This is a genomic window from Psychrobacter sp. NZS113, assembly GCF_015864825.1.
Classification (GTDB): domain Bacteria; phylum Pseudomonadota; class Gammaproteobacteria; order Pseudomonadales; family Moraxellaceae; genus Psychrobacter.
Genome location: NZ_JADYWL010000008.1, coordinates 115,344 through 157,627, shown reverse-complemented (window position 1 = coordinate 157,627; position 42,284 = coordinate 115,344). Strand labels below are relative to the sequence as shown.

The 42,284-nt window shown below is 41.7% G+C and carries 38 protein-coding genes and 1 tRNA gene (1 of these 39 only partly in view); 18 read left to right on the top strand and 21 right to left on the bottom strand.

Translation table 11 applies throughout. The annotated features are described in order from the left end of the window. Window positions 1–346: 346 nt before the first annotated feature. Window positions 347–421: transfer RNA gene (locus tag I6E61_RS12425), tRNA-Gly, on the bottom strand. A gap of 687 nt (window positions 422–1,108) precedes the next feature. Between I6E61_RS12425 and I6E61_RS12420 the strand changes: the two genes are divergently transcribed. The 4 genes from I6E61_RS12420 (at window position 1,109) to I6E61_RS12405 (ending at window position 3,585) form a co-directional block, all read left to right on the top strand. Then, on the top strand, window positions 1,109–1,921 hold the full coding sequence (locus I6E61_RS12420) for a M48 family metallopeptidase (RefSeq protein WP_197135064.1): 813 nt from the start codon (window positions 1,109–1,111) through the stop codon (window positions 1,919–1,921). Between the two features lie 341 nt (window positions 1,922–2,262). Next, window positions 2,263–2,586, top strand: a complete 324-nt coding sequence (locus tag I6E61_RS12415; protein ID WP_197135063.1) for a BolA family transcriptional regulator — start codon at window positions 2,263–2,265, stop codon at window positions 2,584–2,586. Between the two features lie 89 nt (window positions 2,587–2,675). Beyond that, the gene (locus I6E61_RS12410; protein ID WP_197135062.1) at window positions 2,676–3,035 is read left to right on the top strand and encodes a SirB2 family protein; all 360 of its coding nucleotides are present in this window, start codon (window positions 2,676–2,678) and stop codon (window positions 3,033–3,035) included. Between the two features lie 148 nt (window positions 3,036–3,183). After that, complete coding sequence (locus I6E61_RS12405; RefSeq protein ID WP_197135061.1) at window positions 3,184–3,585, top strand: hypothetical protein; 402 nt, start codon at window positions 3,184–3,186, stop codon at window positions 3,583–3,585. Between the two features lie 150 nt (window positions 3,586–3,735). Here the strand turns inward: I6E61_RS12405 and trxC are convergent, their stop codons facing one another. The 4 genes from trxC to I6E61_RS12385 all read right to left on the bottom strand — a co-directional run bounded on the left by trxC (window position 3,736) and on the right by I6E61_RS12385 (window position 6,037). Next, window positions 3,736–4,173 carry a thioredoxin TrxC gene (gene trxC, locus I6E61_RS12400; RefSeq protein ID WP_197135060.1) on the bottom strand — a complete coding sequence of 146 codons (438 nt, stop codon included), beginning with the start codon at window positions 4,171–4,173 and terminating at the stop codon, window positions 3,736–3,738. Window positions 4,174–4,271: 98 nt separating this feature from the next. Beyond that, window positions 4,272–4,892, bottom strand: a complete 621-nt coding sequence (locus tag I6E61_RS12395; protein ID WP_197135059.1) for a class I SAM-dependent methyltransferase — start codon at window positions 4,890–4,892, stop codon at window positions 4,272–4,274. Window positions 4,893–4,916: 24 nt separating this feature from the next. Next, entirely contained in the window at window positions 4,917–5,099 is a 183-nt protein-coding gene (locus I6E61_RS12390) for a DUF2892 domain-containing protein (protein WP_197135058.1), read from the bottom strand. A 65-nt stretch (window positions 5,100–5,164) separates the two neighbouring features. Then, on the bottom strand, window positions 5,165–6,037 hold the full coding sequence (locus I6E61_RS12385) for an MBL fold metallo-hydrolase (RefSeq protein ID WP_197135057.1): 873 nt from the start codon (window positions 6,035–6,037) through the stop codon (window positions 5,165–5,167). A 290-nt stretch (window positions 6,038–6,327) separates the two neighbouring features. Between I6E61_RS12385 and I6E61_RS12380 the strand changes: the two genes are divergently transcribed. From I6E61_RS12380 to I6E61_RS12355, 6 genes are all read left to right on the top strand, one after another. After that, window positions 6,328–6,666, top strand: a complete 339-nt coding sequence (locus tag I6E61_RS12380; RefSeq protein WP_227669365.1) for a helix-turn-helix transcriptional regulator — start codon at window positions 6,328–6,330, stop codon at window positions 6,664–6,666. Between the two features lie 48 nt (window positions 6,667–6,714). Then, entirely contained in the window at window positions 6,715–8,424 is a 1,710-nt protein-coding gene (locus I6E61_RS12375; protein WP_197135056.1) for a SulP family inorganic anion transporter, read from the top strand. 162 nt (window positions 8,425–8,586) lie between these two features. After that, window positions 8,587–8,913, top strand: a complete 327-nt coding sequence (locus tag I6E61_RS12370) for a sulfur transferase domain-containing protein (RefSeq protein WP_197135055.1) — start codon at window positions 8,587–8,589, stop codon at window positions 8,911–8,913. A gap of 155 nt (window positions 8,914–9,068) precedes the next feature. Continuing rightward, complete coding sequence (locus I6E61_RS12365) at window positions 9,069–9,401, top strand: TIGR01244 family sulfur transferase (protein WP_110924009.1); 333 nt, start codon at window positions 9,069–9,071, stop codon at window positions 9,399–9,401. 202 nt (window positions 9,402–9,603) lie between these two features. Continuing rightward, the gene (locus I6E61_RS12360) at window positions 9,604–10,359 is read left to right on the top strand and encodes a glutathione S-transferase family protein (protein WP_197135054.1); all 756 of its coding nucleotides are present in this window, start codon (window positions 9,604–9,606) and stop codon (window positions 10,357–10,359) included. A 139-nt stretch (window positions 10,360–10,498) separates the two neighbouring features. Further along, a complete protein-coding gene (locus I6E61_RS12355; protein ID WP_197135053.1) occupies window positions 10,499–11,359 on the top strand; it encodes a bile acid:sodium symporter family protein in 861 nt (286 codons plus the stop codon). Between the two features lie 63 nt (window positions 11,360–11,422). Here I6E61_RS12355 and I6E61_RS12350 read toward each other — a convergent pair whose 3' ends face one another. The 3 genes from I6E61_RS12350 to ahpF all read right to left on the bottom strand — a co-directional run bounded on the left by I6E61_RS12350 (window position 11,423) and on the right by ahpF (window position 14,856). Next, the gene (locus I6E61_RS12350) at window positions 11,423–12,142 is read right to left on the bottom strand and encodes a hypothetical protein (protein ID WP_227685897.1); all 720 of its coding nucleotides are present in this window, start codon (window positions 12,140–12,142) and stop codon (window positions 11,423–11,425) included. Window positions 12,143–12,388: 246 nt separating this feature from the next. Then, a complete protein-coding gene (locus tag I6E61_RS12345) occupies window positions 12,389–13,129 on the bottom strand; it encodes a hypothetical protein (protein WP_197135051.1) in 741 nt (246 codons plus the stop codon). A 146-nt stretch (window positions 13,130–13,275) separates the two neighbouring features. After that, the gene (gene ahpF, locus I6E61_RS12340; protein WP_197135050.1) at window positions 13,276–14,856 is read right to left on the bottom strand and encodes an alkyl hydroperoxide reductase subunit F; all 1,581 of its coding nucleotides are present in this window, start codon (window positions 14,854–14,856) and stop codon (window positions 13,276–13,278) included. 479 nt (window positions 14,857–15,335) lie between these two features. Between ahpF and I6E61_RS12335 the strand changes: the two genes are divergently transcribed. Continuing rightward, window positions 15,336–15,584: a YdcH family protein gene (locus I6E61_RS12335; protein ID WP_110924013.1), complete on the top strand. Its 249-nt coding sequence runs from the start codon at window positions 15,336–15,338 to the stop codon at window positions 15,582–15,584. A gap of 163 nt (window positions 15,585–15,747) precedes the next feature. On the opposite strand, the gene ahpC is transcribed toward I6E61_RS12335, so the two are convergent. Further along, window positions 15,748–16,314: an alkyl hydroperoxide reductase subunit C gene (ahpC, locus tag I6E61_RS12330; RefSeq protein WP_197102143.1), complete on the bottom strand. Its 567-nt coding sequence runs from the start codon at window positions 16,312–16,314 to the stop codon at window positions 15,748–15,750. A 316-nt stretch (window positions 16,315–16,630) separates the two neighbouring features. On the opposite strand from ahpC, the gene I6E61_RS12325 reads away from it, so the two are divergent. Both I6E61_RS12325 and I6E61_RS12320 read left to right on the top strand, forming a co-directional pair. Next, complete coding sequence (locus I6E61_RS12325; protein WP_197135049.1) at window positions 16,631–17,539, top strand: hydrogen peroxide-inducible genes activator; 909 nt, start codon at window positions 16,631–16,633, stop codon at window positions 17,537–17,539. A gap of 23 nt (window positions 17,540–17,562) precedes the next feature. Further along, on the top strand, window positions 17,563–18,267 hold the full coding sequence (locus tag I6E61_RS12320; protein ID WP_197135048.1) for a hypothetical protein: 705 nt from the start codon (window positions 17,563–17,565) through the stop codon (window positions 18,265–18,267). Here the strand turns inward: I6E61_RS12320 and I6E61_RS12315 are convergent. The 7 genes from I6E61_RS12315 to I6E61_RS12285 form a co-directional block, all read right to left on the bottom strand. After that, window positions 18,241–18,843, bottom strand: a complete 603-nt coding sequence (locus I6E61_RS12315; protein ID WP_197135047.1) for a methyltransferase domain-containing protein — start codon at window positions 18,841–18,843, stop codon at window positions 18,241–18,243. The two genes, I6E61_RS12320 and I6E61_RS12315, sit on opposite strands and share 27 nt — an antisense overlap. A 120-nt stretch (window positions 18,844–18,963) precedes the next feature. Further along, complete coding sequence (locus I6E61_RS12310) at window positions 18,964–19,626, bottom strand: M48 family metallopeptidase (protein WP_197135046.1); 663 nt, start codon at window positions 19,624–19,626, stop codon at window positions 18,964–18,966. Window positions 19,627–19,651: 25 nt separating this feature from the next. Beyond that, on the bottom strand, window positions 19,652–21,325 hold the full coding sequence (locus tag I6E61_RS12305; RefSeq protein WP_197135045.1) for a DUF1513 domain-containing protein: 1,674 nt from the start codon (window positions 21,323–21,325) through the stop codon (window positions 19,652–19,654). A 3-nt stretch (window positions 21,326–21,328) separates the two neighbouring features. Then, complete coding sequence (locus tag I6E61_RS12300) at window positions 21,329–22,480, bottom strand: imelysin family protein (protein ID WP_197135044.1); 1,152 nt, start codon at window positions 22,478–22,480, stop codon at window positions 21,329–21,331. Between the two features lie 116 nt (window positions 22,481–22,596). Then, on the bottom strand, window positions 22,597–24,270 hold the full coding sequence (locus I6E61_RS12295; RefSeq protein ID WP_227685895.1) for a di-heme oxidoredictase family protein: 1,674 nt from the start codon (window positions 24,268–24,270) through the stop codon (window positions 22,597–22,599). 443 nt (window positions 24,271–24,713) lie between these two features. Then, window positions 24,714–26,174 carry an imelysin family protein gene (locus tag I6E61_RS12290; protein ID WP_197135043.1) on the bottom strand — a complete coding sequence of 487 codons (1,461 nt, stop codon included), beginning with the start codon at window positions 26,172–26,174 and terminating at the stop codon, window positions 24,714–24,716. Window positions 26,175–26,598: 424 nt separating this feature from the next. After that, the gene (locus I6E61_RS12285) at window positions 26,599–27,255 is read right to left on the bottom strand and encodes an OmpA family protein (protein ID WP_197135042.1); all 657 of its coding nucleotides are present in this window, start codon (window positions 27,253–27,255) and stop codon (window positions 26,599–26,601) included. Between the two features lie 434 nt (window positions 27,256–27,689). On the opposite strand from I6E61_RS12285, the gene I6E61_RS12280 reads away from it, so the two are divergent. From I6E61_RS12280 to minE, 5 genes are all read left to right on the top strand, one after another. Then, window positions 27,690–28,661, top strand: coding sequence for an acyltransferase (locus I6E61_RS12280; protein WP_197135041.1), 972 nt, complete (start codon window positions 27,690–27,692; stop codon window positions 28,659–28,661). 434 nt (window positions 28,662–29,095) lie between these two features. Further along, entirely contained in the window at window positions 29,096–30,190 is a 1,095-nt protein-coding gene (locus I6E61_RS12275; RefSeq protein ID WP_197135040.1) for a hypothetical protein, read from the top strand. Between the two features lie 146 nt (window positions 30,191–30,336). Further along, the gene (minC, locus tag I6E61_RS12270; protein WP_197135039.1) at window positions 30,337–31,167 is read left to right on the top strand and encodes a septum site-determining protein MinC; all 831 of its coding nucleotides are present in this window, start codon (window positions 30,337–30,339) and stop codon (window positions 31,165–31,167) included. Between the two features lie 333 nt (window positions 31,168–31,500). Further along, complete coding sequence (gene minD, locus I6E61_RS12265; protein WP_110924025.1) at window positions 31,501–32,313, top strand: septum site-determining protein MinD; 813 nt, start codon at window positions 31,501–31,503, stop codon at window positions 32,311–32,313. A 2-nt stretch (window positions 32,314–32,315) separates the two neighbouring features. Further along, window positions 32,316–32,609 (top strand): cell division topological specificity factor MinE, encoded by a 294-nt coding sequence (gene minE / locus I6E61_RS12260; protein ID WP_110924026.1) that lies wholly within the window; start codon window positions 32,316–32,318, stop codon window positions 32,607–32,609. Between the two features lie 256 nt (window positions 32,610–32,865). Here the strand turns inward: minE and I6E61_RS12255 are convergent, their stop codons facing one another. From I6E61_RS12255 to I6E61_RS12235, 5 genes are all read right to left on the bottom strand, one after another. Beyond that, complete coding sequence (locus tag I6E61_RS12255; RefSeq protein ID WP_197135038.1) at window positions 32,866–33,384, bottom strand: cytochrome b; 519 nt, start codon at window positions 33,382–33,384, stop codon at window positions 32,866–32,868. Window positions 33,385–33,523: 139 nt separating this feature from the next. Continuing rightward, window positions 33,524–34,021, bottom strand: a complete 498-nt coding sequence (locus I6E61_RS12250; protein WP_197135037.1) for a hypothetical protein — start codon at window positions 34,019–34,021, stop codon at window positions 33,524–33,526. A 17-nt stretch (window positions 34,022–34,038) separates the two neighbouring features. After that, window positions 34,039–35,043 (bottom strand): chemotaxis protein CheB, encoded by a 1,005-nt coding sequence (locus I6E61_RS12245; RefSeq protein WP_227685893.1) that lies wholly within the window; start codon window positions 35,041–35,043, stop codon window positions 34,039–34,041. Beyond that, entirely contained in the window at window positions 35,033–41,884 is a 6,852-nt protein-coding gene (locus tag I6E61_RS12240; RefSeq protein ID WP_197135036.1) for an Hpt domain-containing protein, read from the bottom strand. The genes I6E61_RS12245 and I6E61_RS12240 overlap by 11 nt, the downstream gene beginning before the upstream one ends. A gap of 30 nt (window positions 41,885–41,914) precedes the next feature. Continuing rightward, on the bottom strand, window positions 41,915–42,284 hold the 3' end of the coding sequence (locus tag I6E61_RS12235) for a protein-glutamate O-methyltransferase CheR (protein WP_197135035.1). It continues 605 nt past the right edge of the window; the window shows 370 of its 975 coding nt (coding positions 606–975); the start codon falls outside the window, past its right edge — the gene reads right to left on this strand; the stop codon is at window positions 41,915–41,917.

The following is a 42,284-nucleotide window of genomic DNA, read 5'->3' as shown; positions in this document are numbered from 1 at the left end:
GGCACCCAGCCAAAGCCGATCATGGTGATACCCATGATGGCGATGACGATGGCTGATATGATGAAGGCTTGCTGAGGGGTAATATGGGTGAGAATACTTGGAGGCATGATGCGCCCTTATGATGCAGGTTGGTTTGAGATACTTGAGGGTTTACTGATTTAGTTTGTAAGCATACTCTCTACTGATTGCTGGCTTTTTATTAGTACTCTGTACTTCTACTGGGTTCATCGGCCAAATGCTTTGAATACGAATGAGTGGTTACTTATAATCAGTCTCGACCAAATTTTATCCATAAAAAAAAGCCTCACTGTGAAGTGAGGCTTTTTGCGCTTTTTCAAGCCATATTTGGAGCGGGAAAAGAGATTCGAACTCTCGACCCCAACCTTGGCAAGGTTATGCTCTACCACTGAGCTATTCCCGCTGATTATCGAATTGTAGTGTTGTTAATAACAACTCCGTCTCGATAGGCTGGCTATTCTATCAAAATTCCTGAGTGTGTCAACACCTTTTTTAATATTTATTTCCAATATTTTCACTTGAAGCCTCTACTTTTAGAGAAGCTACCTATAAGTGATTGATTTAATAATAAGTATCTCATTTAATAGAATCATCATTATTTTTTACTAATAATAAAAATATTATGTGCCATCATTCTTAACTATGTTTAATCACGCCTATGGCAATAATCCAAACTGCTATGTTCATACTACCCTGCTATTTTTTCTATAAAGAAGCTGTAAAAAAAGGAACTCTAAAAATATGCTTTACTCTAATGAATATGATAATAGTCAACGCTCAAGATGTGCGATGCAAATAGACCAAGTAGAGATAATACTTATAGCAAACTCGATACGGTAGCAGAGCAACCGAAGCTTGATGGTATTTCACTTACACTCATACGTTGTATTGTTACTGTTTCTACATTGGTTTTAACCTATTAATATTATTATACTTATGAGCAATCCCATTTCGGGTAAAGCTTCACTATTGAGACAGATAAATAGAGTCATAGCTCAACCAGAAACTATCATTTGACCTATTTTGCAAATATATACTTTGTACAACTTTTATTTTTTTACTTTTATCATTTATAGCGAGGATATTTTTTATGAAAAAACTACTGACCACTACCGTGATGGCAGCGTCATTATCGACACTAACGTTAGCAGGTTGTACTAGCACGACCAATACGGGTGCCGTTGGTGTCGATCGTCAGCAGCTGCTATTGGTTTCTAGTGAGCAAGTCCTTCAGTTATCAGCGCAAAGCTATGCGAATACATTGCAAGAAGCCAAATCTCAAGGTGTACTAGATAAAAATACAGCTCAGCTTAATCGCCTAAAGATTATTGCTAATCGTTTAATCGGTCAGGTTGGTACTTACCGCACAGATGCGGCAGCGTGGGACTGGGAAGTACATACTATTCAATCTGATGAGCTGAATGCCTTTGTAGTACCTGGTGGTAAGATTATGTTTTATTCAGGTATTATCGATCGTTTGAGCCTAACTGATGATGAGATTGCAGCGATTATGGGGCATGAGATGTCGCATGCTCTACGTGAACACTCACGTGAGCGTCTGTCGCGTGAATATGCGACGCAAACAAGTATTGGTGTGGCCGCCAGTATATTTGGCTTATCACAAGGACAAACTGAGTTGGCAGGTACTGCTGGTAGTTTAGGTCTAAGCCTACCTCATAGTCGTACTCAAGAGTCTGAAGCCGACCAAATAGGTCTTGAGTTGATGGCACGTGCAGGCTATAACCCACAAGCATCCGTTAGCTTATGGCAAAAAATGCAGAAGGCAAGCGAAGGCGAGCCACCACAATTCTTGAGCACTCACCCATCTAGTAGCAGTCGTATTTCTCAATTACAGGCATTAATGCCTAAAGTAACGCCGTTGTATCAGAAAGCTCGTCGTTAATCAGAGCTTATTTGTAGATATCACGTTTTGAGTCCATATTTATAGATTATAAGAGCAGAGTGCACATTAAGTATTGTGCTCTGCTCTTTTCATTTTTAATCACGAACGATAGTAATGATTAAGCTTGGCAATTGAGTGTATCGCTATTAAGCGCTTTATTACTGATGACTATATTTTTTAGCCATATGAATGGCGAGTAAGAGCGATTGATTTGTCTACGGAGTTTAAGAGCACGCAGTTTAGATAATTGCGTCTGCTATAATGTATAAAATATATTATCTACACATTGCTAAATGCTATTGAACAAAACACTATTAAGCAAAACATATGGAAGGACTTTTATGACTACCACACCGACTGCTGATGCGCTTAATGCAGAGCTACAATCTTTGCAGCCACACCATTTAGAACTATTGAATGAGTCAATGAATCATGCTGGTTATTTCGATGGTAAAGAAAGCCATTTTAAGCTCACTATTGTCAGTGATGCTTTTGAAGGCAAACGATTGGTCGCACGCCATCAGATCGTATATGGATTGGTTAACGCCCTACTGACTTCACAAGGTGGTCAAGTACATGCATTGGCTATTCATGCTTATACTCCCGTCGAGTGGCAAGGTCAAAGCCCTGATAGCCCGTTATGCGCTGGACAAAACAAAGCTTAGAATGTTGTTGTTTAGATCGCATGTTCTCATATAATGATTGAACGCTACAAACAAGCTGACAAATGCAAATTTAAGGAAAACCATACTCAATGAAACATTTACATATGTTAATGGCGTTACTGATCATTGTACTGTTTATATACCAGAGCTATTTGGTATTAAGCTCTGACAGACGAGCGCCACGTGCGGTTAAAATAGCTTCTCATATTCTCTATGCGCTCATTATCGTATCAGGAGCGGTGATGCTCATGCAGTTAATGAGTGTCAATGCCCCTGTCCAATGGGCATTCGCTAAAATAATCTTACTCTTTACTGCCATTAGTTCTAGCGTAAAAGCATTCAACAATCATGCAACACCTGTCCAAAGAAAAGCAGGGATTGTCATTGCGGGGATTGCGTATCTTGGTATTGTAGTCCTGGCCTTTACCAAGCCTGGCAACTTATTTTGATCCGTTTGCCGTATTAAAGTTGCACAAATTAGTAAAAATAATAAGAGGCAAAATATTGGATAATCGATGGACTTTCAATATCTTAATCACATTATTTTTGCTATCGTGAGTAAATACAAAGACAATAATTCAGCCTAATGGAGCCACTATGAAAACTCTTACTACAGCGACAATACTAGCAACAGCTGGTATTTTAGGGCTCTCAGGCTGTGCTTCTACTGGCAATATCACACCGCAGTATGTGCCGCCCAGCACTTATCAAAACTATGATTGCCAAGCACTCAGCCAAGAGTACACTCGCGTCAATCGCTATGTGGATGCAGCACGTAACGAGCAGTCAAGCTTATCGGCCTCTGGTGTCGGGGTTGGGATTTCTGCAGGACGTTGGGGTATCTCTCCTAATATTAGTTTTGGTCTTGGCAAAAGTAACAGTACCCAAGCACGTGATGCTAAGTTGTCACGCCTCTATGGCGAGAGTGATGCGATTGTGCAATCTGCACGTATTCAACGCTGTAGCTTCGTCAACGGTATCAAAATTTATGGCGAGTAGCACTCAATGAGCGTCATGCGATAGCTTCGAATGCCTACAACTTCAAATATTCATAGTGTTAGACGATTGTTGTGATTAAAAAAGCCAATACGCGATCAACGTATTGGCTTTTTTATGACTAATTATCACGACTGTAAACTTATCTGAAACTTAAGCGCTCAAGCTTCGCACCCACTGGGTGATTTGGTCACTGGGCAGCGCGCCTGACTGCCGCGCGATTTCTTTACCACCTCTAAAAGCAACCATGGTCGGTAAACTACGGATGTTATAAGGTGCTGCTGCTTGCTCGTATTTATCTGTTTGTATCTTTGCAAAGACTACCTGCGGCAATTGACTGGCGGCCACTTTGAATTGCGGCGCCATCATAATACAAGGCTGGCACCAACTTGCCCAAAAATCAACGATGGTCAACACCTCATTCTTTTGAATGAATTTGCTGACCGTTTGCGCGTTCAACTCGTGAGGGCTTGCCGTCAGTAGTGGCTGACCACATTTACCACACTTTGGTGCGGCACTCAGCCGTGCAGCAGGAACACGGTTGGTCGCATGACAATGTGGGCATACTAAATGAAAACTTTGTTCGCTCATAATTTGATTCCTATTTTAATTATTCTATTGTCTTAACAGTTCGTCTTGTATAGATTGATTATACAAGCAAATTTATTATAATGATTCATGGACATTTTCTATACCACTTGCGCTGCCACACCACTATACACATAACTCATTGGTCGTGGACCTGGCAAGTACGCTTCGCTTAACTCATCGATAACAAAACCACCTGCTCTAATTAGCGCTGGAATATCACGATCTAGATGACACCCTCCCGCCATAGGCTTCCAAAAAGGCGTCAATCGATGCTGCCAACGCTCAACAGAAAGATCTGGCGCTAAACCATGCTCACAAAATAACAAGCGACCATCAGGTTTTAGCACTCGTGCCATTTCTTGAAGTGCCGATACCGGATCATCGATACTACATAAAGTAAAGGTCATCAAAATCGTATCAAATCTATCCGTATCAGCGTGAATGCCTTGGACATCTACTGCTATCACTTCAACTGGAATGCTAATGTCACTCGCCCGCTTACGTGCGAGCATCTGCATCTGAGCCGCGGGATCTATACCAACAATAGAAGTGACTCGTTTGGCATCATAAAACTGTAGATTCAAACCGCTACCAATTCCAACTTCGAGTACTTCACCTAGCGCTTTAGGAACAATTTGAGACCGCGCTTTCATCACATTACCCGCACTACAAGCAACATCGATTAGCTTGGGCAATACATAACGTTCGTAAGGGTTCATTGCTCTCTCCAGTTATTACCGATCTTAGCGCTTGCAGGTATTCATACCAAGCATGCTATATAACGGACAAAATCGCGATAACCCTGTTAGCAAAGGAACCAAACCTATCACGCCCCACCAACTACCATAATACATACCTAATCCGATAATAACCACGCCAGCAATAATACGTAATAACCGTTCAGTACTTCCAATATTCATTTTCATGGCTGTATACTTTATGGTTTAATTATTAGGTAACAATGGTCAATCATGGCGCGGCGCGGTATGGTTTACTCACCGAGCGCATTAATCGGTATCTTTAGATAGCGGATGCCATTGTCTTCTGGTTCTGGAAAGTGACCCGCATCGATATTAACTTGTACCGAAGGAATAATTAGGCGTGGCATATCAAGCGTAGCATCACGGCGCTCACGCATTTCTACAAATTCTGCCTCATTAATACCCTCTTTCACATGGATATTACCCAGTTTTTGCGCTGCCACGGTAGTGGTTGGACAATGTTTGCGGCCCTTGCTTGGATAATCATGACACAGATACATCATCGTATCTTCAGAGAGTGCTAGCAGCCTTTTGATTGAATGATATAAGGTTTTGGCATCTCCACCTGGAAAATCGCAGCGAGCCGTACCCACATCTGGTGCAAACAAGGTATCTCCGACGAAGACCACCGTTTTTTCATCATCAGCAGCAACATACGCCATATCAGCTCGCGTATGACCTGGCACGTACATGACCGTAATAGTAATATCGCCAAGCGCCAATGTCTCACCATCATCTGTCAAAATATCAAACTGACTGGCATCAGTGCGAAAACTGGTATCGAAATTAAAGATTTGCTTAAATATTTTTTGTACTTCGGTGATATGCTGACCTATAACTAGCTGACCACCCAGCAACTCTTTGACGTGGGCAGCACCGGAGATATGATCTGCATGGGCATGGGTTTCTATAATATAGACCAGCTCCCAACCATGCTCACGGACAAAATCAATCACCTCATCGACACTCGTAGTGCCAGTACGTCCTGACTTGGCATCAAAGTCTAATACGGGATCGACGATGGCACATACTTGCTTCTCAACATCTGCCAGTACGTGAGTATAGGTTTCTGTATCGCTATGTAAGAATGAATGGACTTGCATGGCTGCCTCTTTGCATTTTTATGAATATTTTAGTTTTTTATAGATTCTTAAGTATAATATGCGCTTGGTTCTCGTATCTGCAGCGCCATATTGATTGACTATGCATACTAACATAGCAACCACTATACATTTTATCAATTTATATAATGTAAATAAATATAACTTTATAAAGCTTGTAATATAATTGATAATCAATTACGTTTACTCGTAGTACTATTTATATTCTATATAAGGAGCTCGCTCTGAATACTTCAGCACTGAGCACATCTACAGCGAATACTGATGACAATATGTCATACAGTGACGCAGATTTTGCCCCTCAAGATCTTGCCACACAAATGAAACAAGCCTCGATGCAGGCTAGCCAGTTGTTAAAGTCGCTCTCGCATCCTGATCGCCTGTTACTGCTATGTCAGCTGACTCAAGGAGAGTATTGCGTGAGTGAACTAGAAAGCTTAGTCGGTGTTGGCCAACCAAGCTTGTCACAGCAGCTAGGTATCTTGCGCAAAGATGGACTGGTCTCGACACGCCGTGAAGGCAAGCAAATCTACTATAGCATCGTCAGCGAAGATGCTTTAGCCGTACTAGAACTACTTTATCAACGCTTTTGCGCCAAAACAGGCGTATAGCTTGCACGCTAGATAATAATTGTTCTTTTACTCTGACGAGGTATTGTTATGCCTTCTATTGCCACTCGTCTAATTCCTGCTTGGCTGCGTCAATACAAACTGTCTGCGCTACCGACTGACGTCATCGCAGGATTGGTCGTTGGTGTGCTCGTGATTCCACAAAGCTTAGGTTATGCGGTGCTAGCAGGGCTGCCACCTGTATACGGCCTATACGCCGCTATCGTACCCGTCATGGTCTATGCATGGATAGGCTCGAGTAATATTCAAGCGGTGGGGCCTGTCGCTATCACTGCGATTATGACGGCCAGCAGTCTGCATCCTTATGCGGCAGAAGGCGCTCAACAGTATGTGTTAATGGCTAGCTTGTTATCATTGATGGTTGGGGCGATGTTATCGCTAGCCGGTTGGCTAAAACTTGGTTGGATCATGCAGTTTATCAGTCGCGGGGTTTCTGCTGGTTTTATCAGTGGTGCAGCGGTACTTATCTTTATCAGTCAGCTGAAATACTTAACGGCTATTCCCATAGCGGGAAATGGCTTATTCGGCTATTTATCTAGTATGCAACTGTATGCTCGTCAGCTGCATCCGCTCACCTTACTTATTGGTGTGATCGCTTTTGCTCTTTTGGTTGCCAACCGCTATGCAAGTAAATGGGTGTGGCAATCTTGGTTGCCATCTACGTATGCTAAATGGGCAGAGCGTTTGTTTCCGCTTATCCTGCTCGGTATTGCGATTGTTATGAGTATGAGCTTACACTGGACCACAAGCGGTGTGGCAACGATTGGTGATATTCCGCAAGGGCTACCGACCTTTACCTTTCCTTATGTACCCAACTTCGATGTCGCCCTCAACTTATTACCTAGCGCAGGGCTAATGGCGCTGATTGTGTTTGTCTCGAGCAGTTCAGTCGCTAGCAATTATGCCCGCCTGCGCGGTGAAAGCTTTAACGCCAATCGTGAGCTGACTGGACTTGGCTTTTCCAATATTGCAGGTGGGTTCTTTCAAAGCTTTGCAGTCGCTGGCGGATTTTCTCGCACGGCTATCAATGCTGACTCAGGTGCCAAAACGCCTGTTGCAAGTTTGGTAACGGTGCTGGTTATGATTGCAGCCTTGATCGCTTTTGGTAGTGCATTATCACCCCTGCCCTATGCGATATTAGGCGCGACCATCATGGCCTCTATTATCAGCCTCATTGATATCACGACATTGAAGTCAGCATGGCAACGTGACCGTCTGGATGCTGCTAGCTTTATGGCGGCGTTTGTAGGTGTGCTGATTTTCGGGCTAAATACAGGCCTAGTCATTGGTCTTATGGTGTCGTTTGCTAGCCTGATTTGGCAATCGAGCAAACCACATGTGGCCATCGTCGGACAGTTAGCTGGCACGGGGCATTTTCGCAATATCAATCGTCATGATGTTCTGACGTTTAGTCACTTATTGATGTTACGTGTCGATGAAAGCTTGTTTTTTGGTAATAGTGAATCCGTGCACCGCCGCGTGATACACGCCACCCAACAATACCCTCAAGCGTACGAGGTTGTCCTTATTATGTCAGCCGTCAATCACATTGATTTGACTGGACAAGAGATGCTCATCAGCTTAAATAAAGAGCTGCTGATTCAGGATAAGCACTTAAATTTTAGCTTTATCAAAGGGCCTGTCATGGATATCATTGAAAATACCCCTGTGATCACCGACCTCTCAGGACACGTCTATTTAAGTACGATGGATGCAGTAGATGCGCTAAAGGATATATGAACCAACGCTTATAGACTAAATCAATGACCATTATTGTCTGTGGCAAGATATAGCTATGATAAAAGCTGTGTTATGCTAGTCATTAAACATACTATAGAGAAACGGCATCTAGCCATACTTCTATTTTCAAATGCCTTTTTATACCCGTAACCGAAGCGACTTATGACCGATAACATCACTATTTATAAGCAAATCTATCCAAGCCAATGTCTCAAAATTGCTGAGCTTGGCTACCGCTCTGTGCTCAATATTCGTCCTGATGCTGAGACAGAAACGCAGCCGAATAGCTGTGACTTTGCCAGTGCAACTGCAAATGCCAATTTGACCTATCATCACCTACCATTTGATGATGAGCGCTTAAGCATACTGACTGTCGAACAGTTTGCTGATTTTTATCACTCTATGCCCAAACCTATACTGATGTTCTGTGGTACTGGTGCACGCGCCAAACTGCTGTATCAAAGTGCCTTAATGCAAGGTCTGCTATAGCATTGTTGGATTCATAAAAACCGATGCATTTATAAAAACTGTTACGATGTTTACATAGCTCATCTTTAGAATTTTGCGCATTCAGCTTAGGCTTAGTACAGTCGTTACAGACCAAACACGTCACTTTTTCATATAAAAAATAACAAGGAGCTCCTATGAGCCATCAAGTTAGCTTTACTGGACAAATCACCCCTGACCAAGTACCAATGATTGCCGAAAACGGCTTCAAAACCATCATTAACAACCGTCCAGATGGTGAAGAACCAAATCAACCGACCAGCGCTGATATTGAAGCAGCTGCGAAAGAAGCAGGGCTTGCTTATAAAGAGATTTCTTTTGCAGGTAATGAGCTAAATCAAACGCACGTCGAAACGTTTGCTGACTTTTTTAATCAAGCAGAACAGCCAATGCTGATATTCTGCCGTACGGGTAACCGCTCAAACGGTATCTATGAAGCAGCCAAACAAATGGATTTGTTAGACGACTAATTCGTTGCTTGATGAATTAAGACAATCATTACAGACCATTGATAATTGCGCCCGTCCAACATTTGGATGGGCGTTTTCTGTTAGAGCTATCGTTAATAATGAGCTTGCTATTGCTCCAATACTAATAGAATATCGTACTAATAAGATTGTAGTACTGAGAATATAATTAGATGCTACTTATCAAACTTAATAGGACATCATTATGAGCAATTCGCAAAAACCTTTACTCATTATTGGTAATAAAAACTATTCGTCATGGTCATTGCGGGCTTGGTTATTACTAAAGGCATTCGACATTGATTTTGATGAGCAGCTGATCGAGTTGCTTCATCCGTCATCTAAGCAAACTCTTGAAGATCACGCGCCAACGGGAAAGGTGCCCGTTTTAGTATATGGTCAAGGTGATAATAAGGTCACCGTTTGGGATACCCTAGCTATTGCGATGCATGTGAATGAGTACTTTACAGATATAGATATTTGGACCGGATTAAGCAAATCTGACGCTGACACTACTGATGATAATAGACACAGAATAAATAGCGCCTACTGTCAGAGCATCGTCGCTGAGATGCATTCAGGGCTGATGGGTATTCGTAGTGAGATGCCAATGAATATACGAGCCACTGCGAAAATACAACCAAGTGCTGCATGTTTGAGTGATATCGCCCGTATAGAAGATATCTTTGCGGATTGTTCAAAATCTCGCTCAACAGACAGCTACCTGTTTGGTAAATTCATTGCTGCCGATGCTTTTTTTGCCCCTGTAGTTCTACGCTTGCAGACTTATGCGGATGCCTCGAGCATAAAGTTAAAACCAATGACCAAGCAGTACTGTGAGATAATGCTAAATAACCCTCATATACAAGCGTGGCGAAAAGCTGCGCTCAAAGAAACTCGTATCATTGAAGAAGATGAAGCAGGCCAGATAGTCTCATTGGTTGGGGCATTGGCGGATTAACATGAATCCAACCCACATCAAAATTCAGGTGAAAGGTTTACTAAATTTTTAATAACACTTAAGATGATAGAGACACAAGGAATGTGTTCTATTTAGAAAGTCATTTTAATATGGCTTTTAATTCAACAAGGAATGTTTTATGAGCGGTACTGCTCTGGCTTTACTCCCACTGGCTCTTGCCTACATTATGTTTACCTTAGGAACAGGGCTAAAACCCAGTGACTTTAAGGTAATCGTGAACTCTCCCAAAGCTTTTTTTGTAGGCCTAATTAATCAAGTTATCTTCGTGCCTTTGATTGCTTTGGCAGTCATCCTAGTAATGGCACCACCACCAGAAATTGCTTTTGGTATTATGCTGATTAGCTTTTGTCCAGGTGGTGTCACGAGCAACATGCTCACCTATTACGCCAAAGGCAATGTCGCACTGTCAGTCGCTCTCACTGGCGTGGTCAGCCTGTTATCAGTCATTACATTGCCCATCCTAATCACCTTAGCCTTTAACCACTTTATGCAAGACCAAACAGGCTCTATTAGCGCGGTAAAGATTGGCGCTGTCATGTTTCTCTTGACGACGTTACCGGTTACCCTTGGTATGCTGGCTCGCTATAAATTCACTAAATTTATGGTACGCCGAAGTAGCATTTTGAATGGCTTGGCCAGTATCTTCTTTGTATTAATAGTTTTCGCTGCCATCGCTTCTAACTGGGAGCTGCTAAAGTCACAGTTGACATCAATGGGGCTTGAGCTTGTTCTTATTATTATGGCTTTATTTATATTCAGTATTTTAACCTCTAAATTATTAAAGCTGAGCTGGTTTGATACCAAAACCATCTCTATAGAGACGAGTATTCAGAACAGTACGACTGCAATTACTTTAGCGCCTATTATTATGGGAACAGCTGTTGGCCTGCCTGCCATTGCCTTACCTGCGGCGGTATATGGTGTGCTGATGTATGTGATTGCGCTGCCAGTTATTGCGTTGATTCGGAATAAGAACTAACCTTTATTGAAACTAGATTAGATAGATTCGATTAAAAATCAATCTATCTTGCTCTTTGTCTAACTACCATCTTTCTAAGGGATAATTATCAGGCACCTGATAGCCTTTTTCTGCATTAAAATAGCTGGTATAGATGACATTTTTATAAGTTTTACCATCAATACTGCCATTGACGATAAGCTGCAACGGATAATAGCCACTTACAACTTTAGATTTGTCGATTGAATGAATTTTTACGTCTATATCTTCGCATGCAGGCAACGGCTCTTCGCCGCAAAGGCCTGTTCCAGCATTACTAAACTCACTGTTTATAAAGCTATCTACAATACTATTCCCCACAGATGATAGAATTATAAAACCTGACTCAAAGTATCCTTGATGTAAGTCACTATGCTCATTTACAAATCCCCACTTCTCAGGACCGAGCTTAAGCAACTTCCAATCGTGTAAACCGTAGCCTGAAGCTCCAGCACTCATGTCAGGACTTGCTGACTCAACTTGCCAATAGTTACCATTAGGTTTTAGTATGAACATACCTGCTAGTCCAGATAGAGCATGACCTTTCAATGTTCTATCACCATTAGCATCAAACTCTAGATCCCCTGTCACCATGATATAAAGGCGCATACCTTTGCTTGTTCTAACCATTATCTGACGGTCTATTTTAACGCAATAACCAAATCCCTCTTTTTGTCCTTTATCATACGTATAACCACCAGATATTACACCATGACACTTAAACTCTTGGTTATAGAGTGGATAATAGGACTTTAAGACAGCCATAAGAGTCTCATTTGATATGGCGCTATTGGTTTGAGGCATGTCTGCTAGCGCATGACTACTGAAAAAAACAGTCATCATTAAAGCTACTCTCTTTAAGAGTATTATATTTAAACAACGCAAAATTATTTCCTCTAGGACTGTAGACGCTATTTCATTGGATAATTTTCAGGCGCTTGATACCCTTTTTTTTGCTCGTAATTTATTTTATAACCCTGATTATTATAGGTCTTATTATCTTTTCGACCGTTAACCATAAAGGTTAAAGGATAAAGGATAAAAACCATTAATGACTTTACTCGTATCAATGTGTTGCAATTTAGCTTTGATATCATCGCATAACCGTTTCACCTCATCGTTAAAAAGATCATTATAGGCACTAAAATTACTATTAATGATTGAGCTTTTAATAATATTTTTCCCATTAGGCGTTAGTACAACCAAGCTGGTTACTACATAACCCGAATATTCATAACCATCCTCATTTATAAAGCCCCACTTATTGGGCGCTAAATGCATTAACTTCCAGTCACGTATTCCCATGCCTTGTGCACCCGCACTCATGATAGGACTGGCTGATTCTACTTTCCAGCCATCACCATTTGGCTTTAAGACAAACATACCAACTAATCCTTGGTAAAAAAGAGCGTCATTACTGTCTGTCAGCCCCTCGTCATGCTCACCAAATGCTATATCACCAGTAACTAATACATAGAGTCGTTTACCTACATCGGTATCAACCATAACTTGACGATCTATCTCAACACAGTAACCAGCTTTGTTGTCACTATCAGAGAACACGCCATAAAAACTTGAATCGACCACTACACTTTGGCACTCAAGCTTCTTGTTATAGTATGGATAATATTCATTCAAAATTTCATCGACTGTTTGTGCTGCATAAACGTGAGTAACACTGAATATTAAAAATATAAAAGCTAAATATTTAAGCCAATGACTATTTTTGCTAATTGCATATTTATTTTTCATTATTAAGGTTCTCATAAAAACATTAACGAACATAAGTTAATTTTTAAAATTTCACAAGGTATAAATCATTTTCCACAAAAAAACCACCTCAACAGAGGTGGCTTCTTAGACTAACTTTGGTACTTTACGGTTTGGATCTGAACAGCTTATTGCATGACTAAATATTCAAACGCTGATAGAGCTGCTTTACTACCCTCACCCATCGCGATGTTGATCTGTTTAAATGGCACAGTCGTTACATCACCACAAGCGAAGATACCTTTGCGATCCGTACGGCAACGCTCATCAATCTCAATCTCACCGAAACGGTTCAAATCAACAAAACCTTTGATAAATCCAGTATTCGGTACTAAGCCAATTTGTACAAACACCGCTGCCAAATCTAACTCTTTGGTATCACCCGAATTACGGTCTTCGTAAACGATAGAGCTAACTTTACCATCTGTGGCTTTAATCTCTTTGGTCGCCGCGCTGGTAATGATATCAATATTGGCTTTTTCTTTGGCCTTGTTGATTAATACCTGATCCGCTTTTAAATCATCAGCAAACTCGAATACGGTGACATGTTTTACGATACCTGATAAATCAATCGCGGCTTCAATACCAGAGTTACCACCACCAACGACCGATACATCTTTACCTTTAAAGAAAGGTCCATCACAGTGAGCACAGAAAGCCACGCCTTTACCGATATTCTCGTCTTCGCCCGGTACGCCAAGCTTACGCCATTGAGCACCTGTCGCTAGGATAATACTACGAGTCTCAAACGTCTCACCAGTATTCAGATGGATACGGTAGTTCTCATCTTCAGTTTCACTGATTTCTTTCACGCTCACATGTTCTTTTAGCGTGATGTTGTATTCGTGCAGATGCTTAACAAAGTTGTTTGATAAGTCAGTACCGTTCGTTAATGGTACAGAGATCAAGTTTTCGATGTCTTGCGTGTCTTTGACCTGACCACCGATACGGTCAGCAACTATCGTTACTTTTAGGCCTTTACGGGCGGTGTAAATCGCAGCCGCCACCCCTGCAGGACCTGCACCAATGATGGTAACATCTTGCTGCTCTAATTGATCAGCATCATCTTCATCGGCTTCGTTTAACAAGTCAGGAAACTGCTCTTGTAACTTCTCAATCAATTTAGCCGTGTCGATTTTACCATTGGCAAAAGGCTTGCCGTTTAAAAATACTGCTGGTACACCTTGGATGTTGTTCGCTTCTACCTGCTCTTGGAACAATGCACCATCGATCATCTCATTACTGATGTCATCATTGAGTAGCGCAAATTGATTCAACGCCTGTACGACATCTGGACAGCTATGGCAAGAAAGCGATACATACGTCTGAAACTGTAGCGGCTTGTTGAAACGCTTGATGAGTTTTTGCACACCTTCATCTAGCTTTAAAGTATGACCGCCCGCTTGTAAAATAGCCAAAATTAGCGAGGTAAATTCATGACCGCCTGGGATACCACTAAAAACGATACCCGTATCTGTCGATGCGCCGTCGATATGGCCAACTACTTTAAAACTGATTGGACTTGGCAGACTGTCATCGTTCGCTGTGGCATCAAAATTGATTTTATCCGTCGTACCAGCGATTTTAGTCAAAAAATCAATCAATTCGGCACGCTTGCTATGCTCACCACTACCCAATACAAAGGTAATAGGACGAGTCATGTTTTCACTGTAGCTCTTAATCGCGTCTAATAAACCTTGATCTATCATGTTTGTTCCTCTTCATTACTGGATATGTAACGGCAACTATTATATTGCGCGTTCAAATATAGGTTATTTAGTATTAATAATTTTATCTAAAATATTATAGGCAGTAAGCTTATGCCCTTTGATGTCTCTATTATCATAGGTTTGAGACATTTGGGCAAGCTGAGAAACTTAAATCTTATGTTTTATAAAACCAATCGTAAATCATTATTTAAAATTAAATATTAATTCATATGCAGATTAATTATCATAGTATCGAGGTTGTTTTTTCGCTACAATCAAGTGAGGACGATAAGAAGAATTCTTATTTGTCGCATGACAGATTGGCTTTTTCATAGGTTTATCATGAGGCCTCTCTGCTGGTATTAAGCCTTATCAATATTGAGTGAACGTTTTGGCTTAATAAAAATCAAGTCTCAACATCATAACGACAATGCGCGGATGCTTATTGTTAGCTTGCGCTTCATAACAAGGATGAACACATGAGAAAGACTGATACTTTGCAAGACAACCGAGATGTTATTACTGAACTTAGGCAAAAAGACAGCCATTTTGCCAATATTTTTGATGAACATACTCAGCTTGATCAACAGATTAATCATCTGGAAAAAGATTTGGTAAAGCATGCTAGCCGTGATGAAGAAATAGAACAGATGAAGCGGCGAAAGCTGCAACTAAAAGATGAGATTTATAAAATAATCGATAAAAACAAATTACAATCTCATGCTTAATGCTTGATTTATGATTACGCAATAAAGATTCTGGTTAGTAAACGACATAAAAAGACCCCATCAACTTATGCTGATGGGGTCTTTGTTTATAGTATTGATATAATCAGTAGCTTTATATACAACACTATAAATATCTAAATGATTTGACTGTTTAGGCCATTACTTAGATTTTACCAACAAGATCAAGACTTGGTTTTAGCGTTTCTTGACCAGCTTCCCAAGCTGCTGGGCAAACTTCGCCGTCGTTTTCACGAACATACTGTGCTGCTTTTACTTTACGTAGCATGTCTTTTGCACTACGGCCGATACCGCCAGCATGGATTTCAGCAACTTGAATCAAGCCATCTGGATCTACTAAGAACGTACCACGTTCAGCTAGACCAGCTTCTTCGATCATAACGTTGAAACCGCGGGTGATTTTACCAGTAGGATCGCCGATCATTGGATACTGTACTTTGCCGATTGCATCTGAAGAATCATGCCATGCTTTATGCGTGAAATGAGTGTCAGTTGATACTGAGTATACTTCTACGCCTAGGCCTTTTAGCTCGTCGTAATGAGCAGCCATATCTTCAAGTTCAGTTGGGCAAACAAAAGTAAAATCGGCTGGGTAGAATAAGAAAATAGCCCAGCTACCTTTCACGTCTTCTGAAGTGATGGTTTTGAACTCACCGTTTACATACGCATCTGCTGAAAATTCTGGGATTTCTTGATTGATGATAGACGCCATGATTGGCTCCTTTATAGTTAAGTTAATTGGAATTATTTGGTATGGATGTTTCTGTTAAGCCTTTCATACTTTGGGCTACCTGACAAACTATACGCGAATTCTATTGTTAATCCAGTTAAAAGTTTTTAATGTGATGTTTTGTTTTATTAAACTTGTTAAACTATTATCTCTATTTTTTATCATCAGTGCGTGATACGTCATTGACTATATAACACGTAGATTACATTAAGGTGACACCGAGGTCAGATATCGGACGGATATACCAAATAAGTCGCCGCAGTGTACCCTGTTAAAAGCCCACTAATAGAGAGATTTTATGATTACTTTACGTCAGCTCGAGTTTGCCCTAGCAGTGGCCAAACACCGTCATTTTAAACGTGCAGCAGAAGACTGTAACATCTCTCAGTCTGCGCTAAGCTTGGGTATTGCCGAGTTAGAAAAGCAATTGGACACGCAGATTTTTGAGCGTAATAATAAGCAAGTATTGATTACTCCTATTGGCGAAGACATTCTAACGCGGGCGCAGCGGGTATTTTCTGAAGTCAGCGATTTGACCACACGCGCCCACAGTCATCAATCACCACTTGCGTATCCGATGACCGTCGGCATCATTCCAACGATTGCGCCGTACCTACTACCAAAAGTATTGCCTGCCCTGCGAGCTCACCATCCAGAGTTTCGTATGACCATCGTTGAGCAACAGACAGAGCGCTTGCTAGAGCAAGTACGTTACGGTCATATCGACACTGCTATTATTGCACTACCCTATGCGGTAGATGGGCTACATAGCTTTGAGTTTTGGAGCGAAGACTTCTTTGCAGTCTTCCCAAAAGATGATGTACACGCCAAGCTTGAAACCATCAATGCAGATGAGCTAGAAACCGCCAACCTTATGCTACTTGGCGAAGGGCACTGCTTGACCGATCAGACGCTTTCTGTCTGTCATTTTGATCGTGCACAGATGAAATCAAGCTTTTCAGATGCCAGTTTGAACACGCTTATTCAAATGGCACTTGCCAACATGGGTACAACGTTGGTACCAGAGATGGCGTTAGATCAGCTTCATCTCCAAAACCAGAACGCCGTCGCGGTGCCATTAGCTGAACAAGGCCCTCATCGCCATATTGCCTTCGTCACCCGTCTGAATTACGCCCGTGTCGATGATGTCAATCTACTGGGTAAAGTATTCAAGCAAGCTTTTGAAGATGCGGCCAATAAAGCATAAATGGTAGGTTATAAAGGATGAATATGAACGAGTTGTCGCAAATGCACACTGAGCTAGGCAATCGTTTCTATGTTCATCTATCTGCTATTAATAGTGATGTCACGCCAAAAGAAACACAAGCACTCTGGCAAGATATCGCTGTGCGTTATAACGAAGAACAACGCGCCTATCATACCCTGCACCATATTCAGCAGTTATTTGGACAGTTCGAACAGATTAAATCCCACCTTAACGAGCCAGATATTATCGCATTAGCAATGTATTATCATGATGTGATATATGAGCCGACACGCTCAGACAATGAGCTAAAAAGTGCAGAATTTGCAGTAGAAGTGTTAGGGCATTATTTAGACGCTGGTCAATGCCAACATATATATGCCCTGATTATGATGACTGCTAGCCATGAAATTGACAAGATTGATGAATGGTCAGATATAGCTAAAGAGAAAAACAGCTATAGCGATGCAGCGTATTTATTGGATATGGATTTAAGTATTTTGGGTGCCTCGTGGTCGGCATATGAGAAATATGCCAAAGCGGTACGCCAAGAATACCTGCATGTTCCGATAGCAGATTATTGCGCCGGACGAATGGCCGTCTTAAAAGGGTTATTAGCCCATCCCAAACTCTATCTGACTGACTATTACTATGAACAGTTAGAAGCGCAAGCTCGGGATAATATCAAGCGTGAGATTAACTTACTAGTTCACGCGCAGTTTAACGAATAGCTCACTACCCTGCCGTGCAGAATGCGAGTTATAGCTCGGCTTCATCGTTTCGATATCGAAAAGACTTTCAAAACGATGTTGGTATTCTTCTTTCGTACCACCGAATGGTGGTTCTTTTCGCCCAAAATCTCTATCAAATAGCAAACCGATCAGCTTACCTTTAGGTTTTAGCAACGCAGCCATTTGCTCAATATACTCATCTCGGCGTGCTGGATTTATCGCACAAAAAAACGTCTGCTCAAGTACCCAATCAAACTGATATTGCTCAGGCGATAAATCAAAGAAATCTGCGCAGATTAAATGCTCAGACTTAAAGTCAGGATAACGCTCAGCAAATGCTTGAATCGGGGCAGGCGCAAAATCAACCAAGGTAACATTGGTAAAACCTTGCTCATGTAGATAACCTACTTCGTATGAATTGCCCGCACCCGGTACTAAAATCGCCTGACCTTTCGCTGTCTCAGGCAACTGATCAATATAAGCTTTCAGCGGTGGTGATACCTCTCCCATGTCCCAACCGATACTGTCTTGCTCATAACGCTGTTGCCAAAAATCAGCCTGATTGACATTGTTCATAGAATATCCTTATCCACCTGACTCTATCATAAACTCTAAATTTCATTTAAACGGTACAAAATATACCGTTATAATTTAGCATGTTTGGCTTATTAACGTTACAGATATTGAAGATTAGATCTAATCTAGCTGTCCCGTTTTACCTGCTAGCATATTATGCCAATGTTGATAATCTGGCATCGCTGTCGCTACTGTCTGCCAAAATGCCGAACTATGATTGGCATGATGCAAATGGCACAGCTCGTGAACGATGACATATTCGGTGCATTCAATGGGATAAGCGGGAAGATAGACCGATAACCAGACCCGACGCACACGCGTATTGCAGCTACCCCAACGTGTATGCATTTTTTTTAGGCGGACTTCATTGGCACGGACACCAACGATGGGTTGCCACTTATCAAACAAAGTAGGGATAACGTCGGAGAGCTGTTGCCGATAATAGGTGATTGTTTCATCGGGGCTGAGCGCAAAGGACTGTGCTATGCCCCATAATAATAGAGGGCTATTGGAAGTTGAGGATTCGGTTAAGGTGTGCTGTTTACGCTTATATTGTTCCAATACTTGTGTATGGTTAGCCACTGCCCACGATACACGCTGAGCAACAGCCTGTGCAATCTGTGCAGCACTCATAGATGCTGGCACAGACACCATCAACAGGTGTGGTTTTAGACGAAAATTGATATTTTTGACACGTTTCTTAGTAACCTTTAGCTCAATGCCTGCTTGTGCAAGTTGTTGCTTAGCGAGTATTGATAACGATGTAGTATCCTGTGCAGCCATCGTTATCCCCTGCCTCTCTCACTTATCACAACAATGCCTGCAAGTGGTTATCAAAAGACATTTTGTGTCGCTGACTGTCTTGAATAATTCGATCAGCTAACGCCATTCTCTCATCTAGTTTTTCATCTTTTTGGTTTGCCGCTTGAGCTGATGGAGCCACATTCAAAGTTGTCAGTTGCCCTTGCCCATCGCTAACGATAAAACCCAATAACTGACTGTCTGATAACTGCGTATTATGCCTGTTAGACTCGTTATAACTATCACGAGATGATACCGATGCCCCAGCACAATCTGGCAAACTTACCGTATCAATCAGAGCACGAGTGGTTAAATCATAGATAGCCGCACATCCACCTATCGGTGTAGTCACACACAGTAGGTTACGCTCACTGTCTACTGCCACACTGGCGATATACTGATGAAAGCGTTGCCATTGATTATTCGGCATCGTAAGTGGCTCAAAATCAGTATCACCGCGCTTATGTGTGAGCACTAATGGCACATTGATATGTCTCTCACCTTGGAACTGGATACCAATCATCACCGTACCATCATCGTGCATGGCTAAATGGCGTACGCTCATCTGATTGTGCTCAGGAATGACCTGTTCAAGCAGTGCCCCATCATGACGGTTCAGATATACCAGCGATGGTCGCATGGTATCTAAATTTAGCTCTTCACGAGAGGCTTGCTCAGTCTTAATACCACCATTCGCGATAACGAGCATTTCGCCATCTGGATGCATAATCAGCTCATGTGGGCCGATACCATGTGAGTCAAACTCTGCAATTTTTTGATAGCCGTGGCTAATATCATAGATACCAACTTTACCCGCTAAATCAACCGTATTATTTTCGGTGACATACAGCAACGTGCCATCCAAGCTGTAGCAAGCATGACCGTAAAAATGACGATTAACCGATGCTTCAATAGCATGCTTCACTTGGCCAGTTGCCGTGTCCAACACCCAAAACTTTTCACTAGGGCGGCGACCCATGACGACGACATCACGAGTTACTTGGCTATGAGAGTCAGACAACGCTGGCTGCACGACAATATCATGCACACGCTCTGGCATCGTCGTTTGCCAAACGATTTGACGATCTGAATCGATGCCGACGACCCCATAGCCATCGACGCTTTCCTCATCGCTCGTTAAAGCGACTGACTGCGGCATTGACGCTACACCACTCACCCAACATACTGGACGTGCCAGCATGGTAGTAGTATGGACTGTAGAAAAATCTGGAATCACATCAGCACTATTAATACGACTATCAACATGGCTATCAACACAACTATCGCCATCATAATCCATGCTCGATGGGTAGCTTTGATAAGCCTGATGCCAAGTATTGGTAGTCTGTTGATAGGCGTACTGTAGCCTTGATAATTGCTGCGTAGCGGCTGACTGGGGTAACGTCAGTAATGATAGCTGTGATGACACCTGTAACGACAGTGACTGAAACTGCGTACCTAGACCGACCACATAGTCTTGCAAACGCGCAGATGGATAACGCTGCTTACGATAGCGATGGTGTATTCCAACCAACGCTGCCGTACTAAGCGCTGTCAGTGCCGACGTTTTCAGCACTTCCGGCTTAAAGCATCTATCTAGTAGGCTTAAACGCTTGATACCATTTATTTCAGTAGCGTCTATTTCGGTAGCATCTTTTACTGTATCACCCTGTGTCTGCATAGCTTAATCACCATCTGTGCTATTAAATCCGACACGAATACCAAGTGTTGGAATCAATTGACGTTTAATCAGGCGTGTTATCGTCGTTAGATGATCATACAACGCTTGCTGCGAGTCTTTATCTGCCGTCGCCAAATCCTCTGGCATTTGCGCCAGTAGCGTGGTGGTTTCAGCCAGTTCGGTTGATAAATTATTACCCACTTCGCTGTCGTTATTACTGTTTAGTATTTCGGTCAATACTGGATCAGTCAGCACTTTATTCAATGTCGCTAACTTCGCATTGATAATCGCGCGACTTTGTGCGGCAGTAGCAGCGGGTAAATGGCCTTTCGCTTTACCAGTTAGACCTAGTGGTTGATCGATAGCGTTAGATTTCATGGTTTCGACCAACGATAGCAAAGAGTTGAACCATTGGTTCAGTCCTTGGTCGCTATCAGCTACTTTATCGATTGCCAATAACTGCGTTGAATTCTGCTGCCAGTTTTTCTCAATCTCTTTTAGGCGTGTGCTCAACGCACTGCTTGCACTGATGACATAAGCACATTGGCCAGCGTCTAAACTGTCATTCGCATATAGTGCTTCTTCTAGTCCTGGGACACCTTGGACAATCGCACTTTCGTTAGCGAGTTGCTCAGCGGTCAGCTGCGGATTAGCAGTGATTAGATCTGCAACGCCACTATGTACCAAGCCACGTTCGTCAGGGTAATAATTAATGTACAAGTTACTCATGCTGGCAGTCGCAGGACCAAAGTTAATCATCTCAGCGCTTGCCCATGCTTGTGCCAAGACGAGCCACTGATCGCGCAATGTTTGTAGCTCTTCACCACTAACTGGTCCTGACTGGCAATGCGTTTGTGCCAAATCATGCAGTAGGTCACTTTGCTTGGCCACATCAGCATATGCTGGAATGACAATGTCATCAGCCACATGGGTCAGATAAGCGGTTTCGGTATCGGTACTGATGTCTACTGCATTAATCTTAGCAGTAATATCACCATTCTCTTCTGCTGGACTGCTGGCAGCAGCGCTGTCTTGCGCAACTTCTTGGCTATCCGTCTCTTGTGCTTTATTGTCATCAGCAGGCTTAACACAGCTGATTAGCAATCCAGCACTTAATGCAGATAACGCCATTGCTAAAGCATGGTTTATTTTCATAGGTTTCTCGGTATTTATATGAATAATTATTTCAATCGCTGTATCTGTAATAGGGCAGACTATTTTATTAATATCTGCCCTATTTAGGTATTAAATGTAAATAAACAACCGCACTTTTATAATGATCTTAAGAACGCATTCAATTCAGCACGCCCTTGTTTATCGAGTTTAAGCACTTCTTTCTGTTGTTTTTCAGACTCTCCACCATGCCATAGAACGGCTTCCATCAAGGTACGAGCACGACCATCATGCAAAAACGTCGCTTGTGGATCCACAATCTGAGCAAGACCCACACCCCATAACGCAGGGGTACGCCATTCATAAGAAGTGGCCAAAAACTCAACTTGCGCATCTTTTGGTGGTAGCTTGCCAGCAATCGTACGGTCGGCAAGATCATCACCCATATCATGTATCAGCAGATCCGTATAAGGATAAATCACTTGTCCATGCTGCTCAAGACGATCATCGTCGGTTTTTGGCAACTGATATCTTGGTGTATGACAGCTTTGGCAGCCAATGTCATAGAAACGTTTTTTGCCAGCCAAGACCAACTCATTATCCGCATCACGGCGATTTGGAACCGCAAGGTTACGAGTATAGAATTCTACAAACTTTGCCACGTCATCGTTAACTTCAACTGCAGGCTTTCCATTACCTTGCTCATCAGCACCCGTCCTCGCATTCAGACAAGCGGTTTGCGTCGGCATACAAGACTCATTAGGACGGATATTTGACGTCAGCCCCATGTCTTCATTAAAGGCACTTTGATTTTGGGTAATCAGCTTGGTTTGTCCCGCTTTCCAACCAAAACGTCCGAGTGCATTTTTACCCGTTTGCGGATCCATAACCCAGTTGAATTTTCCGCTAATATCACCTTTTGACTTCATAGCTTGATTTTTGATAGCCTCATCTGGAATCTGCTCCAGTAGCCCAAGCCCAATCATAGGTAAAGCCACACGCGGTGATACCATCAATTCATCATCTAATTTACCGTAACCAGGTTGGGTTAGGTTAAAAGTAGGGGCACGTAATGTTTCGACATAACCATCAGCAAAAGTGACTGGTTTATCTGTCCACTGTACCGAAATTCTCGCTTCAGCAGGCACACCTTGGATACCACGATCCTGAAGCTGACCACCATACATAGGATGCACTACTTTTTCGATCAAAGAATCCCGTAACTGTTGACGCTGCTCATCGGTAGTTGCAGGCATAGCCAGACGAATGAGCAAGCTATCGGCATCATCATCGGCATTCATAGGCGCATGACCACGACCGTCTTTTACATGACAAGACTGACAAGCGGCAACATTAAATAGCGCGCCCAAACCATCACGGCTATCGGTACTAGCAGGTGCGATGACCCATGGCTGTTTAAAGAATGCATTACCAATAAAGAATGAGCCTTTACGTGAAGCCGTCAGATTGGATGAAGGCTTCGAGTAACTCTCCGCACTACTAATACTGATACCAGTATCACCGCCCTGTTTGATCTCTTGTGGGTCAAAGCTTACCAACTGCTGCATTGGCACACCAGCGAGCGTTTCTATCGCTTGAATACGTTCAGGAGCTACCGCTTGGTTTTCACCATTCTCTATTGCAGTCTGCTCATTAGTATCAATATCATCAGAAGTACTGTCGTTCGGCTGACAGGCACTGAGAGACAGCGCACATAAGATGCTAATTGTCAGTTTTGATGGCGCGTTTTTAATGAGGAAAGAGGAATAAAATGAGGCAGGTTTTTTGACTTTTGAGACGTTTGCGGTGTTCATAGAATTTGCGGTGTTCATAGAAAAAGTACCTTAGTTCTAGCATAGAACCATTAAAATCGCGGGCTATAAAGTTCTTCACTTTTAGTCGATAAGGCACAGCTAGGCACCGACCTCTCAAGCTATTTTAATACGGTAAAAAAACACGTTGCCAACTGTGGTCGACAACGTGCGTATTATACCTAAATTATTTCACTATGAAAATAATTCTCATTAGGGCGTGTCCTCATTTTAAAAATGGTGATAAAAATGAGATAAATTGCAGTCAAACAAGGAAAATAGCGCAGATAATATCGAGATATTAGTCAGCTATTTGACGCTGTTTGGCAAGATTTAGCCATTTTTAACCCATTTAGATAACTATCGATTGAATTGAGGACATGCCCTAGCTTATAGCGACTTATCAGGCATTATAAACAAATACAGTTGAGCTTTTGACATACTGAGAATATATGGCTCTCAACTTAAAATTGCGAACCTGCATCAGCATCTAAGTTATCGATGCCAACAGCTTTTGCCGCATTTTCGATGCCAACGGTCAGCTCTTGCAAGCTAGTGATACCAGCCTCAACCCATCCACGGCGAACGTTTTGTTCTTCAGCAGAGATACCTTGATTGCTTACTTGACTGGCGGTCGCAATCATTTGATCAATTTTAACACCTTCTTTTTCGCCTTTTTCAACAATCACGTTGAATGCAGCTTCTACTTTAGCAAAGTCAGCAATCAGCTGATCAGCGGCTGCTTTATTGTCAGTATCGACGAGGTAGTCTTTTAGACCATAACCGCCAACTGTTTTACCAGCGACTGTCTTGTAGTTACCGTTAAAGACGTTTTGAATGCCGCGAGCATTATTGGCATAGCTCAGATGTGTCAAATCACTAAAGCACTCATGCTCATCTTCGGTAGAGCCAGTCACAAATGCAACCTGCATACGTTCAGAAGCCAGCTCGCCTAGTGCTAGACTGCCCATTTGATACATAATCTGACGTAGACCATTATCATATTTACGTGCCATCAGATCGCTACGCAAGGTGTTTTCACTCTCAGGCTGCCACTCGGCTTCCATTGCGGTTAGATCATCTACTAGCAACTGAGTAGCGGATGTCAAAAATTCGCCCCGACGCACACATATACCAGCATCATCATTGACAGTATCACCACTGGTACATTGACCTGCTTCTGTTGCATAGTCAGTCACAGGGCGATTACCAGCACCTTCGTTCACGCCATTGGTATCTTGACCCCATAGCATGAATTCGATGGCATGGTAGCCAGTCGTCACATTGGCTTCACTACCACCAATCTCATTCATCTCTGCTAACAGCTCAGGCGTAATGGTACTGGTATCTTGATTGATGCTACCAACCGTAATAGTATCGCTATTGATGATATTGTCTTGACTGTTGTACTCGCCTTCATAGCTGTCACTGACATAATCAATCAATGCTTCGTCAAGTGGCCAAGCGTTCATTTGCCCTTCCCAACCATCGACGCTACCAATAGCACGTTTGTCGTTTTCAGTCACAAAACCTTCGTCAAAACGGAAAATCTCAGTTTGTGAGTACGGTTGGCGGGCAGCTTTATAAGCAGCTTTTGCTGCATCAAGGTTTTCTTGAGTTGGTGTTGCTACGTATGTTTCTACTGCAGTTTGCAACAATTTAGCCGTATCTAGCGAGTCTTTGTATGCAGCGTGTGCCATGTTTGCATAACTGCTGATCAGTCTGTCATTGTGCGCTTTATCAGCAGCTGACAACTCTGTACTGTCAGTAGCTTCTGAGTTTTGCACCTCTGTTTGCGTATCCGCACTAGTATCAGTATTTTCTTCGGTTTGCTTGGTACAACCTGATACCAATAACAACCCTGCAAGCGCGGCAGCTAAAGTAGTTGGTAAAGTCTTGCGGCTCATTACGGTAGTAATTGTCATACATATCCTCAAAATATAGCAAAAAAATTGGTTTTGATGAAAGAGCATCAATGATATTAGTGCAGTGTTACTGCAAGCTATCTTAGCTATGCATAGATTTTTTATCATGCACAACTAAACATATAGTATTAAAACATTAAGAAAACTTTACAAATTATAATAGTATTGATAATCATTATCAATATTTAATTTTGAACTGGCCTTTCACTAGTTATTGAATCGTAAAAGCAATCGTATTAAAAGCACCATTCAAGTGCCTGCCTACTATATTGGTCTCATGCTAGTGATGCTTCATAGTCTAAAAAACAAATGAAATCATCAAATTTAACTCACAAAAAAAAGACCAGCTCATCGCTGATCTTTTTTATGAATAGTTTCAACACTTATAATAATTATCTAAACAATCGTTATATCGGACTATTAATTAGTTTACGCTCTGTGGAGCATTAACCGTTAGTTCTACACGGCGGTTTTGCTGACGACCATAGTCAGTGCTGTTATCAGCTACTGGACGTGATTCACCATAAGCAACTACATTAACTCGGTTAGAAGCAACACCGCGAGCCGTTAGGTAGTTTGCAACTGAGTAGGCACGATCACGTGACAGACCCATGTTGTAAGAATCTGAACCTACGCTATCAGTGTGACCTGCGATAGTAATGGTGTTTTGATTATACTGGTTCATGGTAGTAGCTAGCTTATCAAGCGTAGGCTTGAATGATTGGCTAAGCGTTGCATCATTGAATGAAAACGTGATGCTACCAGGCATAACAAGATCAATGTTACCAGTCGTTGGGTTTTGTTCAACAGTTACACCAGTACCCGCCATTTGTTGCTCAAGCTGCTTAGCTTGACGATCCATATAGTAACCAACACCAGCGCCTAAAGCGGCACCGATAGCTGCATCACGACCAGTCTGGTCACCACCAGTTGCTTTAGAAATTGCTGCACCACCAACTGCACCAGCTAGACCTCCAAGCGCCGTTTTGTTCAAGCTTTGTTGTCCAGTAGTTGGATCAGTAACACAACCGCTAAGAACTAGACCTGATGCCACTGCTGCAATCATTAATGTATTACGCATAATGTTTCCTCTTAAGTTTAAAAAATTGTGCTTTTTATAAATATTGTCTATTAGTTGACGCTATGTAATTACATATACTCTTCATCATTATGGCAATTGCAGTCTAACTATGTGTAATATTTTGTCACAACTGTGTACGAGAAGTGAAGACTGACTTTTTATGATTTTAACCATTGATATGAGACCTTTCACTACTAAATATAAGGTGTTATCACAAGTCACGTTTGTACTCGTACACTATGATTTGTTTCTGCTAAAATTATGCCATAGGAACTTCTCAGGACCAAAAAATACAAATAACCCTGCTAAATAGAAAACCTATATTTATCAAAATTTTAATTTCTTTTATCTTTTTTAAGAGTATTTGACGAAAGTATTACCAATAAAACTATGAACAACTTATAGACCAATAAGACTGACCTAAAAGGATTAGCATGCGACTGACCTCCACTATTAAAAAAATACACAAACGCACGCCTAAATTAGCAAAAGCAATCTCACTTGCGACGGCAACTGGCGTCATTGCAGCCAATAGTTTCGGTGGTAGTATTCCTCTATGGTTGATGGGCGTTGGAAAAATTATTACTGGTGCTTCTATTGCGGATAAAGCCGTGATAAAAATTGCCACTCATTGGATCAGTAGTAACAATGCTTTAATAGATAACATGTTGCCGCGTAAAGACTGGCGTATTAACTTACCCGATGATGTTCATATCAATGGCAAATATTTACTGGTCAGCAACCATCAGTCTTGGGTCGATACCAGTATCGTGCAGTACATTGGTGAAAAACGCCTGCCATTGACACGGTTCTTTACCAAGTTTGAGTTAATCTATATCCCCATTGTTGGTCAAGCTTTTTACTTTTTAGATTTTCCAATGATGCGCCGACATTCCAAAGAAGCCGTCGCGAAAAACCCTGCATTAAAAGGTAAGGACATTGAAGAAGCCAAACGTGCCTGTGCATTATTAAAAGATAAGCCTTTTACCTTATTAAATTACTTGGAAGGCACGCGCTTCACCAAAGCCAAACAAGCTAAGCAGCGGTCACCTTATACCCACCTATTAAAACCGCGAGCAGGCGGCCTATCATTGGCAATCAATGCTTTAGGTGAAGATATCGATGGCATGCTCGATATGACGATTGTTTATCCCGATGGTGTACCGACTTATAGCGATCTATGGAAAGGTAATATCAAGCGCTTGGGCGTCGATGTCCGATATATCGAGATACCTGATTCATTATTTACTGGTATCCAAAACGGTGGCTACGAAAATGATGAGGCGGTAAAGGCGCAGATGTTTGATTGGGTTGAGCAAATATGGCGCGAAAAAGACCGACTCATTACCGATATGTTGGCCGATTTTGACACCAACCCTAAAATCCAAGATGCTTCAAACCACTAAGAAAATAAAGGCAAAGTAGTAACCTTATTGAGCGCGTATTAGCGTCATAAGTAATCACTAGTTTTGTAAACACTGACCTTAAATGATAACTCGTAAATAGTAATGCTTAATTATAATCAAAGATGGGTTGTTTTTTAGCCCTATTCATTGATAATGTGAACAGTCATTAGCGTATGATTTTCTAAACAGTAGCAACTTTTATAACGCTATATTCGGGCGTATCGTCAATTAGCACATAAATATATTTAGTGGCCTTAAAATGGCTAAATTTTGCTAAACATCGTCAGTAATTTTGCCAATATGTTCATATTAACGGCAATTTCTTCCTTGTTTATCTACAATTTTTCTCATTTTAAGCTTCCCAATCTAATTTATGTCACGCCCTAGCTAAGCCGCTTACTTCTTATGCCATTTATCATTTATAAGGTTTGACTGTGCCCGCCTCTCCTACTACTAGCCCGCCGCTAGACTCAGCGTCATTACCGGACCAATCCCCTCATCTGCCGGATAATAAGCCGTCACGACCAAATCACCCCAAGCCAAATCGCTTAAAGCTAACTTATGACATCGTAATGATGATCGTCATTAGCATTGATCTCTTATTGATTAGTATTGATGCTATTTTGATGAGTAATTTTAGTGCTCATATCGCAGGATGGCTGACCATTGGTGAGGCTCTCAGTTGGTATCAAAATACCTTGCATGATCCTTTACGTACTGCTGGTGGGTTCTTTACGATATTCTTAATCATTGAGCTATCACTGCGTTGGGCGATTGCGATTAAAGAAAAGTCCTACTACCGTTGGTTCTTTTTTCCTTTTGTACACTGGTATGAAGTATTGGGCTGCTTTCCACAGCTGCGCGCCTTACGTTTGTTTCGAGCAGTGGTCATCGGACGACGCTTATATCAGCTTGGCTATCAAGTACTGCCCCAGCCATGGATTAATCGAATCAAGTTCTATATCAACTTACTGCTAGAAGAGTTATCGGACCGTGTCATATTGACAACCATCCAAAACTTTCGGCAGGAGCTGACCGACCCTGAGGCACACAAATCATTTATTGAATCGACGATTTCGCGAAATCGTGATGAGATCGAAGCAGTGTTATTGTCTCTATTACGTACAGAGCTAACACCAAAATTGCAGGAATTGACAGCAGCATCAGGCGGAGGCAGTATCTTAGCCACCGAGGTAGGCAACGCCATTGAAGAAGGTTTGGCCAATACGCCTGAGCTACGTCGTTATTTACGCATGATTCCTATCGCTGGCAGTTTGATTGAATCACAGTTACAACATGTTGGGCACAACATAGGCGAAAACGTCGTTTACGCACTGAATCAACGTCTCCTAGATCCTAAGCTTCTCGACTCATTAATGGTAGCAATTGCCCGTGGTGTCGCACAAATAAATACTGATAATACAGCGCTAGATACTTTGATTTCGAGTATCATTGAGGACAGTTTGACTGAATTTGAAGCTCAGGTAAAAGTGCAACAGTGGAAACACCAAGACATGCTTAATCTGTAAGCCCTACTGCTAATGACATGCTTCGATGATAAAATAGTATGGCGGAGTCATAACATAGACTAAAGTCATCGCACAAAACAGTATAGCTCGATAATAAAAACAGCACCGTGAACACAGCGATAGAATGAATTTTTGAGGATTTATATATGACAGTTTTAGATAGTGACAACCAGACCTCGAACGCCGCACCAACGCCAGCACTGGCATTTTATGGCAAGATGCTGACCTTTTCACGTTTGCAGTTCAATACAAATGATTTGAGCGCTATTGAATCACAACTTAATGAGACTTTTAGCAACAAATCTAGCAATATTCCTATTCTCATTGATAGTGAAGTCGAGCAAGACTTGTCAGCATTAGTGGAACTGTTATGGTCATGTGGTCTACAGCCCATCGGTGTAGTCACCGGTATGATGGACTCTCAAGCGCGCGCGCAACGGTTGGCGATTTTCCCTGCCGATGGCAAACGCATCGAGCGTATTGTGCCCACTAAAAAGCACGCTGCTCCAGTGAGTAAGGCGCTCGAAGACAGTAAAACAGATTCAGTCAGTAATGACCCTGCGACTGCCGTCAACGAACCACTTACTGAGACAACCATATCTGATACATCAACAGAGTCACTAGCAAGTGATGATCATATCACTAGCCTAATCTATGACCAAATGCTACGCTCAGGACAAAGTCTCAATCACGTCGGTGGTGACTTAATTTTGACCAACAGTGTCAATAGTGGCGCTGAAGCGATTACGGACAATAGCCTACATGTCTATGGCCGTGCTCAAGGGCGTTTGGTTGCAGGTGCTACTGGTGACAAAGATGCTCGCATTTTTTGTCAGGTTTTTAATCCTTCATTGGTCTCGGTTGCAGGCACATATTGCTTACGAGATAACTTACCGCCACATGTCGTTGATAAGGCCGTACAAGTAAGATTTGTAGAGGGTGAAGGCTTAGTATTTACTGTGATAAGTGGTACCTAATTTGAATGGCTGTTAAATAACTGCTCAAATACTATAGTAAGTTTATTTAACAAAACTGTTCTATGATGAATCACTGGCTATGCCACTATTTGTACTTTTCATGAGCGTTTATTTTATTATTCATCATAGGCAATATTGGCTAACAAATATTAGGCAGTAAAGCCTTATAGTCTATATATGATCGGTTTCCCTGCTTTAAGGCAGACTCGCTATAAATTTTTGTTTATTTATGCTAGGCTAGCTTCGCAGGTAGTGCATATATGCTATAAATGTAATATACAAATTGCGCTATTTATATAAAGATATCCCATTGATTCATAGGAGTGTGCCATTGTGGCGAAGATAGTTGTAATCACTTCAGGTAAAGGCGGTGTGGGCAAGACCACAACAAGTGCCTCTTTTGCCGCTGGTTTAGCATTGCGTGGCTATAAAACAGTCGTTATCGATTTTGATGTGGGTCTACGTAATCTAGACTTGATCATGGGTTGTGAGAACCGAATTGTTTATGACTTTGTTGACGTTATCAACGGCAATGCACGTTTGTCTCAAGCGCTGGTTAAAGACAAACAGCTTGAAAACTTGTTTATTCTACCCGCCAGTCAAACGCGTGATAAAGACGCATTGACAGATGAAGGTGTGGCAGAAATCATGGCTGAGCTGTCTAAGCAGTTTGACTATATTATCTGCGATTCACCTGCTGGCATCGAACGCGGCGCTCAGTTAGCTATGTATCATGCTGATGAGGCGATCATCGTCACCAACCCTGAGATTTCTTCAGTACGTGACTCAGATCGTATTATTGGTATTTTGCAAAGTCAGACTAAAAAGGTTGAAGAAAACCAAGGCTCTGTACGTGAGCACTTGATTATTACTCGTTATAACCCTGAACGTGCAGCGGCTAATGAGATGATGGATATCGATACGATTTCTAATGATATTCTAAAAGTGCCTTTGCTTGGTGTTGTTCCTGAGAGCCATGCTGTGCTTGAAGCATCTAACCATGGAGAGCCTGTCATCCATTATACCGACTCTGTTGCTGGTCAGTGTTATGATGATATTGTCGCCCGTTTCTTGGGTGAAGAGCGTCCACTCCGTCATCTTGACGTGAAGAAGAAAAGTTTATTACAGCGTTGGTTTGGGGGTTAATGATGACTAAGAAAAAAGGATTTTGGAGTAGCCTATTTGGTACTGATGACAGCAATGGCACAGCAGGTAGCGCTAATTTGGCGACTGAACGCCTGAAGGTTATTGTTGCTAGTGAAAACCGCTTAAATAACCGTCTAACCGCTGATCGTATCGAAAAAATGAAACGTGAAATTTTAGAAGTGGTCAATAAATATGTCAATGGCGTACAGATTGACGATGTCAATATCAATCATCGTTCTGAAGATAGCCTAGACGTATTAGAAATGAATATCAGCTTGCCTGAGCACAAAAAGTAAAGTTATCGTCATTCCACTATGAAAGTATTACTGCGTTGACCTCGCTTGAAGTATTAAACATACATCTACACTCGGTTGCCCTGTACTACTTTTAAATTGAATCGACTATATAACAGCAGATAGTTTAAATTGATGCATTTATGCTGTATTTCAAAAAAGCCCTCGTAATAATACTGAGGGCTTTTTTTGGTTTAAGTCATGACATTGCTTTTGATAATACACAGAATTTTTTAACACACAGCTATTTTGCAGCGGACTATTTCATACGCGCTATCAGATTGTCTTTTTTGATAAACTGATGATATAAAGCGGCGCTAATATGAACAGCCGTAAATGCAATAATAGCTTGCCAAATAACATCAGTATGCAGATTGTTATAGAAACGAGCCAAAGTTCTGTCTGGCGTGACAAATACAGGGATTTGGAACAAGCCAAAAATATCAACAGGTCGACCACCATAGACAGTCATCAACAAACCAACTGTTGGCATCGCTATCAGCAAAGCGTATAGTCCAAAATGCGACAAGTGCGACAATAATAATTGCCATTTTGGCATCGATATAGGTGGCGGCGCTTTAGTAAATACACGATTAATCACTCGCGCTATCATCCAAAACAGTAAACTAACGCCAAAAGCTTTGTGCAGTCCGATATAAATATTACTATCAAGATTATTGTTCAACAGCATCATTATCCACGTAATCAATAATAAAACCGCACTGATCCAGTGAAAAATCCGGCTACTGACTGACCACTTTGAATTCGCATTACTCATGAGTTACCCTATTACCCTTATTACTAGTTATCTGTCATCAGCAATATAGATAAAAGCAGCTATTTATTCAGCACTCAAAAGCCATTGAGATAATTTGAACATTCACTTCATAGTAAACGAATAAAAAGTAGAAGCGAGTTTAGCTGCTTGCATCAACCAACTGATGAGCAATTTTGTCTAAGTCTGGTACTAAATAGACTTTGTCCTCAATCATAACGGTCTGAAAAAGGTAGGATAGCATAACGTTTTCACTAAAGGGTACTGCTGTTTCGTTGATGTTTGTTTTATCGAAATTTTCAGGCACCTCGATATCTTTTACCTCTGAAATACGCACTTGTAATTGGTGTAGCTCACCTGCCGTTTGCAACGCTAAGCGATGCTCTGAAGTATTGCCTTCTAATACGATTGTTTTCTCTACTGCCTCATCTTGTGGCAACAAATGAAACACGACCAATTCTTGCTCCTGCCAATCATATGTTGATGTGCGCACGTCATACTCTTCCACACTCAAAATCAGACTACTTGGAATCACCCAATCAGGCTGGTTGAATGCTGGAACAATGGTGACATCGAGCGTACCATTAGTAGTGGTCAACAAACTCACTGCTTCAAACGAATGTTTTAAAATTTGTTTCATACATCACTCACAATAAGTTAAGGCAAAGAGGCTTTGACTGCTCTTTCGCCAATATAATCTGTCAGTTTTTGTGCCAAATCCGTTGGACTACCAATAAAATCACAGTATCCTGAATCAATAATAGCCTGAGGTTGACTCGGACAAGCACTCGTACTAGGGTCCTGCACCCATAGTTGACTATTATTGTCTTGAATGAGATCAAGATACTGAGAGCCATCATCACCCATTCCTGAGAATATGATATTAATAAGCTCACTACCATAAACATCGCTGGTATTCTTCAAAATTTGACCGATTTCAGGCTTGTACTCACCTTCCCACGCTTGCTCCAACAGTATGACTCGACCTGTCGAATCACAGACAATTTGTTTATCAATAGGTGCTATGTGACACTGACCTGCTCGTAAGCGCTGCGAAGAAGTAATGACCTGACAATGCCAATCATTATGACGATTCAGAATACGTGGCAAAGTATCAATCATAGTTTTATTAAAATGATGCGCCAGTAAGATACAAACTGGTAGCGTAGCTGACAAGTTGTCTAAGAATTCTTTTATAGCACTTGGACCACCCATAGAGGCACCCAAAAATACCACATATTGCCAATCGGTATCGGTACCATCATGCTTATGAACGGGTGCATCCATTAGCGCAGGTAGTTCAAGCATTTGTGCAAGCTTACGTTTGAGCTTACGCTGCCATTTCGCATACTGGGTGGCTTCGTTCAGATAAGGCGCTTGACTGAAACCTACAAGCACGGCCGCAGGTTTAGAGACGGTAGTTGCCGTTACCATATTATCATCGTAGTCACTATCTATCAGCCAGATATCAATAACCACGTCAGCTAGCACCGTTTTTTCTTGCAACTGTGCCTGAGACATACATCCAACGAGAGTAAAACCACAACTGCGGACAGTATCCGAAAACGCCATACGCTGATGATGGTCTTCTGCTACAACCATCACCTTAATATCATTCTTTTTTTTATTCCTCAGTGCCGAAACACCTATGTTATCCTTCATGAGTTAGACTGACCCTCTCACCCAGTATGTGCTGGATTTTATTGAGCAGTGCTTGTTCTTGGAACGGCTTACCCATGTAATCATCCACACCAATCTCTAGTGCACGCTCGCGATGCTTTTCACCAGTACGTGATGTAATCATAATAATTGGGATATGCTGTAATCGCTTGCTATATCTAACTTGGGTAGCCACCTCAAAACCATCCATGCGTGGCATTTCAATATCCAACAGTATCATGTCTGGTATCATGTCTTGTAATATCTCAATCGCATCAACACCATCTTTTGCAAGCGCCACATTGAATCCTTGACGCTCTAAGAAGCGCGAGGTCACTTTACGTACGGTGACTGAATCATCGACTACTAAGATAGTCGACTTAGACTCTAAACCTCTTCGTTTAGAGTCTACAGATTGCGGTATATTCTGAGTTAACTGTGCATTACGCATGAGAGCAATCAGATCCAAGATGAGCATTACCGAGCCATCACCCATAATGGTAGCGGCTGATATACCTGATAGGTGCGATAATTGTTGTCCTAAAGGTTTTACAACCACCTCAATACGTGAGCCTGCAATCTGATCAACTTGTAGCGCGATATTCTGTCCAGTACGGTTTTTGATGATAATGAGCGGTAGACTCGTATTGGTATTAACAACCAACTCATTGAGTTTATTGCCTGATAAAATCTCATTTAAATAGCGCACTCGATAATCGACGTCTTCAAAATTCAACGTTGCATCACCTGATTGGTAGTAATCATACAGTTTGTCTGGATTAACGCGAACCACTCGTTCAATCTGTACGAGTGGTATTGCATAATAACGATCCGCTGCACGTACAACTAGGGCATCAGATACAGCAACCGTCAATGGTAAGCGCATCGTAAAACGAGACCCTTTACCAAGTTCTGAGACAACTGACACAGAGCCACCTAATTGACGAATTTCACTAATTACCACATCCATGCCTACGCCGCGTCCAGAAATCTGCGTCACTTGTTTGCTAGTACTTAATCCCGCATTAAAGATATATTGCATGATATCAAGGTCAGTTAGACTGGTATCACTAGCATCAATTAGCCCTTGAGAAATAGCCTTGTTACGAACTGCTTCTACGTCAATCCCCCTACCATCATCCGTTAACTGAATGACAATCTCACTACCTTCGCGATTCACTTCTAGAGTAATGTGCCCGCTACGTTCCTTGCCTGCTCTGAGACGTGTTGAGGTGTTTTCGATACCATGATCGACAGCATTACGTAGCATATGCTCAAGTGGTGAAGTCATACGCTCGAGGATGGTTCTATCCATCTCATCATCAGCATTGATGATCGTTAGCTCAACAGACTTGTTAAGCTCATTCGCTGTTTGGCGTACAATACGTTCAAGACGTGGTGTCAGATGCGTAAACGGTACCATACGCGAGTTCATAAGACCGTCTTGTAGTTCAGTTTGTGTTCGTGATAATTGCAATAGAAGACTTTCGCTATCACGTGTTTTTTCTAATAACGTATGATTAATATCAATCAAATCCGATGCTGATTCTGTCAAAGATTTTGATAATTGATTTAGAGAAGAGTATTGATCCATCTCAAGAGGATCAAAGTCTTCATTTTGAATCAATTCATCATCTATTTGAGACAAAATTTGTGCTTCAAGCTCGATTTCCATTCGGCGTAACTGATCAGCTAATCGCTGTACAGTAATGCCCATATCTTCGATACTGTTGGTCAAGCTACTCATACCCATATCGATACGAGCACGGTTAATGGCTGATTCACCAGACAAGTTGATCATATGCTCAATCAAACCACCTGAGATACGAATCATTTCATTACTACTAGTACTCTGATCTTCTTGGTTTATGCTGATGTTCATAGATGGCATTTCACTAATATCTTTTGCCAGATATTGTGAATCTTGCTTTTCTTTAGCAATCAAGATTGCTTCACGTTGAGACTGTAAAGACTCTTTAGGTACTTGCTTTAAACTATCAGGATTTTTGCTAAATTGCTGTAATGCCTCAATGAGTAACGCAGGCGTTGGCGGGTTGACATTCTGTCTAAGAATAGACACCGCATCAGCTAGCCAATCATGGCTGGCAACTAATAATTCCAATACTTTTTTGGTGGCAGGACGGCGGTTGTCTATAAAGTCTTGATAGACAGACTCCATCTCATGAGACAAATCTGCAATACCAGTAGCAGTGACCATTCGTGCACCACCTTTGATAGTATGCAAGTCACGCTGTAACGCTTGTAATGCTGTTCTATTGTCCGTGTTTTCTAAGAATAATTGCAGATACTTATTGCGATTGGTGAGGGCTTCTGCTTCTTCTAAAAATACTGTTAATATATCAGGGTCTGGTAAACCATTAACCCATGACTGTTTAATCATTCTATCTAAGCTTGAGCTATCTAATACGTTATCTCTACTAGGCGGATTGTTGCTAGCCTTACTTTGCGTTTCAGATTCAAAATGATTTTTTGGTACAGGTATGATCAGCTCTACCGTTTCTGGCAAAGCTTTTTCTTTTAAAAGCTGTTGTAACTGCTCAATAAGCTCTGAGGCAAAAAATGATTTTTTATAGCTCACGATATGCATGACTTGCAATGACATTGTGTCCTGCACCATTTGCATGATTTCGAGCCATTGGACTGTCGGTACTCGTCTGTTTTCTACAAATGCTTCATAAACGCTTTCGGCTTCGTGGGTCAGATCACCAATACTACGAATGCCAGCCATCCGTGCCCCACCTTTGATGGTGTGCAGATGACGCTGCAAAACTTTTAGAGCATTAACGTTACTGATATCCGCACGCCATTTATTGAAGCTCTCATCTAATGCGGTATCAAGTTCTTGCGCTTCTTCTAAAAATATCTCTAGTAGCTCAGCATCAGTATCAATAGACTCAAGTTCTAGATTAGGTGCTGAGATAGCTCGAACGACGAAACCATCCTCATCTTCACCGCCATCATCTGTATGGTAAATACTTTGCAGGTTCGCAAGAACTTTCTGGTCCACCTTCAGTGAGGTACTACCCGCTAGCGCATCAAACAAACCAACCAACTGAGCATGACCAATATGTAAAATAGCTTGAATGTCTTTATCTCTTGCTTTTTCAGGATTGTCGTTTAGATAGCTATAAGTACTACCCAACTCATCAAGAATCGAGATGAACTTTGGAAATGGTTGTGCTTTATTGGCTAAATATTTTATTTGTGAGATTTGCTGCTCTATGTAGTCTTGGATATCTTCTATTTCAGCTTGGTTAAGCGCGTCATCCAACTCCCACTGAGCATCTAATAATTCATCGATATTATCATCTAATAATTGCTCTATCGTCGGTTTATTATCGAATATCAACTTAGTATCACTATCGACTTGTTGTTTACCAAGCATCGCCTGTAACGAGGCTAGGTCTTGTTGGCTTTGTACGTCTTCTATTAATATGTTTTTTGGTTGGACATTTTGCTTATAGCTGTTCAAATAACCATCCATGAGCGTAGATGACTTTGCTAATGCCTCTAAATGCTGAGCATTCATGGCTTTGTCTTTCTGCTGTAACAACTCTAAACTATGCTCTATGGTCGCACTCACTTCACTAATAGCGGCAAGAGAACTAGAACCAGAGGCTCCTCTCAGCGTATGGAATGCACGTACAATATCATCTGTTACTTCAATATGAGAGTCATCTTGATGCTCATCGACGAATTGATCTATTTCCTGTAATAACTCTTCTGCTTCATCGATAAAAATATCAAAAAATTCTTTCTCTTCATCGCTTTGAGGCACTATGATAATAGATGCTTCTGCTATCATCTCGTTAACAGAGTTAATCGTTTGCAGCGTAGCATCCATCTCTTTGTTGCCATTATCATGGACAGAATTAGCCTCGCTTAGCTCATGCGACAACAATGATGCTTGAGTGCCCTCAACATCATACCCATCGGACACTTTATCATTCTGATATAAAGCAGAATAGCTGAACTCATTGCCTTGATGCTTACTATAAGCATTGGCGCAAGCAATCCAAAGTGGTAGCGTCGTTGGGTAGTCTTGACTGCCATTTTCAAACACTATTAGCATTGAAGGATAAGCAGCTAACACATCTGCAATAAGCTGACTCATATCTCCTGAAACTGTAATACTGTTATCTAGAATACGATTGAGCATGTTTTCTATCGACCAAGCCAACTCAGCAGTATAGTGAGCACCCACCATTCGGCCTGAACCTTTTAAAGTATGGAAACCGCGACGAATATCTGTCAACCCACTTAAATCACTTTGTGACTGGCGCCAATTTTCATATAGAGGTACGATTTCAGCCAGTACTTCATTGGCTTCTTCTATAAATATCTCTTTAATATCAGGGTCTGCATCGTTAGCATCAGCTGCTAGCTGATCGGAGGATTGCATGAATGGCACGAGTACCGCAGGAATTTCGATACCAGATAAGGAATCAGTGATACGTCTACTTTCATTATTATCATTTGTCGTTTGAGAGTCATAACTCACGTCAGAAGTGCCTAACAACTCAGATTTAACAGGCTCAGATACGTTGAGCCCAGCATTCATAGGTTGCTGAGTCATTAAATTATGACTTTGTAGAACCGTAGCTGCAGGGTCAAAACTTGGTAATTGCTGCGCTTCAAAATCTGTGACTAATGCAGGCAGTTTTTTTGCTGTTTCAATGACTAGATTGACAACATTATCAGTGACAGGCAATGTTTTATCTAAAAGACGATTGAGCAAGTTTTCGATTGACCAAGCCATCTCACTAATACTAAAAGCACCTACCATACGGCCTGAGCCTTTTAAAGTATGGAAACCCCTACGCACTTCAGTTAGTGGTGTTAAATCTTGTGCATCCTGCTTCCAAATAGGTAGAAAGTCTTCTAAGTCAGCGATGACTTCAGTCGCCTCTTCAATGAAAATGTCACGAATATCTGCATCCATTTCAAAGTTATCAGGCTGAACTTGCGTGCGGGCTTTTGCTAAAGCGTCGCTCTCTAGACTATCTCTCTCGACAGCACCTTGCTCCTGTATAAGAACATCGTCTACACGTGAATCAGTCAAAGATTCAGCATGAATGGACTGAGCACTAGTAGGGGCCAATTCACCACTATCGTCATAACGAATTACATTAGTTGCGGCGGGCTTTTGCGTGAGAAAGGTTTCATCAACGCTATCTGGTGCGGCAATATAGTTATTAAGTAGATCTGTGGCCTTAGCAGTATACTCATATGCCTGATTCAATAACTTTTGATCGAACACCTGCTGCGCAAGATAATCCAGTAACAGCTCAATAGATGTCAATCCCTCAGCCAATGCCTGAGTGACATCCCAACTAAGCGTGGCAATCTCATGAGCTGCCAACTGTGTAAATATGTTGGATAGCGCATTGATGGTTTCATGAATCTCTGGTAAACCCATCTCAACAAAAGCATCACCAATCTTTGAGAAATCAGTAGCCGTGGGTAGCAAAGTAATATCTTGGCGCTGTACATATTCATGAAAGCTTTGTTTGACGTCTTCTACTGTGATGCGAAGCTCACGCAAGTTACCCTCGCTAGCAGTCACAACCTGACTACTTTCAGCATGCGTATCGATATCATCAGGTATTGTGATAAAAGAGGCCGCATCTCCGATCTTTAGAGATATCGTCTGTTCGGTATTATACAAAGCATTATATAGCTCTTGAAGCTGACGCTCGATTTGCCATTGCTCTTGTGCAAATCCTGTTCCTGATGACAGTGCATGCTCTAGATCTGTAAGAATAGACTCTACTTGTGCCACATAATATATCCAGCCTCGACTCTCGAGTTGGCGCTGTATATTCTGTAAAGGTTCTAAAACTGTGTCAGGCTTATCCAGATTAAAAATAAGCGTTTCAAGTTCACTGAGTATACGTGGTAAAAAACGCGATGCTGATGCAGCGCTGTGCGGCAAAATATTTAGTACAGACTGAGTGCTATTACTATTTTTCGCAAGGCTACTTAATTCGATATATACCCTGATGATCAAACTTCTGACAGTACTCGATGATAGCTCGGTTTGCGTAGCATGCAACTCTATCACTTGATCCAACTGACTTAACAGTGGGGCATAATTCTCAGGTAGTGGTGTCTCATTATTTGCAAGATCGTTTAGCCATAAGTCTGTTAGATACCAGAGACGTTGCTCATCTTCATTTTGAGAAGCTTGCCATAAATATTGGCTTACTCTGCCTAATACCGTTAACAAAGATGATTGATTGGTATTGGCTACCAATAATTCTTGTACTTGCTGACGCCAGACCAACAATAACTGTTGGTAGTGATAAATCTCTAGATGTGTGGTCTCTTTACTTTCTAGAAATGTCACTTTGATACTATCAATGATGTTGTTATCAATAGTATGACCATCTAAGGCTTCATGCTGATTAGCCGCAAGAGTTTCTGTTGACTCTATCGCTATACCTAGCTCTGATAGTGCGCGTGTAAGGTTATTATCAGCATTATTAATCAGCGTCGTGTTGTGACTAGTAGTACGCATATACTGATTCAGCTCACGCTCTAATAATCTATGAGCAAACTGGCCGATACGACTGTTATTAATAGAAATACCATCGTGACCACTTGCCTCTACCAATAAACTCAGCTTATTGGCAAGATCTGCTAACAGAGGTAGGCGAATCATTGTTAGCGCGCCGCCAACTTGATGGTAGTTTTTCACCATCTGCTCGTGATTAGTACTGTCATCAACTAGTTGCCAGCCATCAGCTATCTGCGATAGTTGCTGATTAAATAGTGGCAATAACCACTCGAGCGTCACTATGTCATTGGGCTGGTTTTTCATAGGGTCATCCTAACTCGTCTAAGCACTAATTTAGGCATTAATTTTTTGCCACACATTAACCTGTGGGTGCGCAATACGGCGCATATTTGAAGGACGCCAAAATAGCGCCTCACCTGGAGCCAATATAATATAACCACCTAATGCACATTGCTCTGATAGCCTTGCTAAAATATCGCGCTGATCAAACTTGCGGAAGTACAGCAACATATTCTGGCAAATGATGACATTTTGGAGATGCGGAGTGGGTGGTTTTTGTTTGATAATATTATGTAAAGCAAAGCTAACATATTGTTGCAAGCTCGGCACTATTTGCCAATGGGCTTGGTTACTTGCTATCATTTCTTTAGTGATAGTTGAATCACAAAAATTTGGTTTTCTAATCGCACTATTAGCACACAAT

Bases quoted from the DNA above. Each gene is read 5' to 3' on its own strand.
- I6E61_RS12420 (WP_197135064.1), top strand. From the start codon at position 1,109: ATGAAAAAACTACTGACCACTACCGTGATGGCAGCGTCATTATCGACA.
- I6E61_RS12415 (WP_197135063.1), top strand. From the start codon at position 2,263: ATGACTACCACACCGACTGCTGATGCGCTTAATGCAGAGCTACAATCT.
- I6E61_RS12410 (WP_197135062.1), top strand. From the start codon at position 2,676: ATGAAACATTTACATATGTTAATGGCGTTACTGATCATTGTACTGTTT.
- I6E61_RS12405 (WP_197135061.1), top strand. From the start codon at position 3,184: ATGAAAACTCTTACTACAGCGACAATACTAGCAACAGCTGGTATTTTA.
- trxC (WP_197135060.1), bottom strand. From the start codon at position 4,173: ATGAGCGAACAAAGTTTTCATTTAGTATGCCCACATTGTCATGCGACC.
- I6E61_RS12395 (WP_197135059.1), bottom strand. From the start codon at position 4,892: ATGAACCCTTACGAACGTTATGTATTGCCCAAGCTAATCGATGTTGCT.
- I6E61_RS12390 (WP_197135058.1), bottom strand. From the start codon at position 5,099: ATGAAAATGAATATTGGAAGTACTGAACGGTTATTACGTATTATTGCT.
- I6E61_RS12385 (WP_197135057.1), bottom strand. From the start codon at position 6,037: ATGCAAGTCCATTCATTCTTACATAGCGATACAGAAACCTATACTCAC.
- I6E61_RS12380 (WP_227669365.1), top strand. From the start codon at position 6,328: ATGTCATACAGTGACGCAGATTTTGCCCCTCAAGATCTTGCCACACAA.
- I6E61_RS12375 (WP_197135056.1), top strand. From the start codon at position 6,715: ATGCCTTCTATTGCCACTCGTCTAATTCCTGCTTGGCTGCGTCAATAC.
- I6E61_RS12370 (WP_197135055.1), top strand. From the start codon at position 8,587: ATGACCGATAACATCACTATTTATAAGCAAATCTATCCAAGCCAATGT.
- I6E61_RS12365 (WP_110924009.1), top strand. From the start codon at position 9,069: ATGAGCCATCAAGTTAGCTTTACTGGACAAATCACCCCTGACCAAGTA.
- I6E61_RS12360 (WP_197135054.1), top strand. From the start codon at position 9,604: ATGAGCAATTCGCAAAAACCTTTACTCATTATTGGTAATAAAAACTAT.
- I6E61_RS12355 (WP_197135053.1), top strand. From the start codon at position 10,499: ATGAGCGGTACTGCTCTGGCTTTACTCCCACTGGCTCTTGCCTACATT.
- I6E61_RS12350 (WP_227685897.1), bottom strand. From the start codon at position 12,142: ATGGCTGTCTTAAAGTCCTATTATCCACTCTATAACCAAGAGTTTAAG.
- I6E61_RS12345 (WP_197135051.1), bottom strand. From the start codon at position 13,129: ATGAAAAATAAATATGCAATTAGCAAAAATAGTCATTGGCTTAAATAT.
- ahpF (WP_197135050.1), bottom strand. From the start codon at position 14,856: ATGATAGATCAAGGTTTATTAGACGCGATTAAGAGCTACAGTGAAAAC.
- I6E61_RS12335 (WP_110924013.1), top strand. From the start codon at position 15,336: ATGAGAAAGACTGATACTTTGCAAGACAACCGAGATGTTATTACTGAA.
- ahpC (WP_197102143.1), bottom strand. From the start codon at position 16,314: ATGGCGTCTATCATCAATCAAGAAATCCCAGAATTTTCAGCAGATGCG.
- I6E61_RS12325 (WP_197135049.1), top strand. From the start codon at position 16,631: ATGATTACTTTACGTCAGCTCGAGTTTGCCCTAGCAGTGGCCAAACAC.
- I6E61_RS12320 (WP_197135048.1), top strand. From the start codon at position 17,563: ATGAACGAGTTGTCGCAAATGCACACTGAGCTAGGCAATCGTTTCTAT.
- I6E61_RS12315 (WP_197135047.1), bottom strand. From the start codon at position 18,843: ATGAACAATGTCAATCAGGCTGATTTTTGGCAACAGCGTTATGAGCAA.
- I6E61_RS12310 (WP_197135046.1), bottom strand. From the start codon at position 19,626: ATGGCTGCACAGGATACTACATCGTTATCAATACTCGCTAAGCAACAA.
- I6E61_RS12305 (WP_197135045.1), bottom strand. From the start codon at position 21,325: ATGCAGACACAGGGTGATACAGTAAAAGATGCTACCGAAATAGACGCT.
- I6E61_RS12300 (WP_197135044.1), bottom strand. From the start codon at position 22,480: ATGAAAATAAACCATGCTTTAGCAATGGCGTTATCTGCATTAAGTGCT.
- I6E61_RS12295 (WP_227685895.1), bottom strand. From the start codon at position 24,270: ATGAACACCGCAAATTCTATGAACACCGCAAACGTCTCAAAAGTCAAA.
- I6E61_RS12290 (WP_197135043.1), bottom strand. From the start codon at position 26,174: ATGACAATTACTACCGTAATGAGCCGCAAGACTTTACCAACTACTTTA.
- I6E61_RS12285 (WP_197135042.1), bottom strand. From the start codon at position 27,255: ATGCGTAATACATTAATGATTGCAGCAGTGGCATCAGGTCTAGTTCTT.
- I6E61_RS12280 (WP_197135041.1), top strand. From the start codon at position 27,690: ATGCGACTGACCTCCACTATTAAAAAAATACACAAACGCACGCCTAAA.
- minC (WP_197135039.1), top strand. From the start codon at position 30,337: ATGACAGTTTTAGATAGTGACAACCAGACCTCGAACGCCGCACCAACG.
- minE (WP_110924026.1), top strand. From the start codon at position 32,316: ATGACTAAGAAAAAAGGATTTTGGAGTAGCCTATTTGGTACTGATGAC.
- I6E61_RS12255 (WP_197135038.1), bottom strand. From the start codon at position 33,384: ATGAGTAATGCGAATTCAAAGTGGTCAGTCAGTAGCCGGATTTTTCAC.
- I6E61_RS12250 (WP_197135037.1), bottom strand. From the start codon at position 34,021: ATGAAACAAATTTTAAAACATTCGTTTGAAGCAGTGAGTTTGTTGACC.
- I6E61_RS12245 (WP_227685893.1), bottom strand. From the start codon at position 35,043: ATGAAGGATAACATAGGTGTTTCGGCACTGAGGAATAAAAAAAAGAAT.
- I6E61_RS12240 (WP_197135036.1), bottom strand. From the start codon at position 41,884: ATGAAAAACCAGCCCAATGACATAGTGACGCTCGAGTGGTTATTGCCA.